A 54,019-nucleotide genomic window follows, 5' to 3' on the forward strand; every position below is an offset into this window, starting at 1 on the left:
ATGGCTCCGGGGCAGGGCGACGGGGCCGCGGCTGGGTTGCCGCGGCCCCTTCGCCGTCGGCCGACCCCGGGCCCCCACGGCCCCGGGTGGCATGTACCGGTGACGGACTGTCACCGGCGGCGAGACGTCAGCCGGTGAAGGCGCCTAGCCCCTCCGGGGTGCCCAGACCGGTCGGACCGTCGTAGCCCGTCCGGGCGGTGCAGAAGTAGCTGGTGGTGCAGCTGCCGTTGCTGCCGCTGGTGACGTCGTTCAGGGCGGAGGTGTTCGCGTAGGGGAACTTGGCCGGGTAGGAGCCGGTGGACGGGGTGCCCGCGAGGGCGTAGACGCTCGCGATGATCGGGGCGGAGGCGCTGGTGCCGCCGTAGGTCGCCCAGCCCTGGCCGTCGGCGCCGTAGGTGTCGTAGACGGAGACGCCGGTCGCCGGGTCGGCGACGGCCGAGACGTCGGCGATCATGCGCCGGGTGCAGCCGGTGTCGGTCTGCCAGGCGGGTTTGGTGTCGTAGGCGGAGCAGCCGGAGCCGGTGCCCTCGGTGCTGCTGGTCCGCCAGACGCTCTCGGTCCAGCCGCGGGCGGTGGAGGAGGCGGTGAGGCTGGTGCCGCCGACGGCCGTCACGTACTTCGACGCCGCCGGGTACTCGGCGCCGTAGCCGGCGTCGCCCGCGCTGACGGTGATGGCGACGCCCGGGTGGTTGAAGTAGGCCGAGTCGTACGAGGCGTCGGAGGAGGACTCGCCGCCGCCGTAGCTGTTGGAGACGTACTTGGCGCCCAGGGCGACGGCCTCGTTGACGGCGGTGCCGAGGTTGGCCATGGTCGCCGACTTCGCCTCGACGAGGGTGATGTGGCAGTTCGGGCAGACGGCGCTCGCCATGTCGAGGTCGAGGGAGATCTCTCCGGCCCAGCCGCTGTCGGCGGTGGGGAGGGCGGTGGTGGAACCGGTCTGGCTCACCTTCTTGAAGCAGCCGTTGGCCGTGGTGCAGGCGGGCAGGCCGTAGTGCGAGCGGTAGGCGGCGAGGTCGGACTCGGCGTTCGGGTCGTCGTAGGCGTCGACGATGGCGATGGTCCGGCCGGAGCCGTTGCTCGTGGCGGCGGAGGAAAGGCCGTAGGCGCTGCGGAGGTCGGTGGGGCCGTAGCCGGAGGGGGAAGTGGCCTCGGCGGTTTTCGCCGAGATGCCGTGCTGCTTCTGGAAGGCGGTGACGCCTCCCGTGACGCGCAGGGCGTTGCAGGCCATCTCGCCCTGGTGGCGGGGCAGGGCGCAGGAACGCGTCCAGGTGACCTTGGAGGTGCTCGTGTCCGCGGCGGCCTGGGCGTGGGCGGCGGTGGCGAGGCCGGTGAGGAGGAGCGCGGCGGTGGCGGTGACGGCGGAGAGCGTGCGGCGCCATCTGCGGCGGGTGGAGGGGGTGTTGTGCGGTGTCGTGCGCAAGGTACAGCCTCCTGGCAATGGTGGGCAGAGGCCTGCGGGTGGGGGAACCGCCGGTGTGTTTCCCGGCGGGGGCGGCGACCCGCGACGACGATGGCTTGTTGGGTACGTGACAACAAGACAGGTGGCGGAATTCTGACCTCCGCATTGCTGAAGGAGACGGGGGGCTTACCGATCGCTGACGGGGCGATGGCCGGGGGATGGGAACGGCTTGACCCGAAGGGCCCGGTACGGAGTGAAGTGCCGCCGGGGTGCCGGTGTCTGACGTGCCTCTCACCTTCGTCCGGCACAGTCGCCCCGGTGAAGCGTGTGCTGGCCGTCGTCGTCATGCTCGTTGCCCTCCTCGCCGTGTCCGGCGCGACCGCCGACGACGGGGGCGGTCCCCTCGGGGTGACCGTCACCGGGCGCGACGCCCGGGTCGGGGTGCTCGTGCCCGCCGCGGGGGGACGGCACTTCTGTACGGCGTCCGTCGTGGACGCCCCGCACCGGAATCTGATCGTCACGGCGGCGCACTGCCTGGCCGGCGGCGGACTGGTCTTCGTGCCGGGGTACCGGGACGGACGCGCGCCCTACGGGGAGTGGACGGTGCGGCGGCGGTTCCTGGCCCGCGGGTGGGCCGAGGGGCGGGACGAGGACAGCGACGTGGGATTCGCCGCGCTCGCGCCCCGGGGCGGGGAGGAGGTCCAGGACGCCGTCGGCGGGAACCGGTTCGTCACCGGCACGGCGACGGGGGCCACCGCGGTGACCGTCACCGGGTACCCCGACGCGCGGGAGACGGCCGTCAGCTGCACCGCCGAGCCGCACGCGCTCAGCCGCACCCAGCAGCGCATCGCGTGCCCCGGGTTCAGCGGCGGCACCAGCGGCAGTCCCTGGGTGAACGGGGACGGGCAGGTCGTCGGGGTCCTCGGCGGGCACGACCAGGGCGGGACGACCCCCGGCGTCTCCTACAGCGTGGTCCTCGGCGCGGAGGCGAAGCGGCTCTACGGGCGGGCCGCGAGGGATGCGTGACGGGCCGTGAACCCGTGCGCCGGGGCGGGGACGCCGCGCTCCGGCCGTGCTGCCCGTGCCGTGGCCCGCTCCTCCGTCCGCCCCGACTCTCCTCCCCGTGATCATTCCCGGGCGTGCCGGCCGCCTCTACACTGACCAACGGACTCCTGGGCGGTGAGGGGCGGTTGACGGTGCGTAAGGCATGGATCGTGGCGAGTGTCGCCATCAGCTCCGCCTTGGCCTTCGTGATGCTGCTCGTCGTGGGGGTCTACCTCGTCGCCGGGAACCTGGCCAACGGTGTGGGTGGCGGGGCGAAGGCGCTGGCCAAGGGAGCGGTGCCCGCCGCGTACGCGGCCCTCGTGCAGAAGTGGGGCAACCTCTGTCCCGCCATCAGCCCCGCCCTGCTCGCCGCGCAGCTCTACCAGGAGAGCGGCTTCAACCCCAGGGCCCAGAGTCACGCCGCCGCGCAGGGCATAGCGCAGTTCATCCCCGGCACGTGGGCCAGTCACGGCATCGACGGTGACGGCGACGGCGACCGTGACGTGTGGGATCCGAAGGACGCGATCCCCTCCGCCGCCTCCTACGACTGCGAACTCGCGTCGTACGTGAAGAAGGTTGGCGGGAATCCGACCGAAAACATGCTGGCCGCCTACAACGCGGGGGCGTACGCGGTGATCAAGTACGGGGGCGTGCCGCCGTACAGCGAGACCCGCAACTACGTGAAGCGGATCACGACGCTCTCGGAGAGCTTCGCGGCGCCGGTCGGGCGGGTCGACCCCTCCGAGCAGGCCGCCGCCGCGATCGAGTACGCGCAGAAGAAGCTCGGCACGCCCTACCTGTGGGGCGGCACCGGCACCGCTGAGCAGGGCGGACGTTTCGACTGCTCGGGGCTGACCCAGGCCGCCTACGAGACCGTGGGCATCAAGCTGCCGCGCGTCGCCAACGACCAGTACAACGCCGGTCCGCACCCCTCGCGGGACGAACTGCTTCCCGGCGACCTCGTGTTCTTCTCGGACGACCTCACCAATTCCCGTGCCATCCGGCATGTCGGCATTTATGTCGGAGGCGGGTACATGATCGACGCGCCCCGGACCGGCGCCGTCATCCGGTTCGACCCGATCGACACCCCCGACTACTTCGGAGCCACCCGCGTCACCGAAGATGGCGCGAAAGCACTGCCCACCACGGTGTGAACCGTGTGTGAACCCACCCCCTGAGCTGCGAAGACGTGTCTCTCTTCGATAACGTCTGCGTGATCATTCGGTGGAGTGTGGAACGTATCGACGGGGACCATGCGTTCCTGGTGACGTAGCCGAGCGGACGTCCATACGGCACGCGTCACGCACGCGTACGGCGGAAGCGGATCTACAACCACGGGGGTGGCAGGAGCGGCGCACGCACAGGTGCGCCGGAGAGACGACGAAGGGGCCGCAGCGCCATGGCTGGACTCGCCGATTCCGGGTCGAACCCTGACGTCGACCTGCTGTACGACATCAATGGCCTGGCCAAGGACGCGCCGGCCTGGTTCGACCGCGTCATGGAGTACGTCGGTGAGTACGGGCTGCTGCTCGCCATCGTCCTGCTCGTGGTGTGGTGCTGGTGGACCGTACGGCGCCGGGGCGACGAGGACGCGGCCTCCACCGTGGCGGCCCTGGTCTGGGCGCCGCTGGCCGCAGGGGTCGCCGTGCTGGTGAACGTGCCCATACGGGGGTTCGTGGAACGGCCCCGGCCGTTCCTGGACCACCAGGGGCTCGAAGTGCTCGTCCAGGGCAAGACCGACTACTCGTTCGTCAGCGACCACGCGACGATCGTCATGGCACTGGCGGTCGGCCTGTTCGTCGCCAACCGGAAGTTCGGGCTCATCGGGCTCGTGCTGGCGTTGTTCGGCGGGTTCATCCGCGTGTACATGGGCGTGCACTACCCGACGGACGTCGTGGGCGGGTTCGCGCTGGGCACGGCCGTGGCGCTGCTGCTGTCGCCGCTCGCCATGGCCCTGCTGACGCCTGTGGTGAAGGCCGTCGAGCGCTCGCCCCGGGTGGGATGGCTGGTGCGCAGCAGAGGGCGGGCCACGGGAGAGGACACGGTGATCCCCGAGGCGCGCAGTGAGCGGACCTCGGAGCGGGACCTCGCCGCGTAACGGCCTCCAGGGAATCAGGGGAATCAGGGGAATCAGGGGTTCTCACAGCGCCTGGGGATACGTGAAGAAGCGGTCGGGGTCGTACCGCTTCTTCAGCTTCGCCAGGCGTGCCGCCGCATCCCCGTAGTACGCCTTGCGCCAGTCGGTCAGGGTCGGGTCCGTGTAGTTCTGGTACGCCGCCCCCGAGGCGTACGGGCGCATCGACTTGTGGGCGGAGGCCAGCCAGTCGCGGGCCGTCGCACCGCTCGTGCCGGCCCGCCACGCCCCGATGTACTGGGCCAGCATCCGCGAGCGGCGGTGGACGAACGCCGTGGACGTGGGGGAGACGCGGTTGACCGCTCCGCCGAGGGCGGTCAGCGCGATGCTGCCCGTGCCGCCGCGCACCGACCCGATCTGCGAGAGCAGCGTGCGGATGCCGGCCGTGGACAGGGAGCGGTCGAAGAAGTCCGACGCCGCCGCGTACGTCTCGCGGCCCAGCGCGCCCTGGGGGGAACGCCCCGGGGTCGAGCCGGGCAGATGGCACTGCGCGTCGGTCGGGAACGAGGAGCAGCCCGCGTAGACCTCCATCGACTCCTCGTACGAGCGGCGCTTCAGGGAGACGCTGCGGGCCGGGGCGCCGACGCTGTCGGCCAGGCGGTCGACGGCGTTCTTCAGCTCGCCGTGGGTGCCCAGGGAGAACGCCGCGACCGAGACGGTCGGGGTGCCGCCCGCGGCGTTCGCCAGGTGCAGGGACGACCAGATCTCGTCGGGCTGCGACGGGCCCCACTCCTGCCAGGCCTTCACCACCGCGGCCGCCCTGGTCCAGGGCCAGGACAGGTACGCCGAGACGCCCTGCGGGGCCGGGTGGGTCGTGAAGTGCAGCTCCGTGACCACGCCGAAGTTGCCGTTGCCGGCGCCGCGCAGGGCCCAGAAGAGGTCCTTGTTCTCCCGGGCGTCGGCGGTGAGCTGCTTGCCGTCGGCGGTGATCAGGGTGGCCCGGGTGAGGCTGTCGCAGGTCAGGCCGTAGGCGCGGGAGACCACGCCGTGGCCGCCGCCGAGGGTGAGGCCCGAGACGCCGACGGTCGGGCACGAACCGGCGGGGATCGTGACGCCCTTGGCGGCCAGGGCCCGGTAGACGTCGATGAGTTTGGCGCCGGCGCCGACCACCGCGGTGGTGCCGGAGGCCCGGACGCGGCTGAGTTTCGAGACGTCGATGATCAGCCGGCCGTCGCCGGAGGACCAGCCCGCGTAGGAGTGGCCGCCGTTGCGGATCGCCACCCGCAGGGCGTGGGTGCGGGCGTAGGCCAGGGTCGTGCGGATGTCCTCCGGGTGGGACACGTACGCGACCGCGGCGGGCTTCAGGCTGTCGAAGCGGGTGTTGTAGAGCTGCCGGGCGGCGGGCCAGTCGGCGTCGCCCGGGCGGACCAGGGGCCCGTCGAGGTCGCGGGCCAGGGCGGACCAGCCGGCGGCGGTGGCCCTCGACGTGGTCGTGGTGCGCGAGGCGTTGGAGGCCGTGGCCCCGGAGCGGCGGTCGCCCGACTGGGTGCAGGCGACGGTGAAGGGGGTCGCGGCCGCGGCGATCGCCGCCGTGCCGGCTGTGAGGATCGTGCGCCGTTCCATGGGGCCTCCCGGTGGTTCCGTCCTGGGAGACGGGCTGGTGGGGGGTCAGGGTTCCATGGTCCGGCCCCGGGCGGAACAGCTGCGCCGCGGGCCTCAAGGAGTCGTGTGCCGCTCCGCGTCCGTGCGGGCCTGGCTTCTGGCTCTTCGTGCCGGGCCGCGCCAGCCGCAGCTGCACCGGGCCATGCAGAAGCGGCCCTTCTCCATGGTCGTCGTGCGGTGTTCCGGGAGGTTGGGGGGAGTTTCCAGCCCGTCCTGCTGCGCCACGGCGACAACGTTACCCAGCACAGGTAAAGGGTTCGTACGGCGGTCGGCGCGGGCTCGCGTGACGGGGGCACAAACCCGTCGTTAACCGGAACAACGAGGGGGCCCGTGACGGACGTACCGGCTGGGGGTAGGCAGGCGATGACTGGGCGGCAGCGCGAACGGCGGCGCGGGCGGGCGGGTGCGGCAATCGTCGCGGCCGCGGTCTTGGCCGGGGCGGGGCTCGGGACCGCGGGGTGCTCCGGGGGTGACGCGGTCGCCGGGGACTCCCGCGGCGGGGACGCGGTCGTGGTGCTGCGGCAGGCCGCCGGCCGGCTGGTGGACGCGGGGAGTTCCAAGGCCCGTACGTCGATGGAGATGGCCGCCGGCGGAACCCGGGTGACCATCCGGGGCGCCGGGGTGTACGACTACCGGAAGCGGATGGGGCAGCTGAAGGTGTTGCTGCCGCAGGACCCCGCGGGAGTCGCCAAGCGCCGGCCGATCACCGAACTGCTCGCTCCGGGTGCGCTGTTCATGAAGAACCGGGGTGCCGGTGTGCCCCCGGACAAATGGGTGCGGGTGGACACGCGGACGCTGTCCGACGGAAACCTCGTCACCGGCGGGGCCACCGACCCGTTCACGGCGGCCGAGGTGCTGCTCGGTACGCGGACGGCGACCTATGTGGGCCGGACGGAGGTCGCGGGAACGGGGGTGCGCCACTACCGGGGGACGGCGGACCTCGCCGACGCGGCCCGGCGGGCGTCGAAGGGGAACGAGGAGCCTCTGAAGGCGGCGGCCGACGGGTTCGCGACCGCCGCGGTGCCGTTCGACGCCTACCTCGACGACGAGGGACGCATCCGCAAGGTCAGGCACCGCTTCAGCTTCCTGAACGGGCAGCAGAAGAGCCCGGTGGCTGTCGCCTCGACGACTCTGCTCTACGATTTCGGGGCCCCGGCGCGCGTACGGCTGCCCGCGGCCGACGACATCTACGCGGGCAGGATCGCCGAGGAGTGACCGGCGCGAACTAGCCCGTCCGTGCCATGCGCGGTGTGTAGGCCGCTCCCTACTCTAGGAAGCCGGTGGCGGCAGAGATGAGGTGATGCACGTGGCTCCGGTCGGCGGTACGGCAGTTCAGGACCACGTGGCCCTCGCCGAGATCGAGCTGTGCGGAGAGCTGATCATCGCGGCCTCGGCCGCCCGGGAGCGGCTCAGCCTGGAGAGCATCGACGAGGTGCTGAAAGTCGCCGAGGAGCGGGACTCCTCCAGGCGCTGATCACGGGGTGGGGCCCGGTTCACGTCCGCAGCATGCGGGCGATCGCCTGGGTCGCCTCCTTCACCTTCGCGTCGATCTCGTCCCCGCCCTTGAGGGCCGCGTCGGCGACGCAGTGCCGCAGGTGCTCCTCCAGGAGCTGGAGGGCGAAGGACTGGAGAGCCTTGGTGGAGGCGGAGACCTGCGTGAGTATGTCGATGCAGTAGACGTCCTCGTCGACCATGCGCTGAAGGCCGCGGATCTGGCCCTCGATGCGGCGCAGGCGCTTGAGGTGTTCGTCCTTCTGCTGGTGGTACCCGTGCACGCCGTGGTCGTGATCGGCCGTCACCTCCGCCCCGGCGGCGTCGGCGGTGCCGGGGGTGACATGTGCGACATGTGTCGTGTCGGTCACGTCCGTCATCGCTTCCTCCTGGTGGACAGCGGGTGAACTGATACCCCTGGTGGGTATATGGTACCGAACTTTGCCGGGTATACGGCCCTGGGAACCGCCCCCGTGCTCATCACTGTGCCCGATGGGCGACACTGGTGGGCGGCCCGATAGCCGTGGCCGGATGATGCGCCTAGCATCAGCCTGACCGAAGCCGAAACACCCCGAGGACCCCACGTGCGCTTTCGTCTGACCCCCAGGGAGACGAGCTTCTACGACATGTTCGCCGCCTCCGCGGACAACATCGTCACGGGCTCGAAGCTCCTGATGGAACTGCTCGGGGCGGACGCATCCGCCCGGGCCGAGATCGCAGAGCGTATGCGGGCAGCGGAACACGCAGGTGACGACGCCACGCACGCGATCTTCCACCAGCTGAACTCCTCCTTCATCACGCCGTTCGACCGCGAGGACATCTACTCCCTCGCCTCGTCGCTCGACGACATCATGGACTTCATGGAGGAGGCCGTCGACCTGGTCGTCCTCTACAACGTCGAGGAACTGCCCAAGGGCGTCGACCAGCAGATCGAGGTGCTGGCGCGCGCGGCCGAGCTCACGGCCGAGGCGATGCCGCACCTGCGGACGATGGAGAACCTCACCGAGTACTGGATCGAGGTCAACCGGCTGGAGAACCAGGCCGACCAGATCCACCGCAAGCTGCTGGCGCACCTCTTCAACGGCAAGTACGACGCCATGGATGTGCTGAAGCTGAAGCAGATCGTGGACGTGCTGGAGGAAGCGGCGGACGCGTTCGAGCACGTGGCGAACACGGTGGAGACCATCGCCGTCAAGGAGTCCTGAGCCCTTCATGGACACCTTTGCTCTGGTCGTGACCATCGCGGTCGCGCTCTTCTTCACGTACACCAACGGCTTCCACGACTCGGCGAACGCGATCGCCACGTCCGTCTCGACGCGGGCGCTGACGCCGAAGGCCGCGCTGGCCATGGCGGCGGTGATGAACCTCGCCGGTGCCTTCATGGGCTCCGGGGTCGCCAAGACCGTCAGCGAGGGGCTGATCCAGACGCCGACCGGCTCCAAGGGGATGGGCATCCTCTTCGCCGCGCTGGTGGGCGCGATCGTCTGGAACCTCATCACCTGGTACTTCGGGCTGCCGTCCTCCTCCTCGCACGCGCTGTTCGGCGGCATGGTCGGGGCGGCGCTGGCCGGCGGGACGACGGTCTACTGGAGCGGGGTGCTGGAGAAGGTCGTCATCCCGATGTTCGTGTCTCCGGTGGTCGGCATGCTGGCCGGTTACCTCGTGATGACCGCGATCCTGTGGATATTCAGGAAGGCCAACCCGCACAAGGCCAAGCGCGGGTTCCGCATCGCGCAGACCGTCTCGGCGGCCGGCATGGCGCTGGGGCACGGTCTTCAGGACGCGCAGAAGACGATGGGCATCGTGGTGATGGCGCTCGTCATCGCCGATGTCGAGGACTACGGCGACCCGATTCCGATCTGGGTCAAGGTCGCCTGTGCGGTGATGCTGTCGCTGGGGACGTACGCCGGCGGCTGGCGGATCATGCGGACGCTGGGGCGGAAGATCATCGAGCTGGACCCGCCGCAGGGTTTCGCGGCGGAGACGACCGGCGCGTCGATCATGTTCACCACGGCGTTCCTGTTCAAGGCGCCGATCTCGACGACGCACGTGATCACCTCGGCGATCATGGGCGTGGGGGCGACCAAGCGCGTGAACGCAGTGCGCTGGGGTGTCGCCAAGAACATCATCCTGGGGTGGTTCATCACGATGCCGGCTGCGGCGCTTGTGGCTGCGGCGTCTTTCGGGATCGTGAATCTGGCGTTCCTGTAGTGCTCGGCGTCGGGGCTGAAAGCGGGGGCGTTGCGCAGCTCGGCGCGACGAGGTGCCGCTCTCAGTGGGTCGGGAGCCGCCCTTAGCGGCACGCATGCCCGCAGCTGAGCGCCAAAAGGCCCGCCCCTGGGAGAGGGGCGGGCCCTTTTTCGGCCTCGCGGTGGCACCGCCATGCAGCACCGCGAGGAGTCGGCGGGGTCCGGCTCAGCCGAAGCGGCCGGAGATGTAGTCCTCCGTGGCCTGGACCGACGGGTTGGAGAAGATCCGCTCCGTGTCGTCGATCTCGATGAGCTTGCCGGGCTGGCCGACCGCCGCGAGGTTGAAGAACGCCGTGCGGTCGGAGACGCGGGCCGCCTGCTGCATGTTGTGCGTCACGATGACGATGGTGAAGCGTTCCTTGAGCTCGCCGATCAGGTCCTCGATCGCGAGCGTGGAGATCGGGTCGAGCGCCGAGCAGGGCTCGTCCATGAGCAGGACGTTCGGCTCGACCGCGATCGCCCGCGCGATGCACAGACGCTGCTGCTGGCCACCGGACAGGCCCGAGCCGGGCTTGTTCAGACGGTCCTTGACCTCGTTCCAGAGGTTCGCGCCCTTGAGGGAGCGCTCGACGATGTCCGAGAGCTCGCTCTTCTTGTAGTTGCCGTTCAGCCGCAGGCCCGCCGCCACGTTGTCGAAGATCGACATGGTGGGGAACGGGTTCGGCCGCTGGAACACCATGCCGACCTCGCGGCGGACCGACACCGGGTCGATGCCCGTGCCGTAGAGGTCCTCGTCGTCGAGGAGCACCTTGCCCTCGACCCGGCCGCCCGAGGTCACCTCGTGCATCCGGTTCAGCGTGCGCAGGAACGTCGACTTGCCGCAGCCGGAGGGCCCGATGAACGCCGTCACCGAGCGCGGCTCGACGGTCATCGAGATGTCCTCGATCGCCTTGTGGGAGCCGTAGAAGGCGGTCAGTCCGCTTACGTCGATTCGCTTGGCCATTACTTCTTCACTTCCAAAGTCTGGGGGTCGCTGTGTGGCCCCGCGCGGCGGTAGCCGCAGATTGACGCTTTAGCGACCGGTCTTCGGGGCCTTCCAGCGGGCGATCCCGCGGGCCACCAGATTCAGGATCATCACGAAGGCGATCAGGGTGAGCGAGGCCGCCCAGGCGCGGTCGTACGCCGCACCGGAGCCCGCGCTGTTCGCGTACTGCTGGTAGATGTACAGCGGCAGCGAGGCCTGCGCCCCCTCGAAGGGGTTGGCGTTGATGAACGCGTTGCCCCACACCAGCAGCAGGACCGGGGCGGTCTCACCGGTGATACGGGCGATCGAGAGCATGATGCCCGTGGTGATGCCGCCGATGGAGGTCGGCAGGACCACCTTCAGGATGGTGCGCCACTTGGGGACGCCGAGCGCCAGGGAGGCCTCGCGCAGCTCGTTCGGGACGAGCTTGAGCATCTCCTCCGTGGAGCGGACGACGACCGGCATCATCAGGATGGCCAGGGCCAGCGATCCGGCGAAGCCGAAGGGCTCCATGTCGAACATCAGCATGAGGCTGAGGATGAACAGACCCGCGACGATCGACGGGATGCCGGTCATGACGTCGACGAAGAACGTGATGGCCTTGGAGAGGTTCCCCCGGCCGTACTCGACGAGGTAGATCGCGGTGAGCACGCCGATCGGCGCGGCGATCAGCGTGGCGAGACCGACCTGCTCCAGGGTGCCGAGGATGGCGTGGTAGATGCCGCCGCCGGGCTCGGTGTCGGCGACGACGCCCATGGAGTGCGTCAGGAAGTAGACGTCGAGGACCTTCACACCGCGCACGACGGTCGACCAGACCAGCGAGGCCAGCGGCACGACGGCGAGCAGGAAGGCGACCCAGACGAGAGAGGTCGCGATGCGGTCCTTGGCCTGCCGCTTGCCCTCGACACCCGCGGCGATGGCATAGGTGCCGACGACGTACAGGATCGCGGCGATCAGGCCCCACTGGACGCGGCTGTGCAGGCCGCCGACGAGGCCGATGCCGACCGCGAGGGCGATCGAGCCGGCGGCGATGGCGTACGGGGACCACTTGGGCAGCCGGGCGCCGCGCAGGGTGCTGGGGCCCTTCGGGGTGATGGTCGCGGTGCTCATGCGTTGGCCCCCGAGTACTCCTTGCGGCGGGCGATGATCGCGCGGGCCGCGCCGTTGACCAGCAGGGTGATGACGAACAGGACCAGACCGGAGGCGATCAGCGCGTCCCGGCCGAACTCGGTGGCCTCACCGAACTTGCTGGCGATGTTCTGGGCGAACGTGCCGCCGCCCGGGTCGAGCAGGCTGGCCTGGATGTCGAAGGTCGGCGAGAGCACCGTGGCGACGGCCATGGTCTCGCCGAGTGCGCGGCCGAGGCCGAGCATCGACGCGGAGATGACACCGGAGCGGCCGAAGGGGATGACCGCCATGCGGATCACCTCCCAGCGGGTGGCGCCGAGCGCCAGGGCCGCCTCCTCGTGCATCTGCGGGACCTGGCGGAAGACCTCGCGGCTCACGTTGGTGATGATCGGCAGGATCATGATCGCGAGCAGGATGCCGACGGTCAGCATCGAGCGGGGGGCGCCGCCCTCCCACGAGAAGACGCCGGTCCAGCCGAGGTAGTCGTTCAGCCAGCCGAAGAGACCGTTCATGTGCGGCACGAGGACGAGGGCGCCCCACAGGCCGTAGACGATGGACGGCACGGCGGCGAGCAGGTCGATGACGTACGCGATGGGGCCGCGCATCCGGCGTGGGGCGTAGTGCGTGAGGAACAGCGCGATGGCGACGGCGACCGGGACCGCGATGACCATGGCGACGATCGAGGAGACGACCGTGCCGAAGGCCAGGACGGCGATGCCGAAGTTCGGCGGGACGAGGTTGGTGTCCCACTGGAAGGTCGTGAGGAAGTTGCCCTGGTCCTTGCTGATCGCGAGGGAGGCGCGGTAGGTGAGGAAGACCGCGATCGCGGCCATGATCACCAGCAGCAGGATGCCGGAGCCGCGGGAGAGACCGAGGAAGATGCGGTCTCCGGGCCGGGTGGCCCCGCGCGCGGCGCGCTTGTCGACGGTCGGCTGCTGAGCGGGGGGAGGTGTGTCGGTTATCTGTGTGGGTGTGCCCATCGGGTTCTCCGGTCTGCGGAGCCGTACGCGGGGTACGGCCACTGGCGGCGGTGCACCGGACGGTGCGGCCCGGTCCCCGGGAGGGAACCGGGCCGCACTCGGGTCAGCTCAGGCCCTCGATGGTGGTACGGACCTGGGAGATGATGTCGGCGGGGATCGGCGCGTAGTCGTTCTCGGCGAGGATCTTCTGGCCGTCCTCGGAGGCGATGTAGCGCAGGAACGCCTTGGTGCCGGGCAGCGTGTCGGACTTGTTGCCCTTGTCGCAGACGATCTCGTAGGTGACGAGGACCATCGGGTAGGCGCCCTCGGCCTTGGTGCCGTAGTTCAGCTCCAGGGCGAGGTCCTTGCCCGTGCCGACGACCTTGGCCTCGGAGATCGCCTTGGTGGCGTTCTCGACGGTGGCCTTGACCGGCTGGGCGGCACCCGTGTCGAGGTCGACGGTCTTCAGGCCGTCCTTGGCGTACGACAGCTCGAAGTAGCCGATGGCGCCGTTGGTCTGCTTCACCTGCTGGGCGACACCGGAGGAGCCGGAGGCGGACTGGCCGCCCTTGGCCTGCCAGGTCTTGCCGCCGTCGTAGGGCCAGTCCTTCTTGGCGGTGGCCATCAGGTACTTGGTGAAGTTGTCCGTGGTGCCGGAGTCGTCCGAGCGGTGGAACGCCTGGATCTTGAGGTCCGGGAGCTTCGCGTCCGGGTTCAGCTTCTTGATCGCCGGGTCGTTCCAGTTGGTGATCTGGTTGTTGAAGATCTTCGCCAGGGTCGCGGCGTCCAGGACCAGGTTGTCCACGCCGTCGACGTTGTAGCCGACCGCGATCGGGCCGCCGACCATCGGCAGGTCGATGCCCTGGCCGCCGGAGCAGACCTTCTTGGACGCGGTGACCTCGTCGGGCTTCAGCGCGGAGTCGGAGCCGGCGAAGGCGACCTGGCCCTGGGTGAACGCGGTGACACCGGCGCCGGAGCCGCCGCCCTTGTAGTTGATCTGGACGCCCTGGCAGGCGGCGGTGAACTGCTTGACCCAGGCGTCGATCGCGTTCTTCTGCGCGGACGAGCCGTCGGCCAGCAGCTGGCCCTTGGCGTCGTCGCACTTGACGTTGCTCGGCGCGGCGGCGTTGGAGGAACCGCCGTTGGCACCGCCGCCGGTGTCGTCGGAGCCGCACGCCGTGAGGGCCAGGGCGCCGGAGACGGCGAGAGCACCGAGAGCGAGGGCCCGCCGGTTCATGCGCTGAAGCTTCACTTGAGTTCCTTCCAGGAGCCGCCGTCCTGATCGGCGGCGTGCGAAGTCTGAGTGATGCGGACGCGGTCGCGCGCTGCGGGCGCGGCTCGCGTCGGTAAGGCCGAAATTAGGCAGATCAGGTGAAGCCGCCGATGGCCGCACATGAACGAGGGGTGAACCCCTGCCTAAGGCCTGGTTAGGTCACGGAATGCTCACGGGGAGAGCGCGTCGGCCTTCCGCTTTTGCTGACGAAAGGGGATCTTCCGGTCAGCCGGCCGTCCGGGGCCGGTGCAGCACGGCGAGCAGCTCGTCCACCAGGGGCCGGTCGTGGGGCTGGGTGAGACGGTCCCGGGCATCGGCGGGATCCAGCCACAGGACCCGGTCGACTTCGTCCGTCGGTGAGAACGCGCAGGACACGGCCTCGGCCGCCCAGTAGCGGACCTTCTTGGGGCGGCCGCCCGCGCGATAGCGCTGGGTGGACAGCTCGGGTCCCGGCAGGGCGCGGCAGCCCGTCTCCTCCGCCACCTCGCGCAGCGCGCCCGCGAGTGCCTCCTCGCCGCGCTTCAGTTTCCCCTTCGGCCACGACCAGTCGTCGTATTTCGGCCGGTGAACGAGGCAGAGCTCCGGCTCGCCGGTGGCGGGGGCGCGGCGCCACAGGACGCAGCCCGCCGCCTGAACCGTGGTGTCCTTGGGGGTGCTCACCGGTTTCACCGCCTCCTGGTGCCGGGCCCGGTCATGACGCGCCGACGGTCTCCTTCTGCCAGGCCTGCTGGAACGCGAAACGCGCCGCCTCCACCTCGTGCCGCTGGTCGGCGTGGAGCACGCCGAGGGCGTAGGCCGTGGCCGGTGCGATGCGCGGGGTGCGGGCGGCCTGGGCCGCCGACGCCGACGCCTCCGAGGCGTCGCGGTGCCGGTTCAGGGCCTGGCCGGCGGCGAGCAGCCGCAGGTCGACCACGGCGTTGCCCTGGGGGCCGCTGAGGGCCTCGCGGGCGTAGCGGTGCAGGCGCAGCAGCAGACGGACCTGGTGCCACGGCGCGTCCTGCGGGTGCGGGACGGTGTCCGGGGACAGGCCGTGGACGAGGGCCGCGGCGTTGTACGGGTGTCCCGCGACGACGAGGGGCAGCGCGGTCACGGCGTCGGCGAGACGGTCCTGGGCCGCGGTGGAGAGGGGGCGCAGGTCGGTGGTGCCGGCGGTCTTGGCGAGCGGGACCTCGCTGGCCAGCACCGCGACCTTGTCCGCGACGGCGTGGAAGCGGCTGCTGCCCAGGGCCTGAAGGGCCGTGGAGTGGGCCCGGGTGCGGGCGAGCGTCAGCTGCCGGTCGAGCAGGGCCCCCGCCTTGGCCGCCCCCACCGTCAGGTTGCCGCGTTCCTGGGCGGGCGCACCGGCCTTGGCGGGCGGTGCCGCCGCTGCCCGTGCACTCGCCTGGGCCGGGAACGCCGCCGAGCCCGACAGGCGGTGCAGGGCCGCCAACAGCCGTTCCAGTCGGGCCGTGTACGCGTGCTCCATCGCCAGCGTCCCCGACACCCAGGCCAGTTCGGGGCGCATCGCCTCGCACCAGTCCGAGTCGAGGAGGGGCTGGAAGGTGTGCAGGCTGGCGCTGATGCGGCGGGCCGAGCGGCGCAGGGCGCGGGCCGCCTCGGCGGACCCCTCCGAGCCGTTGGGCCCCGACCCCGTCTTCCGGTGCAGGCGCAGCGCGCGGAGGAACTCCGTGGCCTGGGCCCGCAGGTAGCCCGCGAGGGCGTCACCGGTGGGGGCGGGCCCGGCGTGCCTGGACCGGGGATCGGTCGGGTCAAGGTGTTGCTGTGCCACGCCGGCGCCTCCGGGCGTCTATGAGCATCTCCTGGACGTTGCGCAGGGGTTGTCCGTCCGCGTCGGTCGCATGCCGGGTCCAGTCGCCGTCCGGGCCGAGGTGCCAGGAGGCGGTGGAGTCGGACATGCCGGTCTCCAGCAGCCGGTTCAGGGCCGCCCGGTGGGCCGGGTCGGTGACCCGGACGAGGGCCTCTATCCGGCGGTCGAGGTTGCGGTGCATCATGTCGGCGCTGCCGAACCACACCTCGGGCTCGCCGCCGTTGCCGAAGGCGAAAACCCGGGAGTGCTCCAGGAAACGGCCGAGGATCGAGCGGACCCGGATGTTCTCCGACAGGCCCGCCACGCCCGGGCGCACCGCGCAGATGCCGCGCACCCAGATGTCCACCGGCACGCCCGCCTGGGCCGCGCGGTAGCAGGCGTCGATGACGGCCTCGTCGACCATCGAGTTGACCTTGATGCGGACGTACGCGGGCCGCCCCGCGCGGTGGTGCTGGACTTCCTTGGTGATCCGCGAGACCAGGCCGTCGCGCAGCGACTTGGGCGCCACGAGCAGCCGGCGGTAGGTCTCCCGGCGCGAGTAGCCGGACAGGCGGTTGAAGAGGTCCGAGAGGTCGGCGCCGACCTGCGGGTCGGCCGTGAGCAGGCCGAGGTCCTCGTAGAGGCGGGCCGTCTTCGGGTGGTAGTTGCCGGTGCCGACGTGGCTGTAGCGGCGGAGCGTCTCGCCCTCCTGGCGGACCACCAGCGACAGCTTGCAGTGGGTCTTCAGGCCGACCAGGCCGTAGACCACGTGGCAGCCGGCCTCCTCCAGTTTGCGGGCCCACTTGATGTTGGCGTGCTCGTCGAAGCGGGCCTTGATCTCGACCAGGACCAGCACCTGCTTGCCGGTCTCGGCGGCCTCGATGAGCGCGTCGACTATCGGGGAGTCACCGGAGGTGCGGTACAGCGTCTGCTTGATCGCGAGGACGTCCGGGTCGCCGGCCGCCTGCTCCAGGAAGGCCTGGACGGAGGTGGAGAACGAGTCGTACGGGTGGTGCAGCAGCACGTCCCGCTCGCGCAGCGCGGCGAAGATGTCCGGCGCGGACGCCGACTCGACCTCGGCGAGGTCCCGGTGGGTGCCGGCGACGAACTTGCGGTACTTCAGCTCCGGCCGGTCCAGGGAGGCGATCCGGAACAGGCCCGTGAGGTCCAGCGGGCCCGGCAGCGGGTACACCTCGGCCTCGCTGATCTTCAGCTCGCGCACCAGCAGGTCCAGGACCTCGCGGTCGATGGACTCCTCGACCTCCAGGCGCACCGGCGGGCCGAAGCGGCGCCGCATGAGCTCCTTCTCCAGCGCCTGGAGGAGGTTCTCGGCGTCGTCCTCCTCGACCTCCAGGTCCTCGTTGCGGGTGAGGCGGAAGGCGTGGTGCTCCAGGACCTCCATGCCCGGGAACAGCTCCTCCAGGTGGGCGGCGATGACGTCCTCGATGGGGACGTAGCGGCCCGGGGAGCTCTCCAGGAAGCGGGACAGCAGCGGCGGCACCTTCACCCGGGCGAAGTGCTTGTGGCCCGTGACCGGGTTGCGCACGACGACGGCCAGGTTCAGCGACAGGCCGGAGATGTACGGGAAGGGGTGCGCCGGGTCGACCGCCAGCGGGGTCAGCACGGGGAAGATCTGGTGCCGGAACAGCGTGAACAGGCGGGCCTGCTCCTTCTCCTGCAACTCGTTCCAGCGGACCAGGTGGATGCCCTCCTCCGCGAGTGCGGGGGCGACGTCCTCGTGGTAGCAGGCGGCGTGCCGGGCCATGAGTTCCCGCGAGCGGGCCCAGATCATCTCCAGCACCTCGCGGGGCTGGAGGCCGGAGGCGGAGCGGGTGGCCACGCCGGTGGCGATGCGGCGCTTCAGACCGGCCACCCGGACCATGAAGAACTCGTCCAGGTTGCTGGCGAAGATCGCCAGGAAGTTGGCCCGCTCCAGCAGGGGCGTGTTCGGGTCCTCGGCGAGTTCGAGCACGCGCTCGTTGAACGCGAGCCAACTGCGCTCCCGGTCGAGGAAGCGGCCCTGCGGCAGCTGGGGCCCGTCGTACGGCGACTCCTCGTACGCGTCGAGGTCGGCGTCGATGTCCGGTTCCAGATCGGAGACCGCCGCTGCCACCGTGTGGGGGCGGTGGGCTGCGATGGAGCCCACGGAGGGCTGCGCGTGCTGGACCTGTGCCTGGGTGTTCGGCTGGCTCATGGACCCATTCTTCCGCGCCGCGAGCATCACGGGCGCGTCGGACAGCGCGGGCGGGAGCGGGGGTGCCACATGAGTGCTCCCGTTTCCCTCGGGACCCTCACGGGGCGGGGAAGGCTCTGGCACGGCGGGATTCATTGGCCGAGCTTCGCAAGCCCGTCTGAATCAATGGTTACGGAGACATGACGTGCGGGACACCGGGGGGCGGCTCGCGAGGGGTCCACGGGCGGTCCGCGCGTCCATCCCCCCGTGGAAGGACGCGCGGACCGGTTCAGGGGAGGCGGCGGGCCAGCAGGACGAAGGCGGCGGCCGTCGCGGTGGCGGCCACGGCCAGGAGCAGGCCGGTCTCCACGTACTGAAGCGGCCAGAAGTGGGACTCCGGGTGGAAGGTCGCCCGGGTGACCGGGACGCCGTTCACGGGGGAGTCGGCCCAGGACACCTGGAGGGCGGAGCGGGGCAGTTCGAAGCCGCCGGCCTCGGTGCGGGTGACCACCGGCCAGAGGTCCTCGCGGTGTCGTTCCAGGAGGCCGTGCAGGAGCAGGGAGGCCGCGAGGGCCACTCCCGCGGCGGGCAGGGCCCGGCGCCACACCAGTCCGGCCAGGGCCCCGAGGGCGAGGCCGGCCAGGGCGTAGGCCACGGCCACCGGGCCGGTCGACACGAACACGTCCGGGTAGTACCAGTCGCCGGCCAGGTTCGGGTTGCCGTCCCCGCGCGCCCAGACGTTCACCGCGACGAGTGCGCCCGCGCCGGCGGTGAGCAGCGCGGCCGGGACGGCGAGCTCGGCGGCCAGCCAGCGGGCCGGGGTGACCGACTGGGTCCAGGCCAGCCGGGCGGTGCCGCTCTCCAGCTCGCGGCCGATGAGGGCGCCGCCGGCCCAGGCGGCCACCGGGAACATCGCCCAGGACAGCACGGTGGCGATCACCGAGAGGCCGCTCGCGTACGTCTCGTCGACGGTGATCGCCTCGACGGCCGCGCAGGACGGCAGCCGGTCGGTCGGGGGTGTGGCGCAGGCGCTGTTCCCGGCCCGGGCCTCGTCCCCGAGGGAGTGCAGCCAGATCAGCGCGGTCGTCGCGGCGGCCAGGAGCAGGAGCGCCAGGGCGAGGGCCGTGCGGTGCGTGCGCGCGACCGTACGGACCAGGCCGCCCGGGCGGCCCGCGGGCGCCGGGGCCGTGCCGAGGGCGGTCATGCGGCCGCTCCCGTGCGGCGGCGCAGCAGGGCGAACGAGGCGGCGGTCGCCAGGGCGGCGACGGCCAGGACGATGCCGGTCTCCACGAGCTGGAGGGGCCAGAAGTGGGAGGCCGGGTGCTCGTGCATCAGGACGGGTGTCCCGGGGGGCGTCGGCCACAGGTGCGGGCGCACTTCGTCGAGCACGTAGATGAGCGCCGTGACGGCCAGGGCCGCGGCGGCGAGGGCGGGCAGCGCCCGGCCCACCACCAGGCCGGCCAGGACGCCGAGGGCGAGGGCGGCGAGGGGCTGGGCGGTGGCGAGGGTGCCGTTGGCTTCGAAGACGCTGTCGTCATGCCACTCGTGCCAGCCCACGGAGCGGGTCACATGGCTGTCGGACGCCCACAGCGTCCGGTGCAGCAGGGTGATCGCGAGCGTGCCCGTCACGAGCAGCAGGGCCGGGACGGCGAGCTTGGCGGCCAGCCAGCGGGCCGGGGTGACCGACTGGGTCCAGGCCAGCCGGGCGGTGCCGCTCTCCAGCTCGCGGCCGATGAGCGCACCGCCCGCCCAGGCCCCGGTGAGCACGGGCAGGACGGCGAGGAGCCCGGAGGCGCACGCCACGACGGTCTCGTACCGGCCGTGCGCGGGCCCGGGGAGATCACACCCGAGGCCGGGGCTGTCCCCGCCGCAGCCCGACGCCCGGTACTCCGCCCAGGCGCTGTCCGCCCCCGGCCCGAGCGCCCACAGCAGCGCCCCGGCGGCCACCGCCACCAGTCCCAGCCAGAACAGCAGGGCGGAGCGGTGTACCCGGAGCACGGCCAGGAACAGGCCGCGCGGCTCCGGGAAGCGCCGGGCGGCGGGTGACCCGACGGTCGCGGCGCTCATACGGCGGCCTCCCGCTGGTCGAGCAGGAGCGGCGGGGCCTCGGGGGAGCGCAGGTGCGCCAGGACGACCTCCTCCAGGGAGGGGCGGTCGCCCCGGACCCCGTCGCCGAGGGGACCCGCGGGCCGGACCAGGGCGGTCAGCTGGCGGCCGGTGGTGCGGGACTCGACCACGGTGTGCGGATCCAGGGCGTCGCCGGCCCGGCCGGTGACCAGGGTGTGGGCGGCGAGCAGGTCGTCCAGCGGTCCGGCGAGACGGACGCGGCCGCCGCCGAGCAGCAGCAGGTGGTCGCAGGAGCCCTCCAGCTCCGCCACCACGTGCGAGGACATGACAACCGTGGTGCCGCGGTCGGCGGCGTCGGCCATGAGCGCGGCCATCAGCTGGTGCCGGGCGAGGGGGTCGAGGTCGGCCATCGGCTCGTCCAGGAGCAGCAGGTCGGGGCGCTTGCCGAGAGCCAGGGCGAGTGCCACACGGGTGCGCTGGCCGCCGGAGAGGGAGCGGATCCTCGCACCCGGGTCGAGGTCGCCCTCCGCGACGATCCGCTCGGCTGCCTCGGCGTCCCAGCGGCGGGGGTTGAGGTCGCGGCCCAGGCGCAGGGTGCCGGTGATGGTGAGCTGGGGGTACAGGGGCTTGTTCTGCGCGACGTGGGCGAGGCGCTCGCGGGATGCCGCCGGGGCCTGGCCGAGCACGGTGATCGAGCCGTCGGTGGGCCGCAGCAGCCCGGCCGCCAGGGCGAGCAGGGTGGACTTGCCGGCGCCGTTCGGGCCGACGACGGCGCACACGCGGCCCCTCGGTATGCGGAAGGAGCAGCCGTCCAGGGCCGGCTTGCGGCGGCGCCCGAACCTCCTGCCCAGTGCCGCCGCCTCGATGGCGGTGTCGGTCATGCGTCCCCCTTGGAGTCTGCGAAGTGCGCGTCGAGTACGGAAGTGAAGAGGGCGGCCACGTCGTCGCGCTCCAGACCGGCCGCGCGGGCCCGGACCGCCCAGGCGTCCAGCTCCGTGCGGAGGGGGGAGTCGGCGGGAGCCGCGCCCAGGGACTTGCGGACGAACGTGCCGAGTCCGCGGCGGGCCTCGACCAGGCCCTCGCGCTCCAGTTCCCGGTAGGCCTTCAGGACCGTGTTGGGGTTGATGGCGGTGGCCTCCACGACCTCGCGGGCCGTGGGGAGTCTGTCGCCCGGCTCCAGCAGGCCCAGGCGCAGGGCCTGCTTGGTCTGCTGGACGATCTGGACGTAGGTGGCCACGCCGCTGCGCCGGTCGATGCGGTACTCGACCACTGCTTGAACCACCCTTTCACTAATGAAGTAGTGAAAGGGTGGTGGAGCGGATCGGCAAAGTCAAGCGTGCTGTCGTGAACCGTTCGGGCCGGGCCGTCCGATGAGGAGACGTGAGCGATAAGAGAAGCGACGGGGAGCTGCTGCGGGCCATAGCCGCGGACGCCGACCGGCGTGCCTTCGAGGAGCTGTACCGGCGCTACGCGCCGTGGCTCCGGGCCCGGTTGCGGGGGCGGTGCGCCGACCTCGGGGTCGTCGACGACGTCGTGCAGGAGACGTTCCTCGCGATCTGGCGGGGCAAGGCCCGCCACCGGGAGGAGGCCGGTTCCGCGGACGCGGCCGGGTGGCTGTGGCGCATCGCGTCGCGGCGGCTGGTGGACGCGCTGCGCGGCGACGGGGCCCGGGGGCGGCTGCGACAGGCCCTGGCGAGGCTGCGGCACCGGGACGAGGCGTCGGCGGAGGAACGCGTGCTCGCGGGGGTGGAGCACGGGGACCTCGCCGGAGCGCTGGTCCGGCTGTCGCCGGAGCTGCGGGCGGTGTTGCAGGCGACCGTCATCGACGGGCTGACCACCCGTGAGGCGGCGGTGCTGCTCGGCATACCGCCCGGGACGGTCAAGACGCGGGCGATGCGGGCCCGCAAGCAGCTGAGGGAGGCGTTGGCATGAGCTGGCACGTGCCGGAAGAGGACCTGCGGGCCTACGCCCGGGGGGAGTTGGCGGCTCCCGCGCTCTGGTCCGCCGACGCGCATCTGACCTCCTGCGCCCGGTGCCGCGGGACGCTGGCCGAGGTCGGCGACCCGGTCGCCCTCGATGCCGGGTGGGAACGGCTCGACGCCGAGCTGGACGCGCCCCGGACGGGGCTTCTGGAGAAGCTGCTCCTGCGGATCGGCGTGGCCGGGCACACCGCGCGGCTGCTGGCGGCGACGCCGGTGCTGCGGCGGTCCTGGCTCGCGGCCGTCGTCGCCGTGCTGCTCCTGAGCGTCGCGGCCGGGCACTCCGTGCGCACCGGGGAGTTCCCCACGCTCTTCCTGGCCCTGGCGCCGTTGCTCCCGCTGGCGGGTGTGGCGCTGTCGTACGGGCCCGCACTGGACCCGACGTACGAGATGGCCGTCGTCGCGCCGATGCACGGGTTCCGGCTGCTGATGATCCGGACGGTGGCCGTGCTCGCCGTCGTGCTCGCGCTGAACGGCCTGGCGACCCTCGCCCTGCCCGCCTACGGGCTGCGGGCGCTGGCCTGGCTGCTGCCCGGGCTGGCGCTGACGGCGACCGGGCTCGCGCTGATGCCCCGGCTGGGGCCGGTGCTCGCGCCGTCCCTGGTGGGCGGGGCGTGGGCCGGGCTGCTGCTGGCGGCCGACGCGCTGCGGGCGGGGGCGGACGTGCCGCTCGCGCCGTTCACCGCTGCCGGGCAGGGCGTCGCGGCGGTGGTCGCCGCGCTCTCCGCCGGGCTGCTCTTCCTGCTCCGTGACCGATTCGACCTCTTCCAGGGACGTGCCGCATGACCCCGACCGTGTCCGCCTCCGGGCTGAGCCTCCGCTACGGCGGCACCCGGGCCCTCGACGACGTGTCGCTGCGCCTGACCGCCGGCGTGACCGGGCTGCTCGGCCCCAACGGCGCCGGCAAGACCACGCTGCTGCGGGTGCTCGCCACGGCCCTGCCCGCCGACCGGGGCGCCTTCACCGTGCTCGGGCACGACCCGGCCACCGCCCGCGGCCGGCAGGAGGTGCGGCGGCGGCTGGGCTATCTGCCGCAGACGCCGGGCTTCCACCCGGACTTCACCGCCTTCGAGTTCGTCGACTACGTGGCGATCCTCAAGGAGATGACCGACCGGGGCGTCAGGCACCGCGAGGTGCGGCGGGTCCTCGACGAGGCCGGCCTGGCGGACGTACGGGGCAAGCGCATCCGCAAGCTGTCCGGCGGGATGCGGCAGCGCGTGGCCCTGGCAGCCGCCCTGGTCGGCGACCCCGGATTCCTGGTCCTCGACGAGCCGACCGTGGGCCTGGACCCCGAACAGCGCATGCGGTTCCGGGAGTTGATCGCCGGAGCGGGGGAGGGACGGACGGTGCTGCTGTCCACCCACCAGACGGAGGACGTGGCGATGCTCTGCCACCGCGTGATCGTCATGGCCCGTGGCCGGGTCCGGTTCGAGGGCACCCCGGCCGAGCTGACCGCGCGAGCCGCTGGGCGCGTGTGGAGCAGCACCGAGCGGGACCCGGGCGCGAAGGCGGGATGGCGCACGGGCACCGGCTCCTTCCGGAACGTCGGCGACCCGCCGGCCGGGGCCCGACTCCTCGAACCCACTCTGGAGGACGGCTACCTGCTCACCCTCGACGGCGCCGGAACGGAGGTGGCGGCATGACCACAGTCGTGGAGAAGCCGGCCGCGTCCGGGACACGGCACGAACCCGGCGGGTCCTTCAAGGCCGTACTCGCCCTGGCCCTGTTCGAGTCCCGCCGGCTGCTGACCCGGATCCCGGTGCTCCTCGCCTTCGCCGTGTACCTCGGCTGGACCGTGTGGCGCGCCGGCCGGGCCTGGGGCGACTATCCGGCCCTCCAGGACGCCGACCGGGCCACCCAGAGCGCGCCGATGCTCGTCGGCCTCGCGGTCCTGCTGTCCGTCAACCAGGCCGCGCTGCGCTCCCGGCGGCACGGCACGGAACAGCTCCTCACGGTGCTGGTCCTCCCGGCGTGGCGGCGTACGGCCGCCCATGCCCTGTCAGTCGTGGCGGCGGCCCTGGTCACCGCCGTGTGCGTGGCCGCGCAGTTCGGCCGGGAGGCGCTGCGCCCCGGGGCGATCGGGCACGGCTCGGTGGCCGAACTGCTCGTCGGGCCGCTGACGGTGCTGCTGTTCGGACTGGTCGGGCTGCTCGTGGCGGGGCTGGTGCGGTCCGCTCTCGCCGCGCCGCTGCTGGTGGTGCTGTTCCTGTTCCTGTTCCTCTTCTTCTCGGGCATGGACTACGGGGCGAGGTGGCTGCTGCCGGCAGTCGAGGAAGCGACCCCCAACACCCTGCCGTCGGACCTGATGGGACGGCCCGCCGCCTGGCACGCCCTGTACCTGGCCGGGCTGGCGCTGAGCGTCGGCCTGCTGGCGCTGCTCGTGGCCGGCGGCCGCAAGCCGGCCGTGTTCGCCGGTGTCGCCGGGGCGCTGGCCATGACGCTGGCCGGCGGGGTGGCCCAGTCGGCGGGCGACTCCCCCGAGCTGGTCAGGGCGCGTGAACGGGCCTCGGTCCACCCCGAGCAGGTGCAGTCCTGCGTACGGCGGGACGGATCCACGTACTGCGCGTTTCCCGAGTGGGAGCCCCGCGTGGGTGACTGGGCCAGGGTGGTGGACCGCGTCCGCTCCCTGGCCGGGGGCGGCGCCCACGAGCAGGACGTCGTCGTACGGCAACGGGTCGACGCGCGCTACGGCCTCTCCGGCGACGCCGCTCTGGAGCCGCTGAAGCGCCCGTACGAGGTGACGGTGGGCACCCAGTGGGGCGGCAACCGCGTCCCCGAGTTCTCGGCCGCCGTGGCCGGTGTGCTGATCGCGGGCGACGAGGAGGCCGCCACCTCGATCTGCGACGGCCGCGTCGTGCCCCTCATGTGGCTGGCCGTCGGCTGGGAGTCCGACCCGCTCGACGCGCTGCGCCGGGTCCGCCTCAACGACACCGTGACCGGCTCCGACTCCGTGCTCCAGCCCACGAACGGGCTGTACATGACCGAGGCCCAGACCGAGGTGCTGCGCGCGCTGCTCGACCTGCCCCGGGCCGAGGCCGGCGCACGGGTCAAGGACCGGTGGGACGAACTCACCGCACCGAAGATCACCGCGGCCCGGGCCGCCGGGCTGCTGGGCCTGCCCGCGCCCGAGGGGGACGACAAGTGCCTCTCCTGACCCGGCAGCTGGTGCGCCCCGTCCACCGGACGCTGCCGTGGGGCACGGTCGGCGCGGCCGGGGCGGCGGGGCTGCTGCTCGCCGCGCTGACCCGGACCGGCGAGACGGCGGAAGGACTCTCCCTGTACCTGCTGCGGGCCGCGATCCTCGCCTTCGCGGTGGGCCTGGCCTTCCTCCTGGACGACCCGGCCCGGCACACCACGGCCGCCGTGCCGACCCCGCGCCCGGTCCGCGTCGCCCTGCGCGTCGCCCTGACCGTCCCGGCCGCGGCGGCCTGGTGGACGGTGGCCCTGCTGCTCGTGCCGCCGGGGGCGCGGCCCCCGGTCGGTGACATCACGGTGGAGGCCGGAGCCGCCTTCGTCCTGGCGGTGACCGGCGCGGCGGCCGCGCTGCGCTTCAGCGAGGTCACCCGGCCCGGACTGCCGGTCTCGGGCGGACTGTTGGCCACGTCCGTCCTGGCCATGCTGTTCCTGCCCGGCCGCTGGGCCCTGTTCGTGCCGGTGCAGGACGAGCGCTGGGCCGCGGCGCACGACCGGTGGGGCGTGGTCCTGGCCGGGGCCGTGGTCCTCGGCGCGGTGTGCGCGGTGGAGCCGGTGCGGCGGCGGTTCCGGCTCTAGTACTCCGAGTGGTTGTGCAAGAAGGGTACGTCGGGCTTCCTCATGGGGTTCACCGGCCCCTGCGACAACCACCCGTTGTGCGGCTACGCTGCCCCTCGTGGACCTCAAAGCCGTACGGGCCTTCGTCGCGATCGCCGACTCCGGGCAGTTCCAGAAGGCCGCCGTGGACCTGGCGCTCACCCAGCAGGCCGTCTCCAAGCGGATCGCCGCGCTGGAGAAGGACCTCGGCGTGCGGCTGCTGGTCCGTACGCCGCGCGGGGCGGAACTCACCATCGACGGGCAGGCCCTGCTGCCGCACGCCCGCGTCCTGCTCGGCGCCGAGGAGCGGGCGACGGCCGCCGTCCGGCCCGGGGACCGGGCGCTGCGGGTGGACGTCGTGGGACGCCGGGCCGCCACCGGCGGACTGGTGCAGCACTTCCACCGGGCGCACCCGGAGATCGCCCTGGACGTCGTCACGCTGTTCGACGTCGAGACGGCCGTGACGGCCCTGCGGGACGGGGCCGTCGACGCCACCTTCCGGGCCGTCACCATGCCCGGGCAGCGGCTCCCCGACGGCATCGCGGCCACCCCGGTCCTCGACGAGCCGCTGCGGCTGTGCGTCGGCCCCGGCCATCCCTTCGCCCGGGCCGACAAGGTGACGACCGGGCAGCTCGCCGGACACCGGATCTGGATGCCGGGCAACGTGCCCGGGACCGAGTGGCACGCCTACTACGAGGAACTGGCCGCGGCCTTCGGTCCGGCCATCGACACCATCGGGCCCAACTTCGGCCTGGAGGCGCTCCTCGACACGATCGCCGGGTCCGCGACCGTGGCGACCTTCCTCAGCGAACGCACCCCGCACGTCTGGCCGGTCACCCACGACCTGCGGCTCGTCCCGCTCGTGGACCCGGTCCCGGTCTACCCGCACTCGCTGCTGTGGCGCACGGACAACCCGCATCCCGGCCTGTCGGCCCTGCGCGACCACCTGGTGGCGACCCGGCCGCGACCGCCGGAGGGCGAGCTCTGGCGGCCGTCCTGGGCGCAAGGCCCACCTAGGGGGCTTCTGACGGATCTCCGCGGCGTCGCGACGCCCGGCACGCGCTCTCGCCGCACCGGACGAAAGGCCTAGTAGCTCCGCTACGAGACCTTCCGTCCGGCGCGCCGAGAACACGCACCGAACGCCGCTCCTTCCTCCGCGGAGATCCGTCAGAAGCCCCCTAGCGGAGCCGCTTCTCCATCAGCGTGAAGGACTTGGGCGGCCCGCCCGGCTGCGGTTTGCCCGCCTTGTGTCCCACGACGCGGTAACCGGCGTCGGCGTAATAGGCGTTGAGCTGCGCGTTGCCCGCGAGGCAGTCCAGGCGCACCCGGGTGCGCCCCGCCTCGGCCACCCGGCGCTCGGCGGCGTCCAGCAGCAGCCGGCCCGTCCCGGGCGCGGTGACGGTCCGGTCCACCATCAGCCGGTGCACGTACCCGGCCACGGGCGGCTGCGGGCCCCAGGCGTCCTCGTCCTCCCACCACAGCTCCCAGGCACCCGCGAGACGCCCGCCGGCTTCCGCGAGCCAGACCTCGCCGTGCGCCAGGACCCGGCGGAAGTGGTCCTCGTCCAGCTCCCCCGGCCGCCACTGCCCGGTGACACCACGGGCCAACAGCCGGCGGGCGGCGTCGTCGCGCAGGCGCACGAGGTCGGGCAGGTCGGCCTCGGCGGCGGGGCGGACGCTCAGATCACGCGCCGGGAGCACGGCTCAGGTCTCCGTCCGGTACATCAGGTCCACCTCGTGCGTGGTGAAGCCCAGCCGCTCGTACACCGACACCGCCGCCTTGTTGTCGGCGTCGACGTACAGCATCGCCGTCGGCAGCCCCTGCCCCGCCAGGTGCCGCAGCCCGATCGTGGTCAGGGACTTGCCGAGGCCGCCGCCCTGCGCGCCCGGCCCCACACCGAGGACGTACACCTCGCCCAGGCCCTCCTCGGCGTGCACCTTGGTCCAGTGGAAGCCCACGAGTTCGTCGCCGCGGAAGGCCAGGAAGAACCCCGCCGGGTCGAACCACGGCTCGGCCTTGCGGTCGTCGAGGTCGCGCTGGGTGAGGGAGCCCTGCTCGGGGTGGTGGGCGAAGGCGGCGGCGTTCACCGCGAGCCAGGCCGCGTCGTCCCGGCCGGGCTCGAAGGTCCGCACGGTGACACCCTCGGGAAGCACCGGCTCGGGAGCGTCGAAGCCGGTCAACGGCCTTCGCATCTGGCGCAGTTCACGGAACAGGGTGAGTCCGAGGACCTGCGCGAGGTGCCGGGCGGCGGAGTGCCCGCCGTGCGCCCACACCCGCAGTCGCTTGCCGGACGCGGCCAGCAAAGCCGAGCCGAGCGCGCGTCCGTGCCCGTGCCCGCGGTGGCCGGGGTGCACCACCAGCTCGGCGGCGGGCGGCTCCACCGGGTCCGTGTCCTCCAACTGGGCATAACCGACAAGTTCCCCGCCGGCGGTGAGCAGCAGATGGGACACGCCCTCGCGCTCGCCGCCGCGCAACTGCAACCGGCCCTGTTCGGACACCGCCTGCTGCCCGTCGGTCCGGGCCGCCTCGTCGAGCAGTCCGAGCACGGCCTCGGTCTGCTCCGCGGAGAGCGCGGCAAGGGTCTCGATCGAGCGGGGGTGGCCTGGCCGTACGGTGTCGTCGCTGGTCATGCGTACGAGGGTACGGGGCGCCACCGGCAAAACGGCGGCAAAGAAGCAACCAGGTCGTAACCCGGAAAGGCCTGTCGCGCTACGCGCGTTGACTCTAGGCTGCGCCGGACGACATCACTGTCCCAGCAGACCCACAGGGGGGCGTATGCCAGCCACTTCACCAGCGCATCCGGAGCGCCGGAGACGTCGTACGAACCGTTTCGTCGCTCTCGCCGCCGGTGTCGTCACCGTCGGCGCGCTGGCCGCCGCGGGGCTGCCGGGGTCGGCGACCGCGGGCGAGGACCACCGCAAGGGCGGTCACTGGCCCGGCCGCTACCAGGACGTGCAGCTGCTGTCCTTCAACGACCTGCACGGCAACCTGGAGCCGCCGGCGGGCTCGTCCGGCCGGGTCACCGAGCACCAGCACGACGGCACGACGAAGACCATCGACGCCGGTGGTGTCGAGTACCTCGCCACGCACCTGCGCCAGGCCCGCAAGGGCGAGAAGTACTCCATCACGGCCGCCGGCGGCGACATGGTCGGCGCCTCCCCGCTGATCTCCGGGCTGTTCCACGACGAGCCGACCATCGAGGCGCTGAACAAGCTCGACCTCGACGTCACCTCGGTCGGCAACCACGAGTTCGACGAGGGCGCCAGGGAACTGGCCCGCCTCCAGAACGGCGGCTGCCACCCGAAGGACGGCTGCTACACGGACAAGAAGTTCAAGGGCGCCGACTTCCCCTACCTGGCCGCCAACGTCCTCGACGAGAAGACGAAGAAGCCGATCCTCAAGCCCTACTGGGTGTGGAAGAAGAACGGCGTCAAGGTGGGCTTCATCGGCGTGACCCTGGAGGGCACCCCGGACATCGTCTCCGCCGAGGGCGTCAAGGGCCTGTCCTTCAAGGACGAGACCGAGACGATCAACAAGTACGCCAAGGTGCTCCAGAAGCAGGGCGTGAAGTCGATCGTCGCGCTCATCCACGAGGGCGGCTTCCCGGCGTCGACGTCGTACAACTACGACTGTGACTCCCCGGGTGCGGGCGACGGCATCTCCGGCCCGATCGTCGACATCGCGAAGAACGTCACGCCGCAGGTCGACGCGCTGGTCACCGGCCACACCCACAACGCGTACGTGTGCAGCATCGCCGACCCGGCGGGCAAGCCCCGCATGGTCACCTCGGCCGCGTCCTTCGGCCGCCTCTACACCGACACCACGCTGACCTACGACCGCAGGACCGGCGACATCGCCCGTACGGCCGTGAAGTCGGCGAACCGCGTGGTCACCCGGGACGTCCCCAAGGCGCCCGACATGACCGAGCTGATCAGCAAGTGGAACACGCTGGCCGCGCCCATCGGCAACAAGCCGATCGGCTGGATCTCCGGCGACATCGGCAACACCGGTACCGAGTCCCCGCTCGGTGACCTCATCGCCGACGCCCAGCTCGCCCACGGCAAGCAGCTCGACCCGGAGACGGACCTGGCGCTGATGAACCCGGGCGGTATCCGGGCGCCCCTGACGTACCCGGCCAAGGCCGCCGAGGGCGACGGCGTCGTCACCTACGCCGAGGGCTTCACCGTCCAGCCGTTCGCCAACACCGTGAATCTCCAGGACTTCACGGGCGCGCAGCTGATCCAGGTGCTCAAGGAGCAGGTGACCGGCCCCAACGCGGCGGCGCCGAAGGTCCTCCAGGTCTCCTCCGGTCTGACCTACACGCTGGACCTCACCAAGTCCGGTGCCGACCGGGTGGTCACGGACAGCATCAGGCTGAACGGCTCGGCCATCGACCCGGCGGCCACCTACCGTGTCGCGACGAACAGCTTCCTCGCGGGCGGCGGCGACGGCTTCCCGACCCTCGGCCAGGGCACGAACGACGTCGTCGGCTCCGACGACCTGACCGCGCTGGAGCAGTACCTGACGGCCAACTCCTCGGCCGCGACCCCGATCGCACCGCCCAAGGCGGACCGCATCACGATCGTGAAGTAAGTCGCATACCGCGGGTTCGAGTTGCGGGACGGGGCGGTGCGCATGGTCGGATGAGACGATGCGCACCCCCCACCGCATGGACACGCATCATCCCGACGACCGCTCCGAGCAGCCCCGCAACCCCTACGAGGAACTCGGCGCACTCGACGACGGGCCTCTGGAGGCGACCCCTCTGGAGGACTTCCTCGGCGAGGACGCCGAGCAGCGGCACGAGCCGGAGCCGGAGTGGTCGCCGCCCGACCACCGCCGCGGCGGCCGACGCCGAAAGAATCGTTTCGCCGGACTGCCGCTCGCCGTGAAGGCGGTCGTCGGCCTCGTCGTCCTCGCCTCGTTCGCCGCTCTCGGCGACCGCTGGGCCGTGCTGTACGCCGAGCACCGGGCCGCGGACACCCTCAAGGACCGCCTGGACCTGGCCGCCGCGCCCGAGGTGGAGATCGGCGGCTTTCCCTTCCTCACCCAACTCGCCGACAAGCGGCTGGAGTCGGTGAAGGTGACCGTCCCGGACGTCGCGGCGGACCGGGTCTCGCTGGCGAAGGTGTCGGCCACGGCCCACGACGTGACGCTCAACGCCGACGGCCTGACCTCCGTGCGCGGCGCCGACGTCCCCCGGTTCGACGGGGACGTCATGCTGTCCTTCGAGGACCTCAACCGCGAACTGGGCGCTTCCCAGGTGACGTTCACCGGCGAGGGCCGGGACCGGGTGCGGGCGCACGGCACCCTGCCGGTCGCCGGGCACGACCTGAAGCTGCGGGCCGAGGCCCGGATCCAGCGGCAGGGGGAGCGGGGCATCGCCACGGAGATCGGCGGCATGCGGCTGGACATCGGGAACCTGGCCACCTACCGCCCCGGCAAGCGCGCCTCGGAAGGCCTGCACCTGACACCCAAGGCCTCCGCCGACCTGGCCCGGGAGACGCAGAAGGCCAAGGCGCTGCTGTCGGTGCCGGCCATCGTGCGGCGCATGGGCGTGCCCGAGGCGACGGTGAACGAGGCCCTGGCCGACGACGGCAAGCTCGCCGAACTGACCGGCTCTCCGCGCTTCGCCCGGCAGGCCGAGAGCCTGAACCTCATCGACCTCGCCCTGAACAACCCCGAAGTGCTCAAGCGCCTGGGTCTCGACCCCGGCCTCCTGAATGAGTTGTCGGGCCTGACCCGCCCGGTCCTGGCCGACCGGCTGGCCCTGGCGTTCGAACTGCCGAAGCCGGAGCAGGGGGACGTGAAGCTGGAGGACGTACGGGTGGAGGAGGACGGCATCCGGGTGCGGCTGTCGGGCTCGGGGCTGACGGTGGGCGGCTGAGGAACGGCCCGTCCCGGAGCCCTGGGTGAAACTTTATGTGCTGATGTGTTGACCTCTGTTCGAGTCTCCTTCTAGTTTCGTGCTCCACTGAGCGGTCCGTCTGTGGGCTGCTCACCTTCGCACATGCTCAGAAGGGGATGTCGTGTCTCACAAGACCCATCGCGGAACAGCGTGCGTGGGGGCGCTGCTGGCCTGCGTCACGGCATTCGGTGGAGCACTCGCCTCCCCCGCCGCCGCCTCTCCCGCCCACCGCCCCGCCACCCCGCCGCCCGTCAGCGACTTCAAGGGCGTCAACTGGGCCGACCCGCGCGACAACTACGCCGACGACGCGGTCGTGCCCTCGGGCCTGTCCACCTCCGACAGCTACGCGACCACCTACGCCAAGTCCAAGGCGATCATCGGCGGGTTCTCCAAGCTCGGCGCCAACACCGTCCGCCTCCCGGTCAACCCGACCTCGGTCAACGGCCCGTTCTGGAAGTCGTACCGGGGCGCGATCGACGCCGCCACCGCCAAGGGCTTCAAGGTCATCCTGGGCTACTGGGAGGCCGACAACGCCAAGGACGGCAAGATCGACGACCAGGCCTCCTGGGACCGGATGTGGGCCCGGATCACCACCGCCTACGCCGGCAACTCCAAGGTGTACTTCGAGCCGATGAACGAGCCGTTCGGCTACACCGCACAGGAATGGACGGACATCGCGGCGAAGTGGGTGAGCACCCACCGCTTCATCCCCCGCGACCGGATCCTGATCGGCGGGTACAAGTACAGCGAGGACGTCAAGCCGGTCTGCGCCGACCCGCGCCTGAAGGGCACGCGCCTGGCCCTGCACAACTACGGCTTCTGGCACACCGACTGGACCAGCGTCGACCAGTGGAAGGCCGACTTCAAGAGCCGCATCGGCGACTGCGCCTCCCGCACGATCCTCGACGAGTTCGGCGCCTCGATGACCACCGGCCTGGACTACAACGGCCCGGTGGGCACCTCCAACGAGATCGCCTACATCCAGGCCGCGACCGACACCATCCGGGAACTGGGCCTCGGCTCGGTCTACTGGCCCGGCCTGCGCAACGGTGACACCTACTCCCTCACCACGCTCCAGGGCACGGGCACGAACCTCAGCCTGACGGTGAACAACCAGAGCGGCCTGGACCGGCTGCACTACGCCTGGAAGCAGTAGCCCCTGGGCATGGTGACCCTTCCGGGTCCGGCGCCGCTCGTCAGCCGGACCCGGAAGGGAGCCGCTCAGGACGCCGAAGGCGTCCAGCCCGCGAGCCAGTCCCCGACCTCCTGGTTCGCGGCCTGCGCGTCACTCAGGTGGGGCCGGTCGGCGCTCGCCTTGCCCGCGCCGGCGCCGTAGTTGCCGTACTCGGCGAACCGGTCGTCCTTCCAGGAGAAGCCGCTCATGTCGGTCCACGGCGTGGACCTGATCGCGGCACTGAGGTTGGTGTTGCGGACGGTGGTCTGCGGATCGAGGGACGCGTCCCCGCCCGCGTGCCAGGGCCGGCCGAGGTAGAAGGTCCCGGCCGAGACGTCGCCGTTCACGGTGGAGTTGGCGATCAGGATGCCCTTGCGGTTCGCCGCGGTGCTCGGTGCGGTGATGTACCCGGCCGAGGTGCCGTTCCAGCGCTTCTTCAGCGTGATGACGGACTTGTCGACGACGGCCGTGGCCCGGCCGAAGATGAAGTCGACGTTGCCGATGACGTAGGAGTTGCTGACGTAGACCCGGCCGAGGCGGTCCTTCGACGCGGTGTCGAGCAGCAGGGTGTCCTGGTCCCCGCTGACGATGATCCCGTCGAGGAACACCTTGTCGGCGGCGGTCCGCAGGGCGACGGCCTGCTGGTCCTTGATGTTCTGGTTCGCCTTCTCGTCGAAGTCGTTGGAGATGGTCAGGTTGCGCGCCTGGAAGTCGTCGGCCTCGACGGCGACGGTCGCGCTGCCGCCGGTGCCGTAGGTCCCGCCGCCGGGCTTCGGCGTGCCCGACGCGTTGTTGTAGACGATCGTCGTGTCCTTGCGGCTGCCGCCGGTGCCCCGGATGGTGACGTGCGGCTTGTTGGAGGGCACCTTCACCAGTTCCCGGTACGTCCCCGGCTTCACGGCGATCACGACCCGCGCGGGGTTGTTCGCCGGTACGGCGTTCACGGCGGCCTGCACGGTGCGGTACTGGCCGCTGCCGTCCTGGGCGACGGTGAGGGTGGTGGCAACGGCGGCCTTGGTTGCGGCGGCGGTCGTGCCGATGGAGGCGCGGGGCCCGGCGCCGGCCTTGAGGACCGACGGGAGGTCGGTGGCCTTGTCGAGGGTGTAGGGGTAGTACGTCTTCGGGTCGAAGGCGCTCCCGCCGCTCTCGTTGCGACCGCTGGTGCCGGAGAAGGAGTTGCCGCGCTGGACGACGGCGGCCCCGCTGTCCTTGATGACGGGGTTCTTGACGCCCTGGAAGAGGGAGTTCTCCAGCACCATCTTCGTGCCGCCGCGCGAGTAGTTCCCGTACGCCGACGTGATGGCGGTGCCCGGCGCGTCCTCCAGGAAGTTGTTGTAGAGGTGGGCGTGGGCGGCGTTGTCGGTGGACGGGTTGCGCTGCTCGGTCTCGCGGATCCAGTTGTGGTGGATCGTGATGTCGGTCTTGACGTTCTCGGTCCAGCCGATGCCGAAGGTCTTGTTGTTGTCGCTCAGCTTGTTCCAGGAGACGGTGACGTTCGTCGAGTCCTTGCGGACGTCGATGAGCCCGTCGGCCATGTGCCGCAGGTCGTTGTGGTCGATCCACACGTGGTGGGCGCCGTCCATCTGGATCGCGTCGAAGTCGTGGTCCTTGTCGTTCCAGATCCCCTGGTACGCGTCCCGGATGGTCAGGTTCCGGATGATCACGTTGTGCACGCCCTGGCCGAGGAAGAACCCGCCGCCGACGATGTGCCCGGCGGTCCCCTGCCCCACGATGGTCTTGTCGGACTTGACCTTGATCTCTTTGCCGACGGGGTTCATCGTGATGGTGCCGGCGACGACGATGACGTAGGGCTCGGCCGCGGTCGCGTACTTCTCCAGATCGGCGAGCGTCTTGACGGTGACGGTCTTCCCGCCCCGGCCGCCGTACGTCCCGTTCTGCCCGAGGGAGTTGACGGAGGCGAACCCGTCGGCGGTGTCGGCCGCCCAGGCGGGTGCGGCGGCGGAGGCCTCCTGGACGCTGCTGCCGAGGACGCCGAGGTCGGTGCCGTAGGCGAAGGTACCGGCGGCGGTCAGGGCCAGGGGGACCCCGACCGCCAGGGCGGTGCGGCTTCTGCGACGACGGTGCTGGGCCTTGCTGCGCGGCTCACTCATACGGCGATCCGTTCCGTGTGGGGGAATGACCGCTGATCAGTCGCCGCCCCACACGGAAAGGTTGCCGGTGCAGGCGTCCTATGCGGTGCAGGACGCGGGGTCGAGCTTCTCCTCGATCTTGTCCTCACGGCCGTCGGGCTGACCGCTGGGCAGGAGCTTGTCGGAGATGCCGTCGATGTAGTAGCCGTGCGAGTAGACGGTCTGGTAGCCCCGGTCCCGCCAGCTGTGCACGGTCCGGTCGCCGTCGCCCTTGTTCCACTCGTAGTCCTCGACGTGGAAGACCGGGTTCACGCGCACCACGCGCTGGTACGGCGTCCAGGTCACGGCGACCTGCCGGCACGGCGGAATGGTCTTCTCGCTCCGGGTCTCGAACCGGGACTCCTTCTCCCAGCCCCACTCGTAGCCGGCGCTGCCGCCCACGGTTCCGCTGAAGATGCTCTTGGCGAGGGAGAGGCTGATGCTGCCGCCGACGCTCTTCTTCGCGAACGTCTTGGTGCTGTAGCTGCTGACGAAGGTCTCCTTGTCGTCGGCGGACCCCTTGTTCCCGATCCAGCGGGACGTGCGGACGGTGTCGCCCTTGATCGACCAGGTCGAGGCCTCGGCGTACCCGCACCAGCCGCGGAACAGCTCCCACGGCCCGGCCGGCTTCCACAGCCCGAAGACGTCCCGCAGGTACTCGTCCCGGGTCTTGAACTCGCCGGTGTCGACGTTCAGGGCGCCGTACACGCCCGTCAGGCTCGTCTCCTGGCTACAGAGCCGCTCGATCATCCGGTCGGTGTCCCCGGGGTCGACACCCCGGATGTTCGTCGCCCCGGCGGGCCCGGCCGAGGCGGTCCCCGCGCCGGCCAGCAGACCGGTCACGGCGAGGGCGGTGGAGGCGGCAACAGCGCCGATTTTCCTGACAGTTGACGTGCGAATGAGACGCATGTGGGGGGCTCACTCCTGCTTGTCGTTCTGTGACGGCGATGAAGATGTCAGAACAGCGGCAGGAGTGTGCGCTACTGATGGGTATGACAGGACATCGACAGGTGCGCGGGGTGTATGTCCTGCCTTATCGGGTGCCGTCGCCGCGACCGACAGCGATCCGCAGCACCTCGCCGAGGGACTCCACGGCCCGCGCCAACGCGCAACGCACAGCATGTTCACCGGCCTTGGGGTCGTGCAGTACGGCTCTGGCACCGGCGAGCACGGTCTCGGCGGACCCGAGCTGAGCGGCCTCGACGTCGTCGGCGAGCCGGGAGAGCAGGCTGTCGGGGTCGTCGGTGGAGAGGTAACAGGGTTTGCCGTCGGCCCCGGTCCAGGGGAGCAGCCTCATGCGTAGACCTCCAGGGCGCGGAGGTAGGGCCGGACGAGCGGGGTGTCGATTTCGAGGGGCTCCGGCGGGAGGGGGCGTGCGGGCGGGGGCAACGGCCGTGGCCGGGAGGGCGCGACGGCTCGATGTCGCCCTCGGGCGGGCAACAGGAGCCGTACGAGGGTGAGGAGCAGTGACTCGCAGAGCTCGGCGGCGCGCAGGCGCAGGCGCATGGGTGTCCCTTCCGGGAGGCAGGCAGGGGGTTTGACGAGCGGTGATTACCGTTCGTGCCTCCATGGTTACGGCTCGCCCGTACGCTGCGGAAGAGGCCAGGTGTTGCCTGGCGCTCCAGGCAACGGTGAGGGGTGACGTGGGCGAAGTGGTTGACGGGGGACGGGTCGTGCTGGGGCGGACGCTGAGGTTTCTGCGGGAGAAGGAGGGCAAGTCGCTCGGCCAGTTGGCCGAGGACACCGGCTACGACAAGAGCTACTTGAGCCGCCTGGAGTCGGGCGAGCGACTGTCCAAGCTGGCGGTCATGGAGGACCTGGACAGTTACTACGGGTGCGGTGACCTGCTGGTTCGTGAGTGGCGGGAGGCGCGCAGGGAGGTCATCAGGACAAGTACAAGGCGTTCATGGATCTTGAGGCGACGGCACAGATCATGTGGATGTTCCAGCTGCGCGTGCCGGGTCTCTTGCAGACCGAGGACTACGCCCGGGCGGTGTTGTCAGGGTTGTCTGGCGCCCAGACAACGGCTGGCAACAGTGAAGAGGTCGAGGAACAGGTGGCTGCGCGGGTGGGGCGGCAGGAACTGCTCTACCGTGAGTCGGCGCCGGACCTACGCGTGATCCTTGACGAGGTCGCTCTGCGGCGGCCTGTCCCTGACGCGAAGGTGTGGGCGGAGCAGTTGTCACACCTCCTGGATGCGGCCGAGCTGCCGAACATCGCGATCCAGGTACTGCCCTTCGCGGCCGGGGTGCACGACCTCATGGACAGCCACCTCTGGCTCTTCTGGCAGCGCGTTGGTGATCCAGTCGCCTGGACAGAGGGCAACGGCTTCGGTGAGTTGATCACGGAAGCGGACAAGGTCCTGCGCTTCCGTTTGTCCTACGATCGCGTCAGGGACGCGGCGCTGACTCCCGTGGAGTCGACGGCGTTCATCAAGCGCCTTCTAGAGGAGTGCAGAGAATGAACCGAGCCCCTGACCTCACTGCCGCCGCGTGGCGCAAGTCGTCCTACAGCGACGGGGGCGGCACAAACTGCCTGGAGGTCGCCGACGGCCACTCCGGCATGGTCCCCGTCCGCGACAGCAAGCGCCCCGACGGCCCGATACTCGTGTTCGGCGCGAGCCCCTGGGCGTCGTTCCTCGCCTGCGTCAAGAAGTAGGGGGATTCTCCGGCGGAGGCACCGCCGCCCCCGGCAGTCGTACCGTCGCCACCGTGCCTCCCCCGTCCGCCCGGGCCAGCGACACCTCGCCGCCCGCCTGCTGGACCGTCCGGGCCACGATCGACAGGCCCAGGCCCGAGCCCGGCAGGGCGCGGGCGCCGGGGGAGCGCCAGAAGCGGTCGAAGACGTAGGGGAGTTCGTCGGCGGGGATGCCCGGGCCGTGGTCGCGGACCGTGAGGACGCCCTCGGTCAGGCGGACCTCGATCAGGCCGCCCTCCGGGCTGAACTTCACCGCGTTGTCCAGGATGTTGACCACCGCCCGTTCCAGGGCGGAGGGTTCCGCGCGGACGAACCAGGGCTCGACGTCCGCCGTGATCGTCAGTTCCGGTCCGCGCAGCCGCGCTCGCCGCAGCGCCGACTCCACCGTGTCCTGCCAGGCCACGATCTGAGTCCGCTCCGAGTGCTGGCCGGGGTCCGGGCGGGACAGTTCCTGAAGGTCGCCGATGAGCGTGGCCAGTTCCGTCATCTGCGCCTTCACCGACGCGAGCAGCGCCTTGCGGTCCGCCTCGGGGATGGGGCGGCCCGTTTCCTCGCTGCGGGTGAGGAGCTCGATGTTGGTGCGGAGAGAGGTGAGCGGAGTGCGGAGTTCATGGCCGGCGTCCGCGATCAGTTGCTGCTGGAGGTCACGGGAGCTGGCCAGGGCCGAGGTCATGGAGTTGAAGGAGTGGGACAGGCGGGCGATCTCGTCCTCGCTGGCGTCCTCCACGGGGATGCGGATGTTCAGGTCCTCCGTGCGGGCCACGTGCTCGACGGCCTCGGTCAGTTTGTCGACGGGCCGCAGCCCGGCCCGGGCGACGGCCAGGCCGGCGGCTCCTGCGCCGAGCACTCCCACGCCGGAGACCAGCAGGAGGATCAGCGCCAGCTCGTTGAGCGTGGACTGTGTTCCCTTGAGCGGCAGGGCGATGACGAGGGAGTAGTCGGCGGCCACCCCCTGCGTCAGGGGTCCGTCCTTGATGACTACCGCGGTGGTCAGGACGCGCAGCTTGTTGCCCTCGTTGTCGGTGCCGTCACGGATATGGCCCTGGTTCGGGTCGGGATCCCCGGCCACCGCCTTGTCATCGCCGCTGACCTGCACTTGTGCCGTGGAGCTCGGGAAAAGGCACACGTTGCCGTCGACCTCGACCAACTGCCCATAGCTCTTGGGCCGCGACCCCATGCCCAGCTCGTCGGTAGGCGTCTGACGGCAGTCTTGCGTGAGGCGCTGGAAGTCGTCCGAACGTAGCGGCCCGACCGACGACCTCAGGTCGTTGTCGATCTCGTCGTACAACTTCCCCTGCACGATGAACCAGCAGGTCACCGACACCGCCGCCACGGCGAACGCCACCGCCGCCGCCACCAGCAGGGCCAGTCGGGAGCGGATCGGCAGGGAGCGGAAACGCCGTACGGCCCTGCGCGTCCGGGAACTCACTCCGCGCCGCCCTGCCGCAGCACGTAACCGACGCCCCGGACCGTGTGGACCAGGCGCGGCTCCCCGCCCGCCTCGGTCTTGCGCCGCAGGTACATCACGTACACGTCGAGGGAGTTCGACGACGGCTCGAAGTCGAAGCCCCAGACGGCCTTGAGGATCTGCTCGCGGGTGAGGACCTGGCGCGGGTGCGCCATGAACATCTCCAGGAGCGTGAACTCCGTCCTGGTCAGCTCCACTTGGCGGCCGCCCCGGGTGACCTCGCGCGTGGACAGGTCCATGCGCAGGTCGGCGAAGGTGAGGGCGTCCTCGTCGGCCGCGGCGGTCGCGCCCACGGCCGTCGCGTAGGTGCTGCGGCGCAGCAGCGCGCGGATGCGGGCGAAGAGTTCGTCGAGTTCGAACGGCTTGACCAGGTAGTCGTCGGCGCCCGCGTCGAGGCCGGTGACCCGGTCGCCGACCGTGTCGCGGGCCGTGAGCATCAGGATCGGCGTGGTGTCGCCGGTGGCACGGATGCGGCGCGCCGCTGTCAGACCGTCCATGCGCGGCATCTGGATGTCGAGGACGACCAGGTCGGGCCGGTAGGCCGCCGCCTTCTCCAGCGCGTCCGCGCCGTCGACGGCGACCTCGGTCCCGTACCCCTCGAACGCGAGGCTGCGCTGGAGCGCTTCGCGTACGGCCGGCTCGTCGTCGACGATCAGGATGCGCTGCGGGTCACGGTCGCCTTCTGCGGGGCTCATGGGTCGGGGGTCCTCGGGGGGTGAAGGGGGACGGGGGTGCTGCTGCTCTGACGCTCTCAGCGTCGCACGCCGGCGGGCGGTGGCGGGGGGAGCGCCGGCCCGGTGGTGGGCGGTGACGGGCGGTGGCGGGGGGAGCGTCGGCCCGGTGGGGGGCGGCGTCAGCCTCGCGTCGCCCGGCGTCGCGCCCTCGCGGACCGGCTCGTCCGACGCGCCGCCGTGGCCGGCGCCACCTCCGCCGCCCGGCCCGACGGTGCGTGCAGGGCGCACGCCACCGCCAGGGCCGGCCCGATCGCCGCCGGGTCTTTGCCGCCCGGCTCCGTGTGCACAACCTGCTGGATCATCGCCGTACTCCTCGCTGCCAGGTGCTCGGACTCAGTCGGTCGAACCCGCCCGCAGCTTCGCCAGGTCCGCCTTGACGGTGTTGATCGGAATGGCGAAGCCCAGGCCGACGCTGCCCGCGTCGGAGGACGAGGAGGCCTGGCTCGTCGGCGAGTACATCGCGGAGTTGATCCCGATGATGTTGCCGTTCATGTCGATCAGCGCGCCGCCGGAGTTGCCCGGGTTGAGGGACGCGTCGGTCTGGAGTGCCTTGTACGTCGTCGTGTCGGACCCGGTGTCGCCGTTGAACTGGCGCCCGCCGAACTCGAACGGCCACTGGTCGCCGTCCTGCCCCTGGCCCTGCCCCCACTGCTGCTGGCCCTGGTCCTGGCCCTCCTCGGTCGGGACGGTGACGTCACGGTCGAGGGCCGAGATGATGCCGCTGGTCACGGTGCCGGACAACCCCTCGGGGGAGCCGATCGCCACGACCTGGTCGCCGACCTGGAGCCCGGCCGAGTCACCGAGCGTGGCCGCCTTCAGACCGGATGCGTTCTCCAGCTTGATCAGCGCCAGGTCCTTCTTGCTGTCGGTGCCGACCACCTTCGCGGTGTACGACTTGCCGTCACTGGTGGTCGCCTTGATCTGCGAGGCACCGGCGACGACGTGGTTGTTGGTGACGATCTCGCCGCCGCTCGTGATGATCACACCGGAGCCGGTCGAGGACCCGGCGTTGGAATCGGCGCTGATCTCGACGATGCTGGGGCTGACCGCCTTCGCGACCCCGGCGACCGTGCCCTTCTGGCTGGAGGGCACCACGGTGGTGCTGGTGGAGCTGGAGGCGACGGTGTCGTTGCCGGTCAGTTCCTGGATGCCGTATGCAGTGCCGCCGCCTATCGCCGCCGCGACGATCGCCACGGCGGCGATCAGGGCGAACGGGCCACGGCCGCGCTTCTTCGGATGCGGAGCATGTGCCGGGGCGTACGCCGGCGGGGGCGGCCACTCGGGGTTCACCGGGGCCTGCTGCTGACCCTCGTAAGGGTTCTCGTACTCGCCACTGCGGTGGAAGCTCTCGGTCATGGAACCGAGCTTGTCGCCCGACCATGAGAGCTTCCTGAGTGCTTGCTGAGAAGCCCGACAGAACCTCGTATGCCCGATATAAGGACGCCCGCCGCCTGAACCGCCGGAGGCTACACGCAGCCGCAGGAGTGCCGGGTCACCAGCCGCGACGGGAACACCTTCAGCCGCTCCCGCCGGGCCCCCGCCACCCGCAGCCCGTCGTCGAGGACCAGGTCGACGGCCGCCCGGGCCATCGCCGGACGGTCGGAGGCGACCGTGGTCAGGGGCGGGTCGGTGAGCGCCGCCTCCTTGATGTCGTCGAAGCCGGCCACCGCCAGCTCGCCGGGGACGTCGATGCGCAGTTCGCGCGCCGCCCGCAGCAGGCCGATCGCCTGGTCGTCGGTGGAGCAGAAGATCGCCGGCGGGCGCTGGGGGCCCGAGAGGATCTTCAGGGCGGCCTGGTAGGCGTCGTAGCGGTTGTAGAGGGCCTCGAAGAGGCGGCCCTCGGTGGAGATCCCGGCCTCGTCCATCGCGCGGCGCCAGCCCTCGACGTGGTCGGAGACCGGGTCGCCGACCGCGGGCGTCTCGGCTATGCCGCCCATACAGGCGACGTACTCGTAGCCGTGCTCCAGCAGGTGGCGGACGGCGAGCTCGGCGCCGCCCAGGTCGTCCGTGGTGACGGCGACGTCGTCGATGGCCTCGGGGCGTTCGTGCAGCAGCACCACCCGGGCGTCCCAGGCCTCGATCTCGGCGGCGGCCAGGTCGTTGAGCGCGTGGCTGACGAGGATCAGGCCGGAGACCCGCATCCCGAGGAACGCGCGCAGGTAGTGGACCTCGCGCTCGGCCACGTAGTCCGTGTTGCCGACGAGGACCATCTTCCCGCGCTCGGAGGCGGCCTGCTCGACCGCGTGCGCCATCTCCCCGAAGAAGGGCTGGCGGGCGTCCGGGATGATCAGGCCTATGAGGTCCGTGCGCCGGGAGGCCATCGCCTGGGCCACCCGGTCGGGCCGGTACCCCAGTTCCTTGATCGCGGCGAGGACACGCTCGCGCGTGGCCGGGGCGACCGGCCGGGGTCCGTTGTTGATGACATAGCTGACCACGGCAGTGGAAGTCCCTGCCAGCCGCGCCACATCATCCCGAGTCACCTTGGCCACGCGCGGAGTCTACGCGGATATACCGGCTCCGGGCAGGGCGTAAAGGAGGTTCCGTACGATATCCCGACCGCCGTCCGGGGCACCCCGTGCGGGAAGCGATGCCCAGGTCGGCGCCGCACTACGCCTCTCACGCCTTGGCGCGGGCCTCGGCGGCGTCCAGGGCTGCCGACTCGTCCGTCTTGTCCGAGTTTGCCTTGGCTGCCTTGGCCTTCGCCTCCTCGGCGGCGCGCTCCATCTTCTCCGGCTTCTCCGGCGTAACGAATCGATAACCGACGTTCCGGACGGTGCCGATCAGCGACTCGTGCTCGGGGCCGAGCTTGGCGCGCAGCCGCCGTACGTGCACGTCGACCGTGCGCGTACCGCCGAAGTAGTCGTAGCCCCAGACCTCCTGGAGCAGCTGGGCGCGGGTGAAGACGCGGCCGGGGTGCTGCGCGAGGTACTTCAGGAGCTCGAACTCCTTGAAGGTGAGGTCGAGGACGCGGCCCTTGAGCTTGGCGGAGTACGTCGCCTCGTCGACCGACAGGTCGCCGTTGCGGATCTCCATGGGGGAGTCGTCGCTGACGATCTGCTGCCGCCCCATGGCCAGCCGCAGCCGCGCCTCGACCTCCGCCGGTCCGGCGGTGTCGAGCAGCACGTCGTCGATGCCCCAGTCGGCGGTGACGGCGGCGAGGCCGCCCTCGGTGACGACCAGGACGAGCGGACAGCCCGGCCCGGTGGAGCGCAGCAGCTGGCACAGGCTGCGGACCTGCGGCAGGTCACGCCGGCCGTCGACGAGGATGACGTCGGCGCCGGGGGTGTCGACGAGGGCGGGGCCCTCCGCGGGCGCCACACGCACGTTGTGCAGGAGCAGGCCGAGGGCGGGGAGCACCTCCGTCGACGGCTGGAGGGCGTTGGTCAGGAGCAGCAGAGAACTCATACGTCTGGTTCCTCCTCGGTCCCTGCGAGGACGCTTGTTGGCACAGCACGGCTCTGCGATCCCGAAGGCTCCGTACACCTGCGGTTTCCCGCGTCGTATACAACGCTTCCGAAAGCACAAAAGGACCCGGGGGCTTCGCTGCCCGAGTCCTCTGCCCAGCAGAATAGCCCACATGAGCTCTGGTCGGGCAGGTGATGTGGCGCGTTCCACCGATCGTCCGCATTCCGAGACGAGTGGGGGAAAGCCTGTGCGCATGTCGTCGCGGGCGTTTCTGCGCACGTCCGACGGTGTGGCGATCGACGCCGTGTACGAGCCGGGAGCGGCCGTGCACGACACCTCCGGGACGCCCTCCGGTCATCCCGTGTTCGTGGTCGCGCATGGGTTCACCGGTGCGGTGGACCGCCCGCACGTGCGTCGGATCGCGGCGGCGTTCGCCCGGTACGGGGGCGTGGTCACCTTCTCCTTCCGCGGGCACGGGAGGTCCGGCGGACACTCCACGGTCGGTGACCGCGAGGTGCTCGACCTGACGGCGGCGGTGGCCTGGGCGCGGAGCCACGGGCACGCGCGGGTGGTGACCGTGGGCTTCTCCATGGGCGGCTCGGTGGTGCTCCGGCACGCGGCGCTGCACCCGCGGCAGACCGACGCGGTGGTGTCGGTCAGCTCACCGGCCCGCTGGTACTACCGGGGGACCGCGCCCATGCGGCGGCTGCACTGGCTGGTGACCCGGCCCGAGGGGCGGGTCGTGGGCCGGTACGGATTCCGTACGCGCATCCACCGCCGGGACTGGGACCCGGTGCCGCTCTCCCCGGTGGAGGCGGTGCGGCGGATCGCCCCGACCCCCCTGCTGATCGTGCACGGCGACGCCGACGGCTACTTCCCCGTCGACCATCCGCGGATGCTGGCCGCGGCCGCCGGTGACCAGGGCGAACTGTGGCTGGAGCCGGGCATGGGGCATGCCGAGCACGCGGCGGGCGACGCGTTGCTGGCCCGGATCGGGGAGTGGGGGGTGGGCCGGGCGGGCTAGCCTGACGGGGTTGACCGCCGAATTCATTGAGGAAGCAGATGCCAAAGGTCACGGTGCGCTACTGGGCCGCCGCCAAGGCCGCGGCCGGGGTGGCCGAGGAGCCGTACGAGGCGGCCACGCTCGCCGAGGCGCTCGACGGGGTGCGCGAGCGGCACCCCGGCGAACTGGAGCGCGTCCTGCGCCGGTGCTCGTTCCTCGTGGACGGCGACCCCGTGGGCACCCGCGGACATGAGACGGTACGGCTGGCCGACGGCGGCACGGTCGAGGTGCTCCCGCCGTTCGCAGGAGGATGACGATGAACGACCAGCCGAACCGGCCCCACCAGCCGTACGACCCCTACGCGCAAGCGCCGCAGGCGTGGCCCGGGCAGGGGTACCAGGGACACCAGGGACACCAGGGACACCAGGGGTTTCAGGGGCACCCGGGTTACGAGGACCCGCAGGCCGCTCAGCAGTACACGCAGCAGTGGCAGGGCCAGACCTGGGAGACGCAGAACCACCAGCCGGTGTCCGCGCAGGCGCCGGATCCGGAGACGGCGATCCTGACCCCCCAGTCGCCGCCGCAGCGGGCCGGGGCCCCGGCCGGAGCCGACACCGCCGCTTCCGCCTACGGCCCCGCCACCGTCGGCGGGAACGCCCGCGTCACCGACGCGCAGCGGGCCCGGGCGGAGGGGCGGTCCCCGATCATCGAGCCCGGCATGCAGCCGGCCGCCCTGACGGCGCTGCTCGGGCTGCTGCTGGCCGGTGCGGCGGCGGTCGGGACGTACGCCCTGCTCGTGCCGCTGGTGGTCCTCCAGGCCGTCACCGCGGCGGGCTGGTTCCGGCTGAACGGCATGTGGCCGGCCCGGCAGGGCATCGCGCTGGGCTTCGCGGGCGCGCTGGCCGCGGACGCGGCGCTGCTGGCCTCGGGCCGCTCCCCGGCGGCGATCCTCGGCACGCTCGGGGTGTGGGTGCTGCTCGCGCTGGTCCTCCAGCTGCGCTCGCACGCCGACCCGGACGAGCGGATGTACGGCCTGATGGCGACGGTCGCGGCCTCGGCCCTGGCGATCGTGGCCGGCGGGTACCTCGCGGCCGCCGCGGACGCGGTGACGGTGGGCGCGGTGGCCGTGGCGGTGGCCGTCCTGGCCCGCGCGCTGCCGCTGCCGACCCCGGCTTCGGTGGTGGTGTCCCTCCTCGCCGCGGCGGGCGCGGGCATCGCGGCCGGGCAGGTCACGGACCTCGGCACCTCCGGGGCCCTCCTCGGCGCGGGCGCCGGCGCCTGCGCCCTGATCGGCCACCGGGTCGCGAGCTACGACTACCCGTCCCGCTTCGTCCACTTCACGGCGGGCGTGGCCCTGCCGCTGGCCGCCGCGGCCCCGGCGGTGTACGTCCTGGGCAGGGCGCTGGCCTAGGGCCCCGCACAGAGCCCCGCCCTGTCACAGGTGATCAACAATCCTCCGGTTCCTCTTCCCCGGAGGGTTACTCTCGCGCCAGGGACGGCCACCCGGTCGTCAGGGACCGCCGTCTAACCGACTGGGTGGGGGACACACCGCATGCGCGCACTGCGAATACTGCTGATCTTCGTCGTGATCCTGGGCGGGCTCTTCGTGATCGCCGACCGCGTCGCGGTCAACTTCGCCGAGGACGAGGCCGCCGACCGGCTGAGGACGACCGAGAACCTGTCGGCGACCCCCGACGTGTCGATCAAGGGCTTCCCGTTCCTCACCCAGGTCGTCGGCGGCTCCCTGGACGACATCGAGGTCGGCATCAAGGACTACGAGGCCACCGCGGGCAACGGCGGCCAGAAGATCCGCATCGACGACCTCCGGGCCGACATGAAGGGCGTCGAGTTCTCCGGCGACTACAGCTCCGCCACCGCCTCCAACGCCACCGGCACCGCGACCATCGCCTACGACGAGCTGCTGAAGACGGCGAAGTCCGAGCCCACCCAGGTCGCCCCGGGCGTCACCGCCAACGTCGTGGGCCTCTCCGACGGCGGCAACGGCAAGATCAAGGTCACGGTCGAGGCCACGGTCCTCGGCACCAAGCTCCCGGAGCCGGTCTCCGTGCTCAGCTCGGTGAAGGTGGACGACGGCACCGTCCGCGTGCACGCCGACGGCCTGCCCAAGTTCGGCGGGGTCGACATCGCCGAGGACCGCGTCCGGGCGATCACCGACTTCCAGCAGAAGATCGACGGCCTGCCCGGCGGCATCAAGCTGGACACCGTCCAGGCCGCCCCGGACGGCGTCGAGATCACGGTGAAGGGTTCCGACGTCCGGCTGGCCGGGTAGACCGGGCGCAGGGCGCCGGACCAGGGGTGTCCGGTGGGCGAGACGGTGACGTCCGCGGCTCAGCTGTGACGGCCGATGCATCCGGTCACGTTCCGTGCCCCGAGGCCTCCCGCAACCCTTAGGTCCCACATCCCGGACGATCGCGTCTCAGTATGCGACACGCCGGTGACATGCCCGCCTGACCGTCCCTACGATCGACGCTATGAAGCGACAGGCGGACCTCACGAAGCGGCGGGCAGTAGACCTGTGCCGCGTCGCCGCCATGCTCTGTCGCACCTTCTGAGCGATCGCGTCGGCAGTCGCGCCGGCGCGCGCATCCCCGCAGCCCCGCATCACGGGCACCCGTGCGCCGCCCTGCCTCAAGGGTGCGCCCTGCAGACCTCGCACGCCCCGCCGTAACTGCCCCGGAGGAGAAGAAGCATGAGCCGCAACGACGTCCTGGTTGACGCCGACTGGCTCCAGGAGCACCTGGACGACCCGACCATCGCCATCGTCGAGGTGGACGAGGACACGTCCGCCTACGAGAAGAACCACATCCGCAACGCCATCCGGATCGACTGGACCCAGGACCTCCAGGACCCGGTCCGCCGTGACTTCGTCGACCAGGAGGGCTTCGAGAAGCTCCTGTCCGACAAGGGCATCGGCAACGACCACACCGTGGTCCTCTACGGCGGCAACAACAACTGGTTCGCCTCCTACGCCTACTGGTACTTCAAGCTCTACGGCCACGACAGCGTCAAGCTCCTCGACGGCGGCCGCAAGAAGTGGGAGCTCGACGCCCGCGAGCTGGTCGCCGGCGACGAGGTGCCCGAGCGCCCGAAGACGGACTACAAGGCCAAGGCCCAGGACACCTCCATCCGCGCCTTCCGCGACGACGTCGTGGCCGCCATCGGTTCGCAGAACCTCGTCGACGTGCGTTCGCCCGACGAGTTCTCCGGCAAGCTGCTCGCCCCGGCCCACCTGCCGCAGGAGCAGTCGCAGCGCCCGGGCCACGTCCCGTCCGCCCGCAACATCCCGTGGTCCAAGAACGCCAACGACGACGGCACCTTCAAGTCGGACGACGAGCTCAAGGAGCTCTACGCCGAGGAGAGCGTCGACCTGGCCAAGGACACCATCGCCTACTGCCGCATCGGTGAGCGCTCCGCGCTGACCTGGTTCGTGCTGCACGAGCTCCTCGGTGTGGAGAACGTCAAGAACTACGACGGCTCGTGGACCGAGTACGGCTCCCTCGTGGGCGTGCCGATCGAGCTCGGCGCCAACAAGTAAGCAACCCCCACCGACCTTTCCAGACTTCAGGAGTACGACATGTGCGGTGCGAAGGCCGGCGGCCCCGACGCCTCGACGATCAAGCCCGGTGAGACCACCATCCAGGGTCAGGTGACCAAGGACGGCGAGCCCGTGGTGGGCTACGTCCGTCTGCTGGACTCCACCGGCGAGTTCACGGCCGAGGTGCCGACCTCGGCGACCGGACAGTTCCGCTTCTACGCGGCCGAGGGCACCTGGACCGTCCGTGCCCTCGTGCCCGGCGCCACCGCCGACCGCACGGTCGTCGCCCAGCAGGGCGGCCTGGCGGAGGTCGCGATCGCCGTCTGACGGCGACCGGAATTTCGAAGGGCCGCACCCCCCCGGGTTGGACGCCTGGGGTGCGGCCCTTCGGCCTGCCCGGACCTACCCTGGACACATGTACGCACGCCGGCGTCACACGTACTTCGCGATGATGGGCCTCTGCATCGGCCTCTTCGTGCTGGCCTGGGGTGTGGTGCGTCTGTGGTCCGTCCCCGTCGCCGTCGGGATGTGCGTCGTCGCCATGGTCATCCCGCCCGTCGCGGCCATGGTCGCCAACCGTCGCGGCCCGGAGGACCGGTGGTGGGACGACCCCTCCGGGGATCCCCAGTCCGACGAGTGGTGGGACGAGCTGGACGGCAAGAAGCGGCCGCGGTGACCGGCGTCGTCCCGCCCGTCCGGGGTATCCCCGTTCCATGAGACTGACAGCGGCGGTCCTGGACGCCCCGGACGCCCGGGAGCTCGCGGACTTCTACCTGCGGCTGCTGCCCGGCTGGCGGGTGTGGCGCGGGCAGGACTGGCAGGACTGGGTGCACATCCGCCCGCCCGGCGGCGGTACGGGACTGTCCTTCCAGACCGAGCCCGCCTACCGGCCGCCCACCTGGCCGAGCGCAGCGGACCGGCAGCAGATGATGATCCACCTCGACATCGAGGTCGACGACCTGGAGCGGGAGAGCGCGCGGGCCGTCGCCGAGGGCGCCCGGCTCGCGGAGTTCCAGCCGCAGGACGACGTCCGGGTGCTCCTGGACCCGGCGGGCCACCCGTTCTGCCTCCACACCGAAACGCCTCAGTAGACGAGCGCCTGCGTCCCGTCCGCCATCGACTCCTGGACGAAGACCTGCGCGCCCGCGATCCGGACCCCCTTGATGACGTCCTGCTCCGTGATCTCGCGGCGGGCCGCGCACTGCGTGCACAGGGTGACGCGGCCGCCCGCGAGGAGGGAGTCCAGCAGGTCGGGCAGGGGAGCCGCGTGCGGCAGCTCGAACTCGGCGGCCCGGCCGGGCAGGGCGAACCAGGCGGACTCGCCGGTCAGCCACAGGGAGACGTCGACACCGCTCGCCACGGCCACCGCCGCCACCGTGAACGCCTGAGAGCACCGTTCGGGGGCGTCCGCCCCCGCCGTCACCTTGATCACCAGCTTCTTCGCCATAGCCGGAAGCCTAGTCCGGAATCGAAGTGCCGAAGGGGCCCGCGTAAGCTGGCCTCCGGCCCTGTGCACCCATTCGCACCCCCGCTCAAGGAGCACCCCGTGGAGATCTTCTTCGAAATCCTGTTGGTCCTGGTCGCCGTCGGCGTCCTCGCCTTCGCCGGACTGACCGTGAAGAAGCTGTACCAGGGCCAGCGCTGACCCACGTCTAGGAAGTTCCCATGATCGAGATCCCGTCCGACCTCCACAAGGACCTCGTCCCGCTCGCCTTCCTGCTCGGCGACTGGGCGGGCGCCGGCGTGCACGACTTCCCCGGCTCGGAGAAGTGCAACTTCGGGCAGGAGGTCTCCTTCACCCACGACGGCCGGGACTTCCTGGAGTACCGGTCCCACAGCTGGGTGCTGGACAAGGACGGCAACAAGGTCCGTCCCCTGGAGTCCGAGCACGGCTTCTGGCGGATCGACGGCGCCCGCAAGGTCGAGGTGACGATGACCCGCGACGACGGCGTCATCGAGATCTGGTACGGCGAGCTGGCCGACAAGAAGCCGCAGATCGACCTCGTGACGGACGCGGTGGCCCGCACGGCCGCCTCCCAGCCCTACACCGGCGGCAAGCGCCTGTACGGCTACGTCAAGAGCGATCTGATGTGGGTCGGCGAGAAGCAGACCCCCGAGGTCGAGCTGCGCCCGTACATGTCCGCCCACCTCAAGAAGGTCGTCACCCCGGAGGAGGTCGAGCGCTGGGCCAAGGCCCTGCCCGACGACATGCCGGACGACGGGATCGCTTTCTTCAAGTAGTCCTAGACTGGCCGGTGTGGTGAGCACCGACTGGAAGAGCGATCTGCGGCAGCGCGGCTACCGGCTGACCCCGCAGCGGCAACTCGTGCTCGAAGCCGTGGACACCCTTGAGCACGCGACCCCCGACGACATCCTCGTGGAAGTGAGGAAGACGGCGTCGGGGGTCAACATTTCGACGGTGTACCGGACGCTGGAGCTCCTGGAGGAGCTCGGTCTGGTCAGTCACGCGCATCTGGGGCACGGGGCGCCGACGTACCATCTCGCGGACCGGCACCACCACATCCACCTGGTGTGCCGTGACTGCCAGAACGTGATCGAGGCGGACGTCTCGGTGGCCGCCGAGTTCACCGCAAAGCTGCGGGAGACCTTCGGCTTCGACACCGACCTGAAGCACTTCGCGATCTTCGGCCGGTGCGAGGACTGCACGCTCAAGGCTTCAACTACCGAGTCGTAGGCTTAGGGATATGAAGAGCCCCCTGCTGACCCTGCCCGGCGCCGTCCCCGCCGAGGGCGTGGACGAAGGCGTCGCCGCCCACTACGGCGATCTGTTCCGTGAGCAGCGTGCCCTCGCCGACGGCACCGGATTCGTGGACCTCTCGCACCGGGGGGTCCTCGCCGTCACCGGCGAGGACCGGCTGGCCTGGCTGCACCTGCTGCTCACCCAGCACGTCAGCGACCTCCCGGCGGGCCGGGCGACCGAGGCCCTGATCCTCTCCGCGAACGGCCACATCGAGCACGCCCTGTACCTCGTCGACGACGGCGGGACGGTCTGGGCCCATGTGGAGCCGGGCACCCAGGAGGCGTTGATCGCCTACCTGGAGTCGATGAAGTTCTTCTACAGGGTCGAGGTCGCCGACCGCACGGCGGACACCGCGGTCGTGCACCTCCCGGCCGGCTCCATCGCCGAGGTCCCCGAGGGCGTCGTCGTACGGGAGACGCCGCACGGACGGGACCTGTTCCTGCCGCGCGCCGACCTGGAGGCCTACGCGGCGCAGGCCGGGCCGCCCGCCGGGATCCTCGCCCACGAGGCGCTGCGCGTGGAGCAGTACCGGCCCCGGCTCGGCTTCGAGACCGACCACCGCACCATCCCGCACGAGCTGGGCTGGATCGGGTCGGCGGTGCACCTTCAGAAGGGCTGCTACCGGGGGCAGGAGACGGTCGCCCGGGTGCAGAACCTGGGCAAGCCGCCGCGCCGCCTGGTCTTCCTGCACCTGGACGGCAGCGAGGTCCACCTGCCGGCGGCGGGCACCGAGATCCGGCTGGCCGACGACGGCCCCGACGGCCGGAAGATCGGCTTCATCACGACCTCGGCGCGGCATCACGAGCTCGGCCCGGTCGCCCTCGCCCTGGTGAAGCGGAACGTCGCCGTGGACGCCCGGCTGGTGGCCGGTGACACGGCCGCCGCCCAGGAAGTCGTCGTCGAGCCGTAGGACTTGTAGATCTTTCGGGTCAGATTTCGATCTGCACCGTGAACGGGCCGTCGTTCGTCAGCGATACCCTCATCGCCGCTCCGAAACGGCCCGTGGCCACCGTCGCGCCCAGGGAACGCAGCCGGGCGACCACCTCGTCGACCAGCGGCTCGGCCACGTCGCCGGGGGCGGCGGCGTTCCAGGTGGGGCGGCGGCCCTTGCGGGCGTCGCCGTAGAGGGTGAACTGGCTGATCACCAGGAGCGGGGCGTCGACGTCGCTGCACGACTTCTCGTCGTGCAGCATGCGGATCGACCACAGTTTGCGGGCCAGCTGGGCCGCCTTCTCCTTGGTGTCCTCGTGGGTGACGCCGACGAGGACGCACAGCCCCTCGCCCTCGATCGCGCCCACGGTCTCGCCGTCCACGACGACGCTCGCGCCGTCCACTCTCTGCACCACAGCTCGCATACGTCCATCATGCAGGGCGGTGACATCGGCGCCGCGGGCGGTCGGCGCATGGCCCGAAAGGGTGGTTTGCGCGGGCGCCAACAGCCCCTGCACGGCCGTATTTTGCTGCTATACCGCCCATCTGGGGTCTATCGGGGGCACTCGTTCCCATAGCGGCCACTTGGGGTGGCACGATGCTTGCACACACCGGTCGAGGGGACGGTTGAGGCACATGAGCACATCAAGCACCGGACAGCAGCAGGCGGCTTTCCGGTCGACGTACACGGGGATCGGCGCGTCGGAGTACCACCGGCCGCCCACACAGCGCACGGACAGCCCGCGGCTGCCCTCGGACGCCTCCGAGCCCGAGCTGCCCGCGCTGAGCCTGCCCGATCTGCGCACGCTGCGCCGCGAGGCCCAGCGCGACGAGGCGGACCTCAGCTATCTGCGGCGGCTGCTCCAGGGACGGATCGACATCCTGCGCGCCGAGGTCGCCCGGCGTACGCCGGCGGGAGTGGCCTCCGTGGCCCTGCCCGACGAGGGCTCGGTGGTGGAGCGGCTGGCGGAGATCCTGCGGGACGGCCCGGCCCGGCACCGCTCCTCGGCCCGCCACCTGACCCTGGGCACGCCGCAGGGCGAGGAGTACCGGCGGCTGGCCGCGGAGATGCTCGCCGAGGTCGAGCTGTCCGACCTGGACGCACGCACGGTCCAGGAGCTGAACTCGGCGATGGGACGGCTCGAACGTCACGAGCAGCAGGTCTCCCGCCGCCGCCGGCGGCTCCAGCGCACGGCCGACGAGTGCAGCGCGGAGATCGCGCGCCGGTACCGCGAGGGGGAGGCGCAGGTCGACGACCTGCTGGTGTGAGCCGTCCCGGGGGCCCGGGGGAGGGCCGGCGGTCGGTTATTCACGCGACACCGACCGGCCCTCCGCCTAGCGTGAGTTCATGACCGCCGTGTCCCGTGCCGACGACATCGACGTACGCCCGATCACCGGGTCCGAGTTCCCCGACTGGCTGCGTGCCGTGAACACCGGCTTCCTGCGGGTGCCCGCGCTCACCGAGGAGGAGATCGCGGGGCGGCGCGAGAGGTTCGTCGAGGGCCGCTACCTCGGGGCCTTCGACGACGGCAGGTGTGTGGCGACCTTCCGGTCGTTCGCCCAGGAGCTCACCGCCGTCGGCGGGGCGGGCGTCCCGGCGGACGCGGTCTCGGGCGTCACCGTCACCGCCACCCACCGCCGCCGCGGACTGCTCAGCCGGATGATGGCGCGGGACCTGGCGGCCGCGAAGGAGCGCGGGGACGTCGTCGCGACGTTGATCGCCGCCGAGTACCCGATCTACGGCCGCTACGGCTTCGGACCGGCGACCTGGATGGCGGAGTGGACGGTCGACGTGCCGCGCGCCGGCCTCGACGCCCGCTGGGCGGGCCCGGCGGACGGCGGGCGGATCGACCTGGTGGAGGCCGAGGACGTCCGCAAGCTCGGCCCCGACCTGCACGCGCGGCTGTGCCGCCGCCAGCCCGGCGCCATCGACCGCGACGAGGTGTGGTGGAAGTGGAACACCGGCGCCGTACGGATCGACCCGTCCTGGAAGGACCCGTTCTACGCGGTGTACCGCTCGGCGTCCGGCGAGGTCGAGGGCATGGCCGCCTACGACGTGGACGACAACTGGGGTGACGCCAAGCAGCCGTTGAACACGGCGAGCGTGCGGTGGCTGCTCGGCGTGACACCGGCCGCGGAACGCGCGCTGTGGGAGTACCTGTGCTCCGTCGACTGGGTCGTGACGGTGAAGAGCGGCTGGCGGGCGCCCGACGACCT

Annotated in this window: 59 protein-coding genes and 1 pseudogene (1 of these 60 cut by a window edge); 32 read left to right on the forward strand and 28 right to left on the reverse strand. The window is 71.4% G+C overall.

Annotation, left to right across the window (positions count from 1 at the left end; genetic code table 11):
• Positions 1-127: 127 nt before the first annotated feature.
• Positions 128-1,420, reverse strand: coding sequence for a S53 family peptidase (locus tag AB0E85_RS17605; protein ID WP_361927629.1), 1,293 nt, complete (start codon positions 1,418-1,420; stop codon positions 128-130).
• 324 nt (positions 1,421-1,744) lie between these two features.
• Between AB0E85_RS17605 and AB0E85_RS17610 the strand changes: the two genes are divergently transcribed.
• From AB0E85_RS17610 to AB0E85_RS17620, 3 genes are all read left to right on the forward strand, one after another.
• Entirely contained in the window at positions 1,745-2,425 is a 681-nt protein-coding gene (locus AB0E85_RS17610; protein ID WP_361927913.1) for a trypsin-like peptidase domain-containing protein, read from the forward strand.
• Between the two features lie 170 nt (positions 2,426-2,595).
• On the forward strand, positions 2,596-3,597 hold the full coding sequence (locus AB0E85_RS17615) for an NlpC/P60 family protein (RefSeq protein WP_361927632.1): 1,002 nt from the start codon (positions 2,596-2,598) through the stop codon (positions 3,595-3,597).
• Between the two features lie 245 nt (positions 3,598-3,842).
• Positions 3,843-4,541 (forward strand): phosphatase PAP2 family protein, encoded by a 699-nt coding sequence (locus tag AB0E85_RS17620; RefSeq protein ID WP_361927634.1) that lies wholly within the window; start codon positions 3,843-3,845, stop codon positions 4,539-4,541.
• A 42-nt stretch (positions 4,542-4,583) separates the two neighbouring features.
• Here the strand turns inward: AB0E85_RS17620 and AB0E85_RS17625 are convergent, their stop codons facing one another.
• Both AB0E85_RS17625 and AB0E85_RS17630 read right to left on the reverse strand, forming a co-directional pair.
• Positions 4,584-6,140: an FAD-binding oxidoreductase gene (locus AB0E85_RS17625; protein ID WP_361927637.1), complete on the reverse strand. Its 1,557-nt coding sequence runs from the start codon at positions 6,138-6,140 to the stop codon at positions 4,584-4,586.
• A 93-nt stretch (positions 6,141-6,233) separates the two neighbouring features.
• Positions 6,234-6,425, reverse strand: coding sequence for a hypothetical protein (locus AB0E85_RS17630; RefSeq protein ID WP_361927931.1), 192 nt, complete (start codon positions 6,423-6,425; stop codon positions 6,234-6,236).
• Between the two features lie 117 nt (positions 6,426-6,542).
• Here AB0E85_RS17630 and AB0E85_RS17635 point away from each other — a divergent pair, with 117 nt between their 5' ends.
• Entirely contained in the window at positions 6,543-7,394 is an 852-nt protein-coding gene (locus AB0E85_RS17635; RefSeq protein ID WP_361927640.1) for a hypothetical protein, read from the forward strand.
• A gap of 91 nt (positions 7,395-7,485) precedes the next feature.
• On the forward strand, positions 7,486-7,653 hold the full coding sequence (locus tag AB0E85_RS17640) for a hypothetical protein (RefSeq protein WP_350705544.1): 168 nt from the start codon (positions 7,486-7,488) through the stop codon (positions 7,651-7,653).
• Between the two features lie 19 nt (positions 7,654-7,672).
• Here the strand turns inward: AB0E85_RS17640 and AB0E85_RS17645 are convergent, their stop codons facing one another.
• Positions 7,673-8,050: a metal-sensitive transcriptional regulator gene (locus AB0E85_RS17645; protein ID WP_361927643.1), complete on the reverse strand. Its 378-nt coding sequence runs from the start codon at positions 8,048-8,050 to the stop codon at positions 7,673-7,675.
• A gap of 204 nt (positions 8,051-8,254) precedes the next feature.
• On the opposite strand from AB0E85_RS17645, the gene AB0E85_RS17650 reads away from it, so the two are divergent.
• Together AB0E85_RS17650 and AB0E85_RS17655 are read left to right on the forward strand one after the other, a co-directional pair.
• Complete coding sequence (locus AB0E85_RS17650; RefSeq protein WP_062927701.1) at positions 8,255-8,875, forward strand: DUF47 family protein; 621 nt, start codon at positions 8,255-8,257, stop codon at positions 8,873-8,875.
• 7 nt (positions 8,876-8,882) lie between these two features.
• The gene (locus AB0E85_RS17655) at positions 8,883-9,881 is read left to right on the forward strand and encodes an inorganic phosphate transporter (protein WP_161369326.1); all 999 of its coding nucleotides are present in this window, start codon (positions 8,883-8,885) and stop codon (positions 9,879-9,881) included.
• A gap of 204 nt (positions 9,882-10,085) precedes the next feature.
• Here the strand turns inward: AB0E85_RS17655 and pstB are convergent, their stop codons facing one another.
• The 11 genes from pstB to AB0E85_RS17710 form a co-directional block, all read right to left on the reverse strand.
• Positions 10,086-10,862 carry a phosphate ABC transporter ATP-binding protein PstB gene (pstB, locus tag AB0E85_RS17660; protein WP_361927647.1) on the reverse strand — a complete coding sequence of 259 codons (777 nt, stop codon included), beginning with the start codon at positions 10,860-10,862 and terminating at the stop codon, positions 10,086-10,088.
• Positions 10,863-10,931: 69 nt separating this feature from the next.
• The gene (pstA, locus tag AB0E85_RS17665) at positions 10,932-11,993 is read right to left on the reverse strand and encodes a phosphate ABC transporter permease PstA (protein ID WP_361927650.1); all 1,062 of its coding nucleotides are present in this window, start codon (positions 11,991-11,993) and stop codon (positions 10,932-10,934) included.
• Positions 11,990-12,991, reverse strand: coding sequence for a phosphate ABC transporter permease subunit PstC (gene pstC, locus AB0E85_RS17670; protein WP_361927653.1), 1,002 nt, complete (start codon positions 12,989-12,991; stop codon positions 11,990-11,992). Before pstC ends, pstA begins: the two co-directional genes overlap by 4 nt.
• 103 nt (positions 12,992-13,094) lie before the next feature.
• Positions 13,095-14,222 carry a phosphate ABC transporter substrate-binding protein PstS gene (gene pstS / locus AB0E85_RS17675; RefSeq protein ID WP_361927655.1) on the reverse strand — a complete coding sequence of 376 codons (1,128 nt, stop codon included), beginning with the start codon at positions 14,220-14,222 and terminating at the stop codon, positions 13,095-13,097.
• Positions 14,223-14,468: 246 nt separating this feature from the next.
• On the reverse strand, positions 14,469-14,903 hold the full coding sequence (locus AB0E85_RS17680) for an NUDIX hydrolase (protein ID WP_361927658.1): 435 nt from the start codon (positions 14,901-14,903) through the stop codon (positions 14,469-14,471).
• 31 nt (positions 14,904-14,934) lie between these two features.
• Positions 14,935-16,011, reverse strand: coding sequence for a CHAD domain-containing protein (locus tag AB0E85_RS17685; RefSeq protein WP_361927661.1), 1,077 nt, complete (start codon positions 16,009-16,011; stop codon positions 14,935-14,937).
• A complete protein-coding gene (locus AB0E85_RS17690) occupies positions 15,992-18,223 on the reverse strand; it encodes an RNA degradosome polyphosphate kinase (RefSeq protein ID WP_361927664.1) in 2,232 nt (743 codons plus the stop codon). Before AB0E85_RS17690 ends, AB0E85_RS17685 begins: the two co-directional genes overlap by 20 nt.
• 268 nt (positions 18,224-18,491) lie before the next feature.
• Entirely contained in the window at positions 18,492-19,406 is a 915-nt protein-coding gene (locus tag AB0E85_RS17695) for a hypothetical protein (RefSeq protein ID WP_361927666.1), read from the reverse strand.
• Positions 19,403-20,269 carry an ABC transporter permease gene (locus AB0E85_RS17700; protein ID WP_361927669.1) on the reverse strand — a complete coding sequence of 289 codons (867 nt, stop codon included), beginning with the start codon at positions 20,267-20,269 and terminating at the stop codon, positions 19,403-19,405. The genes AB0E85_RS17695 and AB0E85_RS17700 overlap by 4 nt, the downstream gene beginning before the upstream one ends.
• A complete protein-coding gene (locus tag AB0E85_RS17705) occupies positions 20,266-21,150 on the reverse strand; it encodes an ABC transporter ATP-binding protein (RefSeq protein ID WP_361927671.1) in 885 nt (294 codons plus the stop codon). Before AB0E85_RS17705 ends, AB0E85_RS17700 begins: the two co-directional genes overlap by 4 nt.
• Positions 21,147-21,539: a GntR family transcriptional regulator gene (locus AB0E85_RS17710; protein ID WP_361927915.1), complete on the reverse strand. Its 393-nt coding sequence runs from the start codon at positions 21,537-21,539 to the stop codon at positions 21,147-21,149. The genes AB0E85_RS17705 and AB0E85_RS17710 overlap by 4 nt, the downstream gene beginning before the upstream one ends.
• Positions 21,540-21,649: 110 nt before the next feature.
• On the opposite strand from AB0E85_RS17710, the gene AB0E85_RS17715 reads away from it, so the two are divergent.
• From AB0E85_RS17715 to AB0E85_RS17740, 6 genes are all read left to right on the forward strand, one after another.
• Positions 21,650-22,201 carry an RNA polymerase sigma factor gene (locus AB0E85_RS17715; protein WP_361927673.1) on the forward strand — a complete coding sequence of 184 codons (552 nt, stop codon included), beginning with the start codon at positions 21,650-21,652 and terminating at the stop codon, positions 22,199-22,201.
• Positions 22,198-23,034 (forward strand): zf-HC2 domain-containing protein, encoded by an 837-nt coding sequence (locus AB0E85_RS17720; RefSeq protein WP_361927675.1) that lies wholly within the window; start codon positions 22,198-22,200, stop codon positions 23,032-23,034. The genes AB0E85_RS17715 and AB0E85_RS17720 overlap by 4 nt, the downstream gene beginning before the upstream one ends.
• Positions 23,031-23,891, forward strand: coding sequence for an ABC transporter ATP-binding protein (locus AB0E85_RS17725; protein WP_361927678.1), 861 nt, complete (start codon positions 23,031-23,033; stop codon positions 23,889-23,891). The genes AB0E85_RS17720 and AB0E85_RS17725 overlap by 4 nt, the downstream gene beginning before the upstream one ends.
• The gene (locus AB0E85_RS17730; RefSeq protein WP_361927681.1) at positions 23,888-25,402 is read left to right on the forward strand and encodes an ABC transporter permease; all 1,515 of its coding nucleotides are present in this window, start codon (positions 23,888-23,890) and stop codon (positions 25,400-25,402) included. Before AB0E85_RS17725 ends, AB0E85_RS17730 begins: the two co-directional genes overlap by 4 nt.
• Positions 25,390-26,019 carry an ABC transporter gene (locus tag AB0E85_RS17735; protein WP_361927688.1) on the forward strand — a complete coding sequence of 210 codons (630 nt, stop codon included), beginning with the start codon at positions 25,390-25,392 and terminating at the stop codon, positions 26,017-26,019. Before AB0E85_RS17730 ends, AB0E85_RS17735 begins: the two co-directional genes overlap by 13 nt.
• Before the next feature lie 97 nt (positions 26,020-26,116).
• On the forward strand, positions 26,117-27,127 hold the full coding sequence (locus AB0E85_RS17740) for a LysR family transcriptional regulator (RefSeq protein WP_361927691.1): 1,011 nt from the start codon (positions 26,117-26,119) through the stop codon (positions 27,125-27,127).
• An 88-nt stretch (positions 27,128-27,215) separates the two neighbouring features.
• Here the strand turns inward: AB0E85_RS17740 and AB0E85_RS17745 are convergent, their stop codons facing one another.
• Complete coding sequence (locus AB0E85_RS17745; protein WP_361927694.1) at positions 27,216-27,737, reverse strand: GNAT family N-acetyltransferase; 522 nt, start codon at positions 27,735-27,737, stop codon at positions 27,216-27,218.
• Between the two features lie 3 nt (positions 27,738-27,740).
• Positions 27,741-28,667 (reverse strand): mycothiol synthase, encoded by a 927-nt coding sequence (mshD, locus tag AB0E85_RS17750; RefSeq protein WP_361927697.1) that lies wholly within the window; start codon positions 28,665-28,667, stop codon positions 27,741-27,743.
• Between the two features lie 145 nt (positions 28,668-28,812).
• On the opposite strand from mshD, the gene AB0E85_RS17755 reads away from it, so the two are divergent.
• The 3 genes from AB0E85_RS17755 to AB0E85_RS17765 all read left to right on the forward strand — a co-directional run bounded on the left by AB0E85_RS17755 (position 28,813) and on the right by AB0E85_RS17765 (position 33,101).
• Positions 28,813-30,630, forward strand: a complete 1,818-nt coding sequence (locus AB0E85_RS17755; protein WP_361927699.1) for a bifunctional metallophosphatase/5'-nucleotidase — start codon at positions 28,813-28,815, stop codon at positions 30,628-30,630.
• A 58-nt stretch (positions 30,631-30,688) separates the two neighbouring features.
• A complete protein-coding gene (locus AB0E85_RS17760; protein ID WP_361927701.1) occupies positions 30,689-31,924 on the forward strand; it encodes a DUF2993 domain-containing protein in 1,236 nt (411 codons plus the stop codon).
• 142 nt (positions 31,925-32,066) lie between these two features.
• Positions 32,067-33,101 carry a cellulase family glycosylhydrolase gene (locus tag AB0E85_RS17765; RefSeq protein ID WP_361927704.1) on the forward strand — a complete coding sequence of 345 codons (1,035 nt, stop codon included), beginning with the start codon at positions 32,067-32,069 and terminating at the stop codon, positions 33,099-33,101.
• A gap of 65 nt (positions 33,102-33,166) precedes the next feature.
• Here AB0E85_RS17765 and AB0E85_RS17770 read toward each other — a convergent pair whose 3' ends face one another.
• The 4 genes from AB0E85_RS17770 to AB0E85_RS17785 all read right to left on the reverse strand — a co-directional run bounded on the left by AB0E85_RS17770 (position 33,167) and on the right by AB0E85_RS17785 (position 36,754).
• Positions 33,167-35,230 carry a pectinesterase family protein gene (locus tag AB0E85_RS17770; protein ID WP_361927706.1) on the reverse strand — a complete coding sequence of 688 codons (2,064 nt, stop codon included), beginning with the start codon at positions 35,228-35,230 and terminating at the stop codon, positions 33,167-33,169.
• Between the two features lie 78 nt (positions 35,231-35,308).
• A complete protein-coding gene (locus AB0E85_RS17775) occupies positions 35,309-36,157 on the reverse strand; it encodes a hypothetical protein (protein WP_361927708.1) in 849 nt (282 codons plus the stop codon).
• Positions 36,158-36,281: 124 nt separating this feature from the next.
• Positions 36,282-36,545, reverse strand: coding sequence for a hypothetical protein (locus tag AB0E85_RS17780; RefSeq protein WP_361927711.1), 264 nt, complete (start codon positions 36,543-36,545; stop codon positions 36,282-36,284).
• Positions 36,542-36,754 carry a hypothetical protein gene (locus tag AB0E85_RS17785; protein WP_361927713.1) on the reverse strand — a complete coding sequence of 71 codons (213 nt, stop codon included), beginning with the start codon at positions 36,752-36,754 and terminating at the stop codon, positions 36,542-36,544. The genes AB0E85_RS17780 and AB0E85_RS17785 overlap by 4 nt, the downstream gene beginning before the upstream one ends.
• 137 nt (positions 36,755-36,891) lie before the next feature.
• Here AB0E85_RS17785 and AB0E85_RS17790 point away from each other — a divergent pair.
• Positions 36,892-37,712: pseudogene (locus AB0E85_RS17790) on the forward strand (helix-turn-helix transcriptional regulator).
• Complete coding sequence (locus tag AB0E85_RS17795; protein WP_361927715.1) at positions 37,709-37,906, forward strand: DUF397 domain-containing protein; 198 nt, start codon at positions 37,709-37,711, stop codon at positions 37,904-37,906. The pseudogene AB0E85_RS17790 and the gene AB0E85_RS17795 overlap by 4 nt, the downstream one beginning before the upstream one ends.
• On the opposite strand, the gene AB0E85_RS17800 is transcribed toward AB0E85_RS17795, so the two are convergent.
• The 5 genes from AB0E85_RS17800 to AB0E85_RS17820 all read right to left on the reverse strand — a co-directional run bounded on the left by AB0E85_RS17800 (position 37,896) and on the right by AB0E85_RS17820 (position 43,552).
• Positions 37,896-39,374: a HAMP domain-containing sensor histidine kinase gene (locus AB0E85_RS17800; protein WP_361927718.1), complete on the reverse strand. Its 1,479-nt coding sequence runs from the start codon at positions 39,372-39,374 to the stop codon at positions 37,896-37,898. The two genes, AB0E85_RS17795 and AB0E85_RS17800, sit on opposite strands and share 11 nt — an antisense overlap.
• A complete protein-coding gene (locus AB0E85_RS17805; protein WP_361927721.1) occupies positions 39,371-40,108 on the reverse strand; it encodes a response regulator transcription factor in 738 nt (245 codons plus the stop codon). The genes AB0E85_RS17800 and AB0E85_RS17805 overlap by 4 nt, the downstream gene beginning before the upstream one ends.
• A gap of 372 nt (positions 40,109-40,480) precedes the next feature.
• Positions 40,481-41,503, reverse strand: coding sequence for a trypsin-like peptidase domain-containing protein (locus AB0E85_RS17810; RefSeq protein WP_361927723.1), 1,023 nt, complete (start codon positions 41,501-41,503; stop codon positions 40,481-40,483).
• Between the two features lie 110 nt (positions 41,504-41,613).
• Entirely contained in the window at positions 41,614-42,636 is a 1,023-nt protein-coding gene (locus AB0E85_RS17815) for a LacI family DNA-binding transcriptional regulator (protein WP_361927726.1), read from the reverse strand.
• 127 nt (positions 42,637-42,763) lie between these two features.
• A complete protein-coding gene (locus AB0E85_RS17820) occupies positions 42,764-43,552 on the reverse strand; it encodes a response regulator transcription factor (RefSeq protein ID WP_361927729.1) in 789 nt (262 codons plus the stop codon).
• A gap of 172 nt (positions 43,553-43,724) precedes the next feature.
• Here AB0E85_RS17820 and AB0E85_RS17825 point away from each other — a divergent pair, with 172 nt between their 5' ends.
• The 9 genes from AB0E85_RS17825 (at position 43,725) to AB0E85_RS17865 (ending at position 49,202) form a co-directional block, all read left to right on the forward strand.
• Positions 43,725-44,576 (forward strand): alpha/beta fold hydrolase, encoded by an 852-nt coding sequence (locus AB0E85_RS17825; protein WP_361927732.1) that lies wholly within the window; start codon positions 43,725-43,727, stop codon positions 44,574-44,576.
• A gap of 38 nt (positions 44,577-44,614) precedes the next feature.
• Positions 44,615-44,869, forward strand: a complete 255-nt coding sequence (locus tag AB0E85_RS17830; protein ID WP_010036212.1) for a MoaD/ThiS family protein — start codon at positions 44,615-44,617, stop codon at positions 44,867-44,869.
• A 2-nt stretch (positions 44,870-44,871) separates the two neighbouring features.
• A complete protein-coding gene (locus AB0E85_RS17835) occupies positions 44,872-45,966 on the forward strand; it encodes a hypothetical protein (RefSeq protein WP_361927735.1) in 1,095 nt (364 codons plus the stop codon).
• A 141-nt stretch (positions 45,967-46,107) separates the two neighbouring features.
• Positions 46,108-46,845: a DUF2993 domain-containing protein gene (locus tag AB0E85_RS17840; RefSeq protein ID WP_361927737.1), complete on the forward strand. Its 738-nt coding sequence runs from the start codon at positions 46,108-46,110 to the stop codon at positions 46,843-46,845.
• Positions 46,846-47,047: 202 nt separating this feature from the next.
• Positions 47,048-47,128 (forward strand): putative leader peptide, encoded by an 81-nt coding sequence (locus AB0E85_RS17845; RefSeq protein ID WP_350310325.1) that lies wholly within the window; start codon positions 47,048-47,050, stop codon positions 47,126-47,128.
• Positions 47,129-47,265: 137 nt separating this feature from the next.
• Positions 47,266-48,111, forward strand: a complete 846-nt coding sequence (locus AB0E85_RS17850; RefSeq protein WP_189590894.1) for a sulfurtransferase — start codon at positions 47,266-47,268, stop codon at positions 48,109-48,111.
• A 39-nt stretch (positions 48,112-48,150) separates the two neighbouring features.
• Positions 48,151-48,438: a DUF1416 domain-containing protein gene (locus tag AB0E85_RS17855; RefSeq protein ID WP_003991226.1), complete on the forward strand. Its 288-nt coding sequence runs from the start codon at positions 48,151-48,153 to the stop codon at positions 48,436-48,438.
• An 88-nt stretch (positions 48,439-48,526) separates the two neighbouring features.
• Complete coding sequence (locus tag AB0E85_RS17860; protein WP_037759339.1) at positions 48,527-48,787, forward strand: DUF3099 domain-containing protein; 261 nt, start codon at positions 48,527-48,529, stop codon at positions 48,785-48,787.
• A 37-nt stretch (positions 48,788-48,824) separates the two neighbouring features.
• Positions 48,825-49,202, forward strand: a complete 378-nt coding sequence (locus AB0E85_RS17865) for a VOC family protein (protein WP_361927741.1) — start codon at positions 48,825-48,827, stop codon at positions 49,200-49,202.
• Here the strand turns inward: AB0E85_RS17865 and AB0E85_RS17870 are convergent.
• A complete protein-coding gene (locus AB0E85_RS17870) occupies positions 49,196-49,558 on the reverse strand; it encodes a DsrE family protein (RefSeq protein ID WP_361927743.1) in 363 nt (120 codons plus the stop codon). The two genes, AB0E85_RS17865 and AB0E85_RS17870, sit on opposite strands and share 7 nt — an antisense overlap.
• Before the next feature lie 218 nt (positions 49,559-49,776).
• Between AB0E85_RS17870 and AB0E85_RS17875 the strand changes: the two genes are divergently transcribed.
• Genes AB0E85_RS17875 through AB0E85_RS17885 form a run of 3 tightly spaced genes read left to right on the forward strand, consistent with a single transcriptional unit; the run spans position 49,777 to position 51,782 of the window.
• Positions 49,777-50,352 (forward strand): FABP family protein, encoded by a 576-nt coding sequence (locus AB0E85_RS17875; RefSeq protein ID WP_361927746.1) that lies wholly within the window; start codon positions 49,777-49,779, stop codon positions 50,350-50,352.
• A gap of 16 nt (positions 50,353-50,368) precedes the next feature.
• Positions 50,369-50,806, forward strand: coding sequence for a transcriptional repressor (locus tag AB0E85_RS17880; protein ID WP_030849015.1), 438 nt, complete (start codon positions 50,369-50,371; stop codon positions 50,804-50,806).
• 10 nt (positions 50,807-50,816) lie between these two features.
• On the forward strand, positions 50,817-51,782 hold the full coding sequence (locus AB0E85_RS17885; RefSeq protein WP_361927749.1) for a folate-binding protein: 966 nt from the start codon (positions 50,817-50,819) through the stop codon (positions 51,780-51,782).
• A gap of 19 nt (positions 51,783-51,801) precedes the next feature.
• Here AB0E85_RS17885 and dtd read toward each other — a convergent pair whose 3' ends face one another.
• Positions 51,802-52,227 (reverse strand): D-aminoacyl-tRNA deacylase, encoded by a 426-nt coding sequence (dtd, locus tag AB0E85_RS17890; protein WP_358962532.1) that lies wholly within the window; start codon positions 52,225-52,227, stop codon positions 51,802-51,804.
• 211 nt (positions 52,228-52,438) lie between these two features.
• Here dtd and AB0E85_RS17895 point away from each other — a divergent pair, with 211 nt between their 5' ends.
• Entirely contained in the window at positions 52,439-53,071 is a 633-nt protein-coding gene (locus tag AB0E85_RS17895) for an aerial mycelium formation protein (protein WP_361927752.1), read from the forward strand.
• A gap of 79 nt (positions 53,072-53,150) precedes the next feature.
• Positions 53,151-54,019, forward strand: the 5' portion of a protein-coding gene (locus AB0E85_RS17900) for a GNAT family N-acetyltransferase (RefSeq protein WP_361927755.1). 394 nt of this gene lie beyond the right edge of the window; 869 of the gene's 1,263 nt are visible here — the first part of the coding sequence; it begins with the start codon at positions 53,151-53,153; the stop codon falls past the right edge of the window.

Origin of the sequence: Streptomyces sp. NPDC029044, assembly GCF_040637495.1 — a bacterium.
In the GTDB taxonomy this organism is placed as follows: domain Bacteria; phylum Actinomycetota; class Actinomycetes; order Streptomycetales; family Streptomycetaceae; genus Streptomyces.

Excerpts from the sequence above, each read along its gene's own strand:
- AB0E85_RS17610 (WP_361927913.1), top strand. The coding sequence starts at position 1,745 with ATGCTCGTTGCCCTCCTCGCCGTGTCCGGCGCGACCGCCGACGACGGG.
- AB0E85_RS17620 (WP_361927634.1), top strand. The coding sequence starts at position 3,843 with ATGGCTGGACTCGCCGATTCCGGGTCGAACCCTGACGTCGACCTGCTG.
- AB0E85_RS17625 (WP_361927637.1), bottom strand. The coding sequence starts at position 6,140 with ATGGAACGGCGCACGATCCTCACAGCCGGCACGGCGGCGATCGCCGCG.
- AB0E85_RS17635 (WP_361927640.1), top strand. The coding sequence starts at position 6,543 with ATGACTGGGCGGCAGCGCGAACGGCGGCGCGGGCGGGCGGGTGCGGCA.
- AB0E85_RS17645 (WP_361927643.1), bottom strand. The coding sequence starts at position 8,050 with ATGACGGACGTGACCGACACGACACATGTCGCACATGTCACCCCCGGC.
- AB0E85_RS17655 (WP_161369326.1), top strand. The coding sequence starts at position 8,883 with ATGGACACCTTTGCTCTGGTCGTGACCATCGCGGTCGCGCTCTTCTTC.
- pstB (WP_361927647.1), bottom strand. The coding sequence starts at position 10,862 with ATGGCCAAGCGAATCGACGTAAGCGGACTGACCGCCTTCTACGGCTCC.
- pstA (WP_361927650.1), bottom strand. The coding sequence starts at position 11,993 with ATGAGCACCGCGACCATCACCCCGAAGGGCCCCAGCACCCTGCGCGGC.
- pstC (WP_361927653.1), bottom strand. The coding sequence starts at position 12,991 with ATGGGCACACCCACACAGATAACCGACACACCTCCCCCCGCTCAGCAG.
- AB0E85_RS17690 (WP_361927664.1), bottom strand. The coding sequence starts at position 18,223 with ATGAGCCAGCCGAACACCCAGGCACAGGTCCAGCACGCGCAGCCCTCC.
- AB0E85_RS17695 (WP_361927666.1), bottom strand. The coding sequence starts at position 19,406 with ATGACCGCCCTCGGCACGGCCCCGGCGCCCGCGGGCCGCCCGGGCGGC.
- AB0E85_RS17700 (WP_361927669.1), bottom strand. The coding sequence starts at position 20,269 with ATGAGCGCCGCGACCGTCGGGTCACCCGCCGCCCGGCGCTTCCCGGAG.
- AB0E85_RS17705 (WP_361927671.1), bottom strand. The coding sequence starts at position 21,150 with ATGACCGACACCGCCATCGAGGCGGCGGCACTGGGCAGGAGGTTCGGG.
- AB0E85_RS17720 (WP_361927675.1), top strand. The coding sequence starts at position 22,198 with ATGAGCTGGCACGTGCCGGAAGAGGACCTGCGGGCCTACGCCCGGGGG.
- AB0E85_RS17725 (WP_361927678.1), top strand. The coding sequence starts at position 23,031 with ATGACCCCGACCGTGTCCGCCTCCGGGCTGAGCCTCCGCTACGGCGGC.
- AB0E85_RS17730 (WP_361927681.1), top strand. The coding sequence starts at position 23,888 with ATGACCACAGTCGTGGAGAAGCCGGCCGCGTCCGGGACACGGCACGAA.
- mshD (WP_361927697.1), bottom strand. The coding sequence starts at position 28,667 with ATGACCAGCGACGACACCGTACGGCCAGGCCACCCCCGCTCGATCGAG.
- AB0E85_RS17755 (WP_361927699.1), top strand. The coding sequence starts at position 28,813 with ATGCCAGCCACTTCACCAGCGCATCCGGAGCGCCGGAGACGTCGTACG.
- AB0E85_RS17760 (WP_361927701.1), top strand. The coding sequence starts at position 30,689 with ATGCGCACCCCCCACCGCATGGACACGCATCATCCCGACGACCGCTCC.
- AB0E85_RS17770 (WP_361927706.1), bottom strand. The coding sequence starts at position 35,230 with ATGAGTGAGCCGCGCAGCAAGGCCCAGCACCGTCGTCGCAGAAGCCGC.
- AB0E85_RS17775 (WP_361927708.1), bottom strand. The coding sequence starts at position 36,157 with ATGCGTCTCATTCGCACGTCAACTGTCAGGAAAATCGGCGCTGTTGCC.
- AB0E85_RS17780 (WP_361927711.1), bottom strand. The coding sequence starts at position 36,545 with ATGAGGCTGCTCCCCTGGACCGGGGCCGACGGCAAACCCTGTTACCTC.
- AB0E85_RS17785 (WP_361927713.1), bottom strand. The coding sequence starts at position 36,754 with ATGCGCCTGCGCCTGCGCGCCGCCGAGCTCTGCGAGTCACTGCTCCTC.
- AB0E85_RS17795 (WP_361927715.1), top strand. The coding sequence starts at position 37,709 with ATGAACCGAGCCCCTGACCTCACTGCCGCCGCGTGGCGCAAGTCGTCC.
- AB0E85_RS17805 (WP_361927721.1), bottom strand. The coding sequence starts at position 40,108 with ATGAGCCCCGCAGAAGGCGACCGTGACCCGCAGCGCATCCTGATCGTC.
- AB0E85_RS17810 (WP_361927723.1), bottom strand. The coding sequence starts at position 41,503 with ATGACCGAGAGCTTCCACCGCAGTGGCGAGTACGAGAACCCTTACGAG.
- AB0E85_RS17820 (WP_361927729.1), bottom strand. The coding sequence starts at position 43,552 with ATGAGTTCTCTGCTGCTCCTGACCAACGCCCTCCAGCCGTCGACGGAG.
- AB0E85_RS17825 (WP_361927732.1), top strand. The coding sequence starts at position 43,725 with ATGAGCTCTGGTCGGGCAGGTGATGTGGCGCGTTCCACCGATCGTCCG.
- AB0E85_RS17830 (WP_010036212.1), top strand. The coding sequence starts at position 44,615 with ATGCCAAAGGTCACGGTGCGCTACTGGGCCGCCGCCAAGGCCGCGGCC.
- AB0E85_RS17835 (WP_361927735.1), top strand. The coding sequence starts at position 44,872 with ATGAACGACCAGCCGAACCGGCCCCACCAGCCGTACGACCCCTACGCG.
- AB0E85_RS17840 (WP_361927737.1), top strand. The coding sequence starts at position 46,108 with ATGCGCGCACTGCGAATACTGCTGATCTTCGTCGTGATCCTGGGCGGG.
- AB0E85_RS17845 (WP_350310325.1), top strand. The coding sequence starts at position 47,048 with ATGAAGCGACAGGCGGACCTCACGAAGCGGCGGGCAGTAGACCTGTGC.
- AB0E85_RS17850 (WP_189590894.1), top strand. The coding sequence starts at position 47,266 with ATGAGCCGCAACGACGTCCTGGTTGACGCCGACTGGCTCCAGGAGCAC.
- AB0E85_RS17855 (WP_003991226.1), top strand. The coding sequence starts at position 48,151 with ATGTGCGGTGCGAAGGCCGGCGGCCCCGACGCCTCGACGATCAAGCCC.
- AB0E85_RS17860 (WP_037759339.1), top strand. The coding sequence starts at position 48,527 with ATGTACGCACGCCGGCGTCACACGTACTTCGCGATGATGGGCCTCTGC.
- AB0E85_RS17865 (WP_361927741.1), top strand. The coding sequence starts at position 48,825 with ATGAGACTGACAGCGGCGGTCCTGGACGCCCCGGACGCCCGGGAGCTC.
- AB0E85_RS17870 (WP_361927743.1), bottom strand. The coding sequence starts at position 49,558 with ATGGCGAAGAAGCTGGTGATCAAGGTGACGGCGGGGGCGGACGCCCCC.
- AB0E85_RS17875 (WP_361927746.1), top strand. The coding sequence starts at position 49,777 with ATGATCGAGATCCCGTCCGACCTCCACAAGGACCTCGTCCCGCTCGCC.
- AB0E85_RS17885 (WP_361927749.1), top strand. The coding sequence starts at position 50,817 with ATGAAGAGCCCCCTGCTGACCCTGCCCGGCGCCGTCCCCGCCGAGGGC.
- dtd (WP_358962532.1), bottom strand. The coding sequence starts at position 52,227 with ATGCGAGCTGTGGTGCAGAGAGTGGACGGCGCGAGCGTCGTCGTGGAC.
- AB0E85_RS17895 (WP_361927752.1), top strand. The coding sequence starts at position 52,439 with ATGAGCACATCAAGCACCGGACAGCAGCAGGCGGCTTTCCGGTCGACG.